This is a genomic window from Halodesulfurarchaeum formicicum (genome assembly GCF_001886955.1).
In the GTDB taxonomy this organism is placed as follows: Archaea; Halobacteriota; Halobacteria; order Halobacteriales; family Halobacteriaceae; genus Halodesulfurarchaeum; species Halodesulfurarchaeum formicicum.
This window is the reverse complement of the sequence record NZ_CP016804.1, coordinates 223,656-278,609: the sequence shown is the minus strand read 5'-3', so window position 1 is coordinate 278,609 and position 54,954 is coordinate 223,656. Positions and strand designations below refer to the sequence as shown.

56 protein-coding genes and 1 tRNA gene (2 of these 57 running past the window's edge) are annotated in these 54,954 nt (G+C 63.8%); 29 read left to right on the top strand and 28 right to left on the bottom strand.

What is annotated here, in order from left to right:
- The 3 genes in view from HSR6_RS01370 to HSR6_RS01360 are tightly spaced (at most 41 nt apart) and all read left to right on the top strand, a layout consistent with a single transcriptional unit that may run on beyond the window.
- A protein-coding gene (locus HSR6_RS01370; RefSeq protein WP_070364260.1) for an Lrp/AsnC family transcriptional regulator crosses the window boundary here: on the top strand, window positions 1-144 show its final stretch. 270 nt of this gene lie to the left of the window's left edge; only the last 144 of its 414 coding nucleotides appear in the window; its start codon lies off the left edge, out of view; the stop codon is at window positions 142-144.
- Window positions 145-185: 41 nt separating this feature from the next.
- On the top strand, window positions 186-755 hold the full coding sequence (gene idi / locus HSR6_RS01365; protein WP_070364259.1) for an isopentenyl-diphosphate Delta-isomerase: 570 nt from the start codon (window positions 186-188) through the stop codon (window positions 753-755).
- 23 nt (window positions 756-778) lie between these two features.
- Entirely contained in the window at window positions 779-1,363 is a 585-nt protein-coding gene (locus HSR6_RS01360; RefSeq protein ID WP_070364258.1) for a MogA/MoaB family molybdenum cofactor biosynthesis protein, read from the top strand.
- Here the strand turns inward: HSR6_RS01360 and HSR6_RS01355 are convergent.
- From HSR6_RS01355 to HSR6_RS01335, 5 genes are all read right to left on the bottom strand, one after another.
- On the bottom strand, window positions 1,357-2,199 hold the full coding sequence (locus HSR6_RS01355; protein WP_071932596.1) for a VOC family protein: 843 nt from the start codon (window positions 2,197-2,199) through the stop codon (window positions 1,357-1,359). The genes HSR6_RS01360 and HSR6_RS01355 overlap by 7 nt on opposite strands.
- 22 nt (window positions 2,200-2,221) lie before the next feature.
- On the bottom strand, window positions 2,222-3,154 hold the full coding sequence (cas6, locus tag HSR6_RS01350) for a CRISPR system precrRNA processing endoribonuclease RAMP protein Cas6 (RefSeq protein ID WP_071932595.1): 933 nt from the start codon (window positions 3,152-3,154) through the stop codon (window positions 2,222-2,224).
- 116 nt (window positions 3,155-3,270) lie between these two features.
- The gene (locus tag HSR6_RS01345; protein WP_071932594.1) at window positions 3,271-3,603 is read right to left on the bottom strand and encodes a DUF7126 family protein; all 333 of its coding nucleotides are present in this window, start codon (window positions 3,601-3,603) and stop codon (window positions 3,271-3,273) included.
- Window positions 3,600-4,517, bottom strand: a complete 918-nt coding sequence (gene guaA / locus HSR6_RS01340) for a glutamine-hydrolyzing GMP synthase (protein WP_071932593.1) — start codon at window positions 4,515-4,517, stop codon at window positions 3,600-3,602. The genes HSR6_RS01345 and guaA overlap by 4 nt, the downstream gene beginning before the upstream one ends.
- Window position 4,518: 1 nt before the next feature.
- A complete protein-coding gene (locus HSR6_RS01335; RefSeq protein ID WP_070364253.1) occupies window positions 4,519-6,156 on the bottom strand; it encodes a CTP synthase in 1,638 nt (545 codons plus the stop codon).
- A gap of 86 nt (window positions 6,157-6,242) precedes the next feature.
- Between HSR6_RS01335 and HSR6_RS01330 the strand changes: the two genes are divergently transcribed.
- The gene (locus tag HSR6_RS01330) at window positions 6,243-7,070 is read left to right on the top strand and encodes a PspA/IM30 family protein (RefSeq protein WP_070364252.1); all 828 of its coding nucleotides are present in this window, start codon (window positions 6,243-6,245) and stop codon (window positions 7,068-7,070) included.
- 23 nt (window positions 7,071-7,093) lie between these two features.
- Here HSR6_RS01330 and thrS read toward each other — a convergent pair whose 3' ends face one another.
- From thrS to HSR6_RS01300, 6 genes are all read right to left on the bottom strand, one after another.
- Complete coding sequence (thrS, locus tag HSR6_RS01325; RefSeq protein ID WP_070364251.1) at window positions 7,094-9,025, bottom strand: threonine--tRNA ligase; 1,932 nt, start codon at window positions 9,023-9,025, stop codon at window positions 7,094-7,096.
- Window positions 9,026-9,072: 47 nt separating this feature from the next.
- A complete protein-coding gene (locus HSR6_RS01320; RefSeq protein WP_070364250.1) occupies window positions 9,073-9,957 on the bottom strand; it encodes a Vms1/Ankzf1 family peptidyl-tRNA hydrolase in 885 nt (294 codons plus the stop codon).
- Window positions 9,958-9,997: 40 nt separating this feature from the next.
- Window positions 9,998-11,434 (bottom strand): NCS2 family permease, encoded by a 1,437-nt coding sequence (locus HSR6_RS01315; RefSeq protein ID WP_071932592.1) that lies wholly within the window; start codon window positions 11,432-11,434, stop codon window positions 9,998-10,000.
- A 78-nt stretch (window positions 11,435-11,512) separates the two neighbouring features.
- Window positions 11,513-12,226, bottom strand: a complete 714-nt coding sequence (locus HSR6_RS01310) for a phosphoribosyltransferase family protein (RefSeq protein ID WP_070364248.1) — start codon at window positions 12,224-12,226, stop codon at window positions 11,513-11,515.
- Between the two features lie 47 nt (window positions 12,227-12,273).
- A complete protein-coding gene (pyrE, locus tag HSR6_RS01305) occupies window positions 12,274-12,795 on the bottom strand; it encodes an orotate phosphoribosyltransferase (protein WP_070364247.1) in 522 nt (173 codons plus the stop codon).
- 45 nt (window positions 12,796-12,840) lie between these two features.
- Window positions 12,841-13,386, bottom strand: a complete 546-nt coding sequence (locus HSR6_RS01300; RefSeq protein WP_070364246.1) for a CDP-2,3-bis-(O-geranylgeranyl)-sn-glycerol synthase — start codon at window positions 13,384-13,386, stop codon at window positions 12,841-12,843.
- Window positions 13,387-13,474: 88 nt separating this feature from the next.
- Between HSR6_RS01300 and HSR6_RS01295 the strand changes: the two genes are divergently transcribed.
- A complete protein-coding gene (locus tag HSR6_RS01295; RefSeq protein ID WP_070364245.1) occupies window positions 13,475-14,086 on the top strand; it encodes a DUF502 domain-containing protein in 612 nt (203 codons plus the stop codon).
- Here the strand turns inward: HSR6_RS01295 and HSR6_RS01290 are convergent.
- Together HSR6_RS01290 and HSR6_RS01285 are read right to left on the bottom strand one after the other, a co-directional pair.
- Window positions 14,083-15,015 carry a branched-chain amino acid transaminase gene (locus HSR6_RS01290; protein ID WP_070364244.1) on the bottom strand — a complete coding sequence of 311 codons (933 nt, stop codon included), beginning with the start codon at window positions 15,013-15,015 and terminating at the stop codon, window positions 14,083-14,085. The genes HSR6_RS01295 and HSR6_RS01290 overlap by 4 nt on opposite strands.
- A 53-nt stretch (window positions 15,016-15,068) precedes the next feature.
- Entirely contained in the window at window positions 15,069-15,269 is a 201-nt protein-coding gene (locus tag HSR6_RS01285; RefSeq protein WP_071932591.1) for a hypothetical protein, read from the bottom strand.
- 100 nt (window positions 15,270-15,369) lie between these two features.
- Between HSR6_RS01285 and HSR6_RS01280 the strand changes: the two genes are divergently transcribed.
- The 4 genes from HSR6_RS01280 to HSR6_RS01265 all read left to right on the top strand — a co-directional run bounded on the left by HSR6_RS01280 (window position 15,370) and on the right by HSR6_RS01265 (window position 20,028).
- On the top strand, window positions 15,370-15,792 hold the full coding sequence (locus tag HSR6_RS01280) for a CopG family ribbon-helix-helix protein (protein ID WP_070364242.1): 423 nt from the start codon (window positions 15,370-15,372) through the stop codon (window positions 15,790-15,792).
- Between the two features lie 39 nt (window positions 15,793-15,831).
- The gene (locus HSR6_RS01275) at window positions 15,832-18,825 is read left to right on the top strand and encodes an FAD-binding and (Fe-S)-binding domain-containing protein (protein WP_071932590.1); all 2,994 of its coding nucleotides are present in this window, start codon (window positions 15,832-15,834) and stop codon (window positions 18,823-18,825) included.
- Window positions 18,826-18,898: 73 nt separating this feature from the next.
- Complete coding sequence (locus HSR6_RS01270; protein ID WP_070364240.1) at window positions 18,899-19,093, top strand: cold-shock protein; 195 nt, start codon at window positions 18,899-18,901, stop codon at window positions 19,091-19,093.
- A 119-nt stretch (window positions 19,094-19,212) separates the two neighbouring features.
- On the top strand, window positions 19,213-20,028 hold the full coding sequence (locus HSR6_RS01265) for a HesA/MoeB/ThiF family protein (RefSeq protein WP_071932589.1): 816 nt from the start codon (window positions 19,213-19,215) through the stop codon (window positions 20,026-20,028).
- Window position 20,029: 1 nt separating this feature from the next.
- Here the strand turns inward: HSR6_RS01265 and HSR6_RS01260 are convergent, their stop codons facing one another.
- From HSR6_RS01260 to HSR6_RS01245, 4 genes are all read right to left on the bottom strand, one after another.
- Entirely contained in the window at window positions 20,030-21,157 is a 1,128-nt protein-coding gene (locus tag HSR6_RS01260; protein ID WP_070364238.1) for a pyridoxamine 5'-phosphate oxidase family protein, read from the bottom strand.
- A gap of 83 nt (window positions 21,158-21,240) precedes the next feature.
- On the bottom strand, window positions 21,241-23,265 hold the full coding sequence (mutL, locus tag HSR6_RS01255) for a DNA mismatch repair endonuclease MutL (RefSeq protein WP_071932588.1): 2,025 nt from the start codon (window positions 23,263-23,265) through the stop codon (window positions 21,241-21,243).
- The gene (gene mutS, locus HSR6_RS01250; RefSeq protein WP_071932587.1) at window positions 23,262-25,865 is read right to left on the bottom strand and encodes a DNA mismatch repair protein MutS; all 2,604 of its coding nucleotides are present in this window, start codon (window positions 25,863-25,865) and stop codon (window positions 23,262-23,264) included. The genes mutL and mutS overlap by 4 nt, the downstream gene beginning before the upstream one ends.
- A gap of 60 nt (window positions 25,866-25,925) precedes the next feature.
- Window positions 25,926-26,954 carry an AIR synthase family protein gene (locus HSR6_RS01245; protein ID WP_070364235.1) on the bottom strand — a complete coding sequence of 343 codons (1,029 nt, stop codon included), beginning with the start codon at window positions 26,952-26,954 and terminating at the stop codon, window positions 25,926-25,928.
- Between the two features lie 87 nt (window positions 26,955-27,041).
- Between HSR6_RS01245 and HSR6_RS01240 the strand changes: the two genes are divergently transcribed.
- Together HSR6_RS01240 and HSR6_RS11365 are read left to right on the top strand one after the other, a co-directional pair.
- Window positions 27,042-27,115, top strand: a tRNA-Phe gene (locus HSR6_RS01240).
- A 489-nt stretch (window positions 27,116-27,604) separates the two neighbouring features.
- Window positions 27,605-27,838 carry a hypothetical protein gene (locus HSR6_RS11365; protein WP_070364234.1) on the top strand — a complete coding sequence of 78 codons (234 nt, stop codon included), beginning with the start codon at window positions 27,605-27,607 and terminating at the stop codon, window positions 27,836-27,838.
- Between the two features lie 247 nt (window positions 27,839-28,085).
- Here the strand turns inward: HSR6_RS11365 and HSR6_RS01230 are convergent, their stop codons facing one another.
- Window positions 28,086-28,742: an AIM24 family protein gene (locus HSR6_RS01230; protein ID WP_071933606.1), complete on the bottom strand. Its 657-nt coding sequence runs from the start codon at window positions 28,740-28,742 to the stop codon at window positions 28,086-28,088.
- A gap of 174 nt (window positions 28,743-28,916) precedes the next feature.
- Between HSR6_RS01230 and HSR6_RS01225 the strand changes: the two genes are divergently transcribed.
- The 5 genes from HSR6_RS01225 to HSR6_RS01205 all read left to right on the top strand — a co-directional run bounded on the left by HSR6_RS01225 (window position 28,917) and on the right by HSR6_RS01205 (window position 31,796).
- Window positions 28,917-29,828, top strand: a complete 912-nt coding sequence (locus tag HSR6_RS01225; RefSeq protein ID WP_070364233.1) for a S49 family peptidase — start codon at window positions 28,917-28,919, stop codon at window positions 29,826-29,828.
- Window positions 29,818-30,780, top strand: a complete 963-nt coding sequence (locus tag HSR6_RS01220; RefSeq protein ID WP_070364232.1) for a DUF4350 domain-containing protein — start codon at window positions 29,818-29,820, stop codon at window positions 30,778-30,780. The genes HSR6_RS01225 and HSR6_RS01220 overlap by 11 nt, the downstream gene beginning before the upstream one ends.
- A 67-nt stretch (window positions 30,781-30,847) precedes the next feature.
- Complete coding sequence (locus HSR6_RS01215; RefSeq protein ID WP_158514127.1) at window positions 30,848-31,189, top strand: ArsR/SmtB family transcription factor; 342 nt, start codon at window positions 30,848-30,850, stop codon at window positions 31,187-31,189.
- On the top strand, window positions 31,186-31,512 hold the full coding sequence (locus HSR6_RS01210) for a hypothetical protein (RefSeq protein ID WP_071932585.1): 327 nt from the start codon (window positions 31,186-31,188) through the stop codon (window positions 31,510-31,512). Before HSR6_RS01215 ends, HSR6_RS01210 begins: the two co-directional genes overlap by 4 nt.
- Window positions 31,509-31,796, top strand: coding sequence for a DUF7521 family protein (locus tag HSR6_RS01205; protein ID WP_083426072.1), 288 nt, complete (start codon window positions 31,509-31,511; stop codon window positions 31,794-31,796). The genes HSR6_RS01210 and HSR6_RS01205 overlap by 4 nt, the downstream gene beginning before the upstream one ends.
- Window positions 31,797-31,812: 16 nt before the next feature.
- On the opposite strand, the gene HSR6_RS01200 is transcribed toward HSR6_RS01205, so the two are convergent.
- Both HSR6_RS01200 and HSR6_RS01195 read right to left on the bottom strand, forming a co-directional pair.
- Window positions 31,813-32,454 carry a YIP1 family protein gene (locus HSR6_RS01200; protein ID WP_257786077.1) on the bottom strand — a complete coding sequence of 214 codons (642 nt, stop codon included), beginning with the start codon at window positions 32,452-32,454 and terminating at the stop codon, window positions 31,813-31,815.
- Window positions 32,455-32,611: 157 nt separating this feature from the next.
- The gene (locus HSR6_RS01195) at window positions 32,612-33,193 is read right to left on the bottom strand and encodes a hypothetical protein (RefSeq protein ID WP_070364227.1); all 582 of its coding nucleotides are present in this window, start codon (window positions 33,191-33,193) and stop codon (window positions 32,612-32,614) included.
- Window positions 33,194-33,303: 110 nt separating this feature from the next.
- On the opposite strand from HSR6_RS01195, the gene HSR6_RS01190 reads away from it, so the two are divergent.
- Window positions 33,304-33,990 (top strand): carbonic anhydrase, encoded by a 687-nt coding sequence (locus HSR6_RS01190; protein WP_071932583.1) that lies wholly within the window; start codon window positions 33,304-33,306, stop codon window positions 33,988-33,990.
- Here HSR6_RS01190 and HSR6_RS01185 read toward each other — a convergent pair whose 3' ends face one another.
- Window positions 33,991-34,443 (bottom strand): YbhB/YbcL family Raf kinase inhibitor-like protein, encoded by a 453-nt coding sequence (locus tag HSR6_RS01185; RefSeq protein ID WP_071932582.1) that lies wholly within the window; start codon window positions 34,441-34,443, stop codon window positions 33,991-33,993.
- A gap of 170 nt (window positions 34,444-34,613) precedes the next feature.
- On the opposite strand from HSR6_RS01185, the gene HSR6_RS01180 reads away from it, so the two are divergent.
- The 3 genes from HSR6_RS01180 to HSR6_RS01170 all read left to right on the top strand — a co-directional run bounded on the left by HSR6_RS01180 (window position 34,614) and on the right by HSR6_RS01170 (window position 39,047).
- The gene (locus tag HSR6_RS01180; protein WP_071932581.1) at window positions 34,614-36,497 is read left to right on the top strand and encodes a cation:proton antiporter domain-containing protein; all 1,884 of its coding nucleotides are present in this window, start codon (window positions 34,614-34,616) and stop codon (window positions 36,495-36,497) included.
- Window positions 36,498-36,547: 50 nt separating this feature from the next.
- On the top strand, window positions 36,548-37,612 hold the full coding sequence (locus HSR6_RS01175; RefSeq protein ID WP_071932580.1) for a DNA-methyltransferase: 1,065 nt from the start codon (window positions 36,548-36,550) through the stop codon (window positions 37,610-37,612).
- Between the two features lie 85 nt (window positions 37,613-37,697).
- Window positions 37,698-39,047, top strand: a complete 1,350-nt coding sequence (locus HSR6_RS01170; protein ID WP_071932579.1) for a sodium-dependent transporter — start codon at window positions 37,698-37,700, stop codon at window positions 39,045-39,047.
- A gap of 30 nt (window positions 39,048-39,077) precedes the next feature.
- Here HSR6_RS01170 and HSR6_RS01165 read toward each other — a convergent pair whose 3' ends face one another.
- Genes HSR6_RS01165 through HSR6_RS01155 form a run of 3 tightly spaced genes read right to left on the bottom strand, consistent with a single transcriptional unit; the run spans window position 39,078 to window position 41,474 of the window.
- Entirely contained in the window at window positions 39,078-39,509 is a 432-nt protein-coding gene (locus tag HSR6_RS01165; protein ID WP_070364221.1) for a hypothetical protein, read from the bottom strand.
- Window positions 39,510-40,220, bottom strand: a complete 711-nt coding sequence (locus HSR6_RS01160; RefSeq protein ID WP_070364220.1) for an RAD55 family ATPase — start codon at window positions 40,218-40,220, stop codon at window positions 39,510-39,512.
- Window positions 40,221-40,259: 39 nt separating this feature from the next.
- Window positions 40,260-41,474 carry a carboxypeptidase-like regulatory domain-containing protein gene (locus tag HSR6_RS01155; protein WP_071932578.1) on the bottom strand — a complete coding sequence of 405 codons (1,215 nt, stop codon included), beginning with the start codon at window positions 41,472-41,474 and terminating at the stop codon, window positions 40,260-40,262.
- 132 nt (window positions 41,475-41,606) lie between these two features.
- Here HSR6_RS01155 and HSR6_RS01150 point away from each other — a divergent pair, with 132 nt between their 5' ends.
- Both HSR6_RS01150 and HSR6_RS01145 read left to right on the top strand, forming a co-directional pair.
- Window positions 41,607-42,137 (top strand): 50S ribosomal protein L16, encoded by a 531-nt coding sequence (locus HSR6_RS01150; RefSeq protein ID WP_071932577.1) that lies wholly within the window; start codon window positions 41,607-41,609, stop codon window positions 42,135-42,137.
- A 66-nt stretch (window positions 42,138-42,203) separates the two neighbouring features.
- Complete coding sequence (locus HSR6_RS01145) at window positions 42,204-43,064, top strand: ATP-grasp domain-containing protein (RefSeq protein WP_071932576.1); 861 nt, start codon at window positions 42,204-42,206, stop codon at window positions 43,062-43,064.
- Here the strand turns inward: HSR6_RS01145 and HSR6_RS01140 are convergent, their stop codons facing one another.
- A complete protein-coding gene (locus HSR6_RS01140) occupies window positions 43,065-43,457 on the bottom strand; it encodes an Hsp20/alpha crystallin family protein (protein WP_070364216.1) in 393 nt (130 codons plus the stop codon).
- A 13-nt stretch (window positions 43,458-43,470) separates the two neighbouring features.
- Window positions 43,471-44,508 (bottom strand): type II glyceraldehyde-3-phosphate dehydrogenase, encoded by a 1,038-nt coding sequence (locus tag HSR6_RS01135; protein WP_070364215.1) that lies wholly within the window; start codon window positions 44,506-44,508, stop codon window positions 43,471-43,473.
- A 102-nt stretch (window positions 44,509-44,610) separates the two neighbouring features.
- Here HSR6_RS01135 and HSR6_RS11275 point away from each other — a divergent pair, with 102 nt between their 5' ends.
- The 4 genes from HSR6_RS11275 to HSR6_RS01120 are packed head-to-tail and all read left to right on the top strand — an operon-like array spanning window position 44,611 to window position 47,240.
- The gene (locus tag HSR6_RS11275; protein WP_257786076.1) at window positions 44,611-44,742 is read left to right on the top strand and encodes a hypothetical protein; all 132 of its coding nucleotides are present in this window, start codon (window positions 44,611-44,613) and stop codon (window positions 44,740-44,742) included.
- Window positions 44,743-44,773: 31 nt separating this feature from the next.
- A complete protein-coding gene (locus HSR6_RS01130) occupies window positions 44,774-45,733 on the top strand; it encodes an aminopeptidase (RefSeq protein WP_071932575.1) in 960 nt (319 codons plus the stop codon).
- A gap of 54 nt (window positions 45,734-45,787) precedes the next feature.
- The gene (locus HSR6_RS01125; protein WP_070364213.1) at window positions 45,788-46,447 is read left to right on the top strand and encodes an HVO_0476 family zinc finger protein; all 660 of its coding nucleotides are present in this window, start codon (window positions 45,788-45,790) and stop codon (window positions 46,445-46,447) included.
- Window positions 46,448-46,487: 40 nt separating this feature from the next.
- Entirely contained in the window at window positions 46,488-47,240 is a 753-nt protein-coding gene (locus HSR6_RS01120) for a protein-L-isoaspartate O-methyltransferase family protein (RefSeq protein ID WP_070364212.1), read from the top strand.
- Here the strand turns inward: HSR6_RS01120 and HSR6_RS01115 are convergent.
- On the bottom strand, window positions 47,212-47,670 hold the full coding sequence (locus HSR6_RS01115) for a DUF7382 domain-containing protein (RefSeq protein ID WP_070364211.1): 459 nt from the start codon (window positions 47,668-47,670) through the stop codon (window positions 47,212-47,214). The two genes, HSR6_RS01120 and HSR6_RS01115, sit on opposite strands and share 29 nt — an antisense overlap.
- A 75-nt stretch (window positions 47,671-47,745) precedes the next feature.
- Between HSR6_RS01115 and HSR6_RS01110 the strand changes: the two genes are divergently transcribed.
- From HSR6_RS01110 to artA, 3 genes are all read left to right on the top strand, one after another.
- Window positions 47,746-48,777, top strand: a complete 1,032-nt coding sequence (locus HSR6_RS01110; RefSeq protein ID WP_071932574.1) for an ATP-binding protein — start codon at window positions 47,746-47,748, stop codon at window positions 48,775-48,777.
- A gap of 2,156 nt (window positions 48,778-50,933) precedes the next feature.
- Window positions 50,934-53,288 carry a BGTF surface domain-containing protein gene (locus tag HSR6_RS01105; RefSeq protein WP_071932573.1) on the top strand — a complete coding sequence of 785 codons (2,355 nt, stop codon included), beginning with the start codon at window positions 50,934-50,936 and terminating at the stop codon, window positions 53,286-53,288.
- Window positions 53,289-53,337: 49 nt separating this feature from the next.
- Window positions 53,338-54,228 carry an archaeosortase A gene (artA, locus tag HSR6_RS01100; protein WP_070364207.1) on the top strand — a complete coding sequence of 297 codons (891 nt, stop codon included), beginning with the start codon at window positions 53,338-53,340 and terminating at the stop codon, window positions 54,226-54,228.
- Here artA and epsC read toward each other — a convergent pair.
- Window positions 54,225-54,954: the 3' portion of a serine O-acetyltransferase EpsC gene (epsC, locus tag HSR6_RS01095; RefSeq protein ID WP_071932572.1), read on the bottom strand. The gene runs 134 nt beyond the window's last position; 730 of the gene's 864 nt are visible here — the last part of the coding sequence; its start codon lies off the right edge, out of view; the stop codon is at window positions 54,225-54,227. The genes artA and epsC overlap by 4 nt on opposite strands.

Sequence of the window (54,954 nt, the reverse complement as noted above, 5' to 3'; positions counted from 1 at the left end):
CAGGTCTCCGGCGAGGAGGACATGGTGTTGATCGTCGACGCGATGGACACCGAGCGGGTGAACGAACTCATCACTCGCACGCGGGAGCAAGCGGAGGTCCGCTCGACCAAGACCCGACTGATCCTCGAAGAGACCCGCGGGTGAGGACCGGTGACTACAAATCCGGGGTGGTCGTTGGCCAATCCATGACCGATCAGAGCGCCCCGAAAGAGCGGTCGGGCGGCGAGGAAGTGATCGCAGTCGACGCGGACGACGAGCCACAGGGCCTCGTCGACCGCCTGGAGGCCCACACCGGTGACGGCATCCGCCATCGCGCCTTTACCTGTATGCTCTTCGACGAGCAGGGACGGGTCCTGCTGGCCCAGCGCGCCCGGAACAAACGGCTCTGGGACACCCACTGGGACGGCACCGTCGCCTCCCATCCCACCGAGGGACAGACCCAGATCGAAGCCACCGAAGAGCGCCTGGAGGAGGAACTCGGGGTGACTCCCGACCAGTACGGCGACCTGGAAATCACCGACCGGTTCGAATACAAACGCTACTACCTCGATGAGGGGCTGGAGTGGGAGGTCTGTGCGGTGCTCACCGCAACCGTAACTGATCCCACCCTCGACCCGGACCCCGAGGAGGTCGGAGGCACCCTCTGGGTCGACTACGAGGACCTCTGGGAGAACCCCCGGAACTACCGCCAGCTTCGAACCTGCCCCTGGTTCGACATCGCGATGCGCCGGGACTTCCGCGGCGATAGCACTTAGGGCGGGGCAACCAAAGACGCGTTATGGTCGACTTTCAAAAGCGGGACACCCAACGCGGTGACACCGAGTCGACGAGCGACTCGGCGACACACGACCACGATCACCACGCCCACGACCGGGAAACCGTGGGCGCGGCAATTCTCACTGTCTCGTCCTCGCGAACCCTCGATGACGATCCCAGTGGCGAAGCGATCCGGGACGAACTCGAATCGGCGGGCCACGAAGTCGTCACTCGCGAACTGGTCCGGGACGACGGCGATCGCATCCAGACGGTCGCGAATCACCTCATCGACCGCGGCGACGTCGACGTGCTGATCACCACGGGTGGCACCGGAGTCACACCGGACGACGTGACCGTCGAGGCCGTCGGGCCGCTCTTCGACAAGCACCTGCCGGGATTCGGGGAACTCTTCCGCCAGGAATCGAAAGCGGAGATCGGTTCACGGGTCGTCGCCACCCGGGCCACCGCCGGCGTCGCCGACGGCGTCCCCGTCTTCGTGCTCCCCGGGAGCGTCGACGCCGTCGAACTCGGGCTCGAAGCGATTATTCTCCCAGAAATCGGGCACCTCGTGGGCCTGGCCCAGCGAGCGGGCCACGCCGATCACTGATCAGCCAGGGACAGTCGAACCCCGATCCCGTCGGGGTCGGTCACCGCGAAACCGTTTTCCCGGCTTTCGACAGCGACCCCGATCGCCTCGAATCGCTCGCGGGCCGCCTCGAGGGCGGCCTCGGTCGGTGTGAGAAACTCGATCCAGTCCAGCCCCCGGCCAGTCGCGGGCTCGGTCCGCTCCTGATAGGTCGTGAGCCCGAGGTGATGGTGGGCGTCCCCGACGGCGAGAAACCGGGCCATGTCGCCGATCTCACGGGAGATATCGAGCCCCAACCCGTCACGATAGAATTCGGTCGCCCCAGCCAGATCGGTGACCTCCAGATGGAAGTGCCCGATCGTCGTCCCCGCCGGGGCGTCGGTCTCGGGTTCGCCAGCCCCACGCAGGGCATCCAGATCGAGCGGCTGGGTCTGCATCGTCACCTCGCCGGCTTCGTTTTCGGGCCAGTCAGCACGGGGCTGGTCGACGAAGAGTTCCACGCCATTGCCCGCGGGATCCGTGAGATACAGCGAGTGGGTCACACCGTGGTCGGTCGCGCCGTCGAGCCGATAGAGGCTCTCGACGCGGTGGAGAGCGGCACCGAGCGCCTCCTGAGACGGGTAGCGGAAGGCCACGTGATAGAGGCCCGCCTGGGCGTCGGTTCGGGGCTCCCGATCGCTCCCGTCCGTGAGTTCCACGAGCGGCGTCTCGCCGGCCCCGAGGGTAGCCGAGGACTCCGTGTACCCGAACTGGTCCAGCCCGACGACGTCCTGGTAGAAGGAACTGACGGCGTAGGGATCCGCGACGGCAAGAGAGAGACGTCCCGGTCGGGTCTGTGCTGGCAGGAACTGGGTCATACGCGAGGATTGGGTCCCGGGGCTAATGGCTCTCCTGATCCCGGAACGGCGATGGGCGAATCGAAAGCGGGGACGGACCGAGCCAGGGGATCGGCGAGAGGCCAGTCGTATCGTCGCCGGCGACCCTGACCGAGAGGTCCCCACAGCCACGATCACGGTAGTACCCCACGCCGGCGATCTCGCCCAAAAGCGCCGCTGCGACGAGTGCATTCTGGAGGGCCCCGTTCGCCTCGGCGAACTCGTAGGTCACGCCACCGGAGAACCCCTCCCGGGTCTGCACCGCATCGGTTTCATCGTCACGGGCCACTGCCACGCCGTGGCTCTCGAACGTGCGGAAGTGGGGGCGCCCGCGAACCGCCTCCTCGATCCGGTCACGGTCGATATCGAAGACGAGTTCGTCCGGCGCCCATCGATTCCAGTTTTCGAGCAGCGAACTAAACACCGGCCCACGGCTGGGACACATCGTGCGGGTCTCTGTCTCCTCGAGGCAGGTCGGTGTTCGAAACCAGACGTTCATAGCCTGGGTATCGACCGCTGCCGCCCGTTCGAGCAGGGCCTGGCGGTCGGTGTACTCCTGGGTCGCGGAGACGACCTCCAGGGTGCCACCGGAGTATGGCAGCTGGGCCCCCTCGGGGATGACCTGATCGAAGACCTGCCTGAAAACGGGGATCATCTCCGGGTCGATTACTCCTAGCTGGAATCGATAGGTCTCCGTCGGCGAGAGGGCTCGCTCCTGTGGCCGGCCACCCGCCCCGTATCGTCCCCAGAACCCGCCGACGTGAACCCCGGGAATCCGCGGCGTGATCGCGTCCTGATCCACGCCGGCCTCATCCAGAAGCACCCGCAGGGTGTCATAAACCGGATGGCCGATGATGTCAGTCAGCAATACCCGTTCGGTCGGCCGCAACTCGACGTCGATCCGGCAGACTGAGTCCCCCCCTGGCTGGGATGTCATCGTCTCACATAGTGTTTAGCGGGAACTGCATTAAGCGTGGTGGAAAGTACACATGTGCCCATTAATGGGCAATAAAGAAGTCGTTAGCTGAGCCCGGTCGTGGATACTCCCGTCGATCAGGATTCGAGTGCCTGGAGTTGCTCCTCGACGAGGACGGCGGCGTCCGCGAGTCGGGGGTCGACCCCCAGGTCCAGCTGGCGGGTCACGAACTCCGGGACAGCCTGGGTTGCGTACCAGACGATGCGCAGATCCGGGTGCTGCTCCCGGGCAACCGGGATCAACGTCGCCTCGGCCCCGTCGGTGATGAAGAACAGCGAGGCGTCGTCGATTTCGGCCGCGTCCAGGTCAGCGGCGGACGCGGGCGTCTCGATTCGGGTCGTCGTCACGTCGTGGGCCGCGAGCGCGGCTTCGAGCCCCCGATCGGGGCCCACAATGATCGCGTGTGTCATTCGTATTCGATCGTGGCCGGTGGTTTGTGGGTCACGTCGTAGACGACACGGGAGACCGAATCGAGCTGGCCGGTGATGCGGCTCTGGATGCGCTGGAGGGTCTCCCAGTCCAGGGCCTGTGCGCGGGCGGTCATCCCGTCCCGGCTCTCGACCGACCGGACGGCGACGATCCAGCCGTGGACGCGGTTGTCGCCCTTGACGCCGGTCGCCTTGCCCAGCACGGCCGCGAAGGCCTGCCAGGGGTCCGCTTCCTCGAGTTCGTCCTCGACGACCGCGGTGGCCTCGCGGGCGACTCGCAGTTTCTCCTCGGTGACCTCACCCAGCACCCGAACGGCCAGACCAGGACCGGGGAACGGCATTCGTTCGGAGACGACCGAATCCAGCCCCAGTTCCCGGGCGACCTCGCGAACCTCGTCCTTGTAGAGATCCCGCATGGGCTCGACGATCCCGTCGAAGTCCACGACCTCTGGGAGGCCGCCGACGTTGTGGTGGGACTTGATCGTCCCCTCGCTCTCGATCCGATCCGGATAGATCGTCCCCTGGACCAGCATCGAGGCGTCGACTTCCTTTGCAACCGTCTCGAACTCCCTGATGAACTGCTCGCCGATCGCGTGGCGTTTCTCCTCGGGGTCGGTGACCCCCGCCAGGGCATCCAGGAACCGATCCTGGGCCTCGACGATCCGGAGGGAGTCCATGTGCGAGAAGGTCTCTCGAATGCCCTCGGTCTCGCCCTTCCGCATCAGGCCGGTGTCGACATAGACCGGGACGAGCTGATCGCCGACAGCCTCGTAGGCCAGTGCGGCGGCCGTCGAAGAGTCTACACCGCCCGAGAGGGCGATGATCGCAGTCTCGTCACCGAGTGCCGCCTCGATCTCCGCTTTCGCTTCGGGGATGAAGGTCTCGACGTCGACCATCTCAGGCCACCTCCTGAGCGGTCTCCAGTTCCGCAAGGATCGCTCCGAGGAACCCGACGAAGGGTGGGCTCGCCCGGGTCGGCCGGGAACGGAACTCGGGGTGGAACTGCGTTCCCAGGAAGAAGGGATGGTCGGCCAGTTCCAGGATCTCCATCCGATTGCCCGCCTCGCCGGAGAACACCAGGTTGCCATCCGAGAGGTCCTCGATGTACTCGGGATTGACCTCGTAGCGGTGCCGATGGCGCTCGGTGCAGGAGTCGGCCCCGTAGATCTCGTGGGCCAGCGTGCCGGGCTCGATCTGGGTCTCGTGGGCCCCCAGGCGCATCGTGCCGCCGAGGTCCTCCAGGTCGTACTGGTCCGGCAGGAGGTCGATCACCGGGTCCGGGGTCGTCTCGTCGATCTCGGTGGAGTGGGCGTTTGCCAGGCCCAGCACGTTCCGGGCGTACTCGATGACTGCCAGCTGGAAGCCAAAGCAGAGCCCGAGGTAGGGCACGTCGTTCTCGCGAGCGTAGGTGATCGCCCGCATCTTGCCCTCGACGCCGCGACTCCCGAAGCCGCCCGGGACGACGATGCCGTCGGCCTCGTCGAGGCGTTTTTCGTCGCCGTCGTCCATCCGGTCGGCCTCGACCCACTCGACGTTCACGTCGACGCCGTGATCGAGGCCGGCGTGTTTCAACGCCTCACGCACCGACATGTAGGCGTCCCGCAGGTCGTACTTCCCGACCAGCGCGATGTCCAGTTCCGCGGTGGTCTCCTGGGTGACGAGTTCGCGCCACTCCGTGCTGCGGTGGGCCCGGGGGATCGCCCGGTCGGCCAGATCGAGCCGGTCCATGACGTACTCGTCCATGCCCTCTTCTTCCAGCAGGAGCGGGACCTTGTACACGTCATCGACATCGTAGTTCGAGAACACGGCCCGGGTCGGGACGTCACCGAACAGGGCGATCTTCTCCCGGACGGATTCCTCGAGCGGATCATCCGAGCGACCGACGATGATGTCGGGCCGAAGCCCGATCGAGCGCAGTTCCTTCACGCTGTGCTGGGTCGGCTTGGTCTTCTGCTCGCCGTTTGGCGCGTAGGGAACCAGCGTGACGTGAGTCAGGAGGACGTCCTCGTCGGGTTCCTCGTCGACGAACTGCCGGAGCGCTTCCAGGAAGGGCATGCCCTCGATGTCACCCACCGTCCCGCCGACCTCCACGAGACAGATGTCGTGGCCCTCGGCAGCCTCGCGGATGCGACGCTTGATGTCATCAGTGATGTGCGGGATGATCTGGACGGTCTTCCCGAGGTAGTCACCCGAGCGCTCCCGACTGATGACATGCTGGTAGACCTTCCCCGTCGTGACGTTGTGGTCGAAGGTCATGTCGATGTCCAGGAATCGCTCGTAGTTCCCCAGGTCCAGATCGACCTCGCCGCCGTCCTTGAGGACGTAGACTTCCCCGTGCTGGTAGGGATTCATCGTCCCCGCGTCGACGTTGAGATAGGGGTCGATCTTGACTGCGGTCACGTCGAAGCCGGCGTTCTCCAGGAGGCGGCCCAGACTTGCCGCCGTGATCCCCTTGCCGAGCCCCGACATCACCCCGCCAGTGACGAAAATGAACTTGTCCCCCAGTGAGGGGTCGTATCCGGTCTCTGTCGGCATACCGACCGTCCGGTGCCGGCGGGCAAGAACATTTCGGGACGCATGGGGCGTGAGGGGTTTTAACGGTGGGAGCATAAACAGCCCCCATGGGACTGCTCTCACGCCTGTCCTTCCTGGTTCGATCGAAGCTCAACGCGCTCATCGGCCGGGCCGAAGACCCCGCGGAGACCCTGGATTACTCCTACCAGCAGATGCGGGACGAACTCACCGACGTCGAGAAGGGCATCGCGGACATCACCGCCCAGAAAAAACGCCTGGAGGTCCAGCGGGATCGGCTCGAGGAGAACATCGAGAAGCACAACGAACAGGCCCGGGAGGCCATGGCCCAGGACCGCGAGGACCTGGCCAAACGCGCGTTAGAGAAAAAACAGGCCAAGCGCTCACAGGCCGAGGACCTGGCCGGCCAGATCCAGAACCTGGAGTCCACCCAGCGGAACCTCGAGGAGAAGAAGGCCGATCTCAAGCGCCAGATCGAGGAGTTCAAGACCAAAAAGGAGACCGTGAAAGCTCGTTACGAGGCCGCCGAGGCACAGACCAGGGTCTCGGAGGCAGTCACCGGCGTGGGAGACGAAATGGAGGACGTCGGCCGGGCCATCGACCAGGCCACGGAGAAAACCGAAGAGATGGAAGCCCGGGCCGCGGCACTCGACGAACTGGAGGACCGTGGCGTCCTGGACAACGCGATGTCCGACCAGGACCAGATCGACCGGGAACTCGAAGCCGGCCGGGAGGACCGGAATATCGAGGCCGAGCTAGAGACCTTACGTGAGTCGGAAGGCACGGCCGAAGCCGAGCCGGAAACCGAAAAAGAAGCCGAAGCCGAGGAAGTCAAGGCCGAACTCGAAGCCCAGGTCGACGAATCCGAAGTCGAGGCCGAACTCGAGGAGCTGCGGGAAGAAGAAAAGCCGGAGTAAGCACAGCAGCCGTCGTTTTTCGGCTACGTTGCGAGGAAGTCCGGCTCGATCCGTCGTTCGTCCCGCTCCTCGAGCAGGTGCTCACGGAAGGCCTCGAACGAGACGTCCTTTCGCTCCCGTTCCTCGCGGTCCCGGACCGAGATGGTCCCGGCCTCCGCCTCGTTGTCCCCGAGGACGAGCATGTAGGGCACCCGATCCTCGTGGGTCTGCTGGATCTTCTTGCCGACTGTCCAATCCCGGTCCTCGACTTCGACCCGGAAGCCCTCGGCCTCGAGGTCCGCGGCCACCGACCGGGCGTACTCCAGATTGGTGTCCGAAACTGGGAGGACCCGGACCTGCTCGGGGGCGAGCCAGAGCGGGAACTTCCCGTTGAAGTGCTCGATGAGCACCATGAAGAAACGCTCGTAGCTGCCGTAAAGCGCCCGGTGGATCATGACCGGCCGGTGGTCCTCGTTGTCCGCCCCGGTGTAGGTCAGATCGAAGCGCTCGGGCATGTTGAAGTCGAGTTGGACCGTCGGGCCGTCCCAGGTCCGACCGAGGGCGTCCTCGAAGGCGAAGTCGATCTTCGGGCCGTAGAAGGCCCCGTCGCCTTCCTCCAGATCGTACTCGAGGCCAAGATCCTCGAGGACCTCCCGGAGCTGGCTCTCGGCGGTCTCCCAGATCTCGTCGCTGCCAACCGACTTCTCCGGGCGGGTCGCCAGGGCGACTTCGGCCTCCAGGTCGAAGGTCGAAAGGACATCGAAGATCATGTCCACGATGGTCGAGACCTCGGCCTCGATCTGATCGGGGCGGACAAAGAGGTGGCCGTCGTCGATGGTAAACGCCCAGACCCGGGAGAGCCCCGACAGCTCGCCACGCTGTTCTTTCCTGTAGACTTTCCCGTCCTCGGCGTAGCGCTCCGGCAGGTCGCGATAGCTCCAGGTCGTCTGATCGAAGATCATCGCATGCCCCGGACAGTTCATGGGCTTGAGCCCGTACTCCTCGTCGTTCACGTCGAGGAGGAACATGTCATCGACGTAGTTGTCGTAGTGTCCGGACTGCTTCCAGAGTTCGGTCCGGAAGAGATGGGGGGTCTCGACGTAGTCATAATCCTCCGCCAGGTTCATCTCCGTGACGTAGGACTCCAGTTCCCGCAGCACCGTCTTGCCGTTCGGGTGATAGAGCGGGAGTCCGGGCCCGGTCACGTCGGGGATGGAGAACAGTTCGAGTTCGGTCCCCAGACGGCGGTGATCACGCTCTTTGGCCTGTTCGCGTTTCTCCAGGTAGTCCGCCAGTTCGTCCTGGTCCGGGAAGGCGGTGCCGTAGACCCGCGTGAGGGTCGCCCGGTCCTCGTCCCCGCGCCAGTAGGCCGCCGAGACGTTCAGGAGTTCGACCGCCCCGACCTCACCCGTCGAGGAGACGTGCGGGCCCTTGCACAGGTCCTGCCAGTCGTCCTGTCGGTAGAAGCTGATGGGGCCCTCGCCGGCGGCCTCGTCCTCGAGGATCTCCTGTTTGTAGGGATTGTCCTCGTAGAACTCCAGGGCCTCCTCCCGGGAGAGCTCGACCCGCTCGACGTCGTAATCGGCCTCGATGATGGCCTCCATCTCGGCCTGGATCGCCCGGAGGTCGTCCTGGTCCAGTTCGACGCCGTCCACGTCATAGTAAAAGCCCTCGTCGGTGGCCGGCCCGATGGCGAGTTTCGCCTCGGGGTGGATCCGCTGGAGGGCCTGGGCGAAGACGTGAGAGGCGGTGTGGCGGAGGACTTCCAGGTAGTCTTCACTACCCTCGGTCACGATCTGTAGTTCGGCATCTGCCTCGATCGGTTCCTCCTTTGCGACCAACTCCCCGTCGACCCGCCCGGCGACTGTGTCGCGCCCGAGACCGGGACCGATCTCGTATGCGACGTCCTCGACCGTGGCCCCCGACTCGACCTCGAGTTCGGAGCCGTCGGGCAGGGTAATCGTGACCGTGCTCATGGGGCGTGGTAGGACGTGTGGCCCCCATAAGTGTATTGAGACCCTGCTTACAGCAGATACAATTTCGTCCGCCAGAACCGATCGACGGCGTCCGCGAGGGCCTCGCGGGGGGCACCCGTGGCGTCGACGGGCCGCGTCACCGTCGCTTCGGACTCGAACTCGGACAGCAGGGTGGACTCCCCGACGACGTAAAGCGGTTCTGTGGCCGCGGAGAGTGCCTCGTGGGCTTTCTCGAGGTGGGATTCGATCTGCTGGTCGCGCCGGCGCTCGAAACGCGCCTGGGAGAACCCGCCCTTCGAGTGGTCGCCCTTGACGTCGCTTCGAAAGCCCTCGTACGCGACCTGCTCGCGGTCCTCGTAGGTGCCCATCGCGAAGAGGTCCGCGCGCACGAGGGCGAGGGTGTACCGGCCACGGGGCTGGAACCAGTCCCGATCGACGTGGAAGGAGGTGTCGAACTCGACGAAGTGGGCCGGCGGAACGGGTGGCCGAAGCGCGACGCTCAGCAGGGTTTCGTCGTCGGCGAACACGAGAGCGGGCGCGGCCCGACCCACGAGCGGGGTTCGATCCCCGAGCACGTCCCGAACGGGTTCCGGTGGGGACCCCTCGACCATCGCGGTCATGGCCCCGTCCGGGCCGGCACGGAACGATTCGAGCCGGGACAGGACTGTCTCCAGCCGGTCGCCACGGAGAGCCAACTCGCCCCGGAACTGGACGGTTCGCTCCCCACCCTCCGCCCGTTTGACGCGGTCTTCGAGTTCGGTGATGCGGTCTTCCAGGCGGTTTACCCGCGCTTCGGCCTCCTGACGGGCCCGTTCGGCCGCTCGCCGGTTCTCGTCGGCGGATTCGAGTTGCGCTTCGAGCGAGGACCGCTCTTCCGCCAGGGTCTCGATGCGCTCTTTGAGCGCCGCACGTCCCAGTAGCCGGTCGAGCATGGCAAAAGGACGGCCCTGCGGCGATGTAAAACCCCCGAGGTTAGACCAGGGCGTTCGTGCGCACGAAGTAGTAAAGGAGCACCAGCGCGGCCAGCGCCCACTGGCCCAGTCGCACGTCACTCACTTCGCCCTGTGCGCCCTTGACGATCGGGTAGGACACGAGTCCGGCAGCGATACCCGTCGCGATCGAACTCGTCAGGGGCATCAGCGCGATGGTGAGCGTGGCAGGAATAGCGTGGGCCGGATCCTCCCACTTGATTTCGGTGACGTTCCGGACCATGAAGACCGCGACGATGACCAGCGCGACGTAGGGCGCAAAGGAAGGGATCGCACCCACGAGGGGCACGAAGACGAGAGCGAGGAGGAAGAGTGCCGCGATCACCAGCGCGGTGAGCCCGGTTCGACCACCCTCCTCGATCCCGGTCGAGGACTCGACGAAGGTCGTGACCGTCGAGGTCCCCAGAATCGAACCGATAGTCGTCCCGACGGCGTCGGCCATCAGCGGCTTGTTCATCTCGGGGAAGTCACCGTCCTCGTCGAGGTAGCCGGCCTCCTGACCGAGTCCGGTCAGCGTCCCCGCGGTGTCGAAGAAGTCCACGAAGAAGAACGTGAACACGACGAACGCGAAGGTCACGGCCTCAACGCCCTGGATCCCGTCGATGAACGCGCCCACGAGCGGCGTGATGTCGTAGGCCGACGCGCCGTAGGTGATCTGGTCGATTCCGGGGGCGAGTGTCACGTTCGGGGCCAGGATCTGGCCTTCCTTCGGCAACGTGCCAGAGAAGGGTTCGAACCCGAGCGCGCCGGCGACATAGCCCATGACCGCCGTCGACAGGATGCCCAGAACGATCGCGCCCCGAATGCCCTTGACATAGAGGAAGAAAGTAAGCAGGATACCGATGACGGCGATGATCGCGACCGGGTCCTGTGCCAGCACGGGGCTCAGGGTCATCATGTCATCGGGGTCGACCGCGGTGATCCGCATGAACTGGAGTCCGATCGACGCCAGGAACAGCCCGATCCCGGCCCCGACCCCCAGCTTGACCGGTTCCGGGAAGAGGTTGATCACGTACTCGCGAGCGCCCACGAGCGTGAGCGCCACGAAGACGATCCCCTCCACGAACACCGCCGCGAGGGCGGTCTGCCAGGTGATATTCAGCGTCGGGGAGAGGACCACCGTGACGAAGAAGGCGTTCAATCCCATGCCCGGGGCCAGACCGAACGGGAGGTCAGCGTAGAAGGCCATCACGAGCATCCCGGCCACCGAAGCCAGGATGGTGACGACCGCCAGCATCTGGAACACCCGTACGTCCGAGACACCCTCGGGGGAGATGACGATGCTCAGAAGCGCCGGGTTGACGACGATGATGTAACTCATCGTCAGGAACGTGGTCAGCCCGGCGATCGACTCGGTACGGAGGTCCGACCCCCGCCCGTCGAGATCGAAGTATCGGGACACGGTATCTGTGAGGCCCATATCCACGTTCGAGCATGAATTTTGGCCTCACTTAACGATTGTTATGCACGAACGTCGAACTCGCCGGGAGCCCGAAACTCAGGAGAGTTCGACGAGGGTCCCGACCGGCGCGTCCGTATGCCCACGAGCGCGGTCGATGCCGTCCTCGCCGACCGCGATGAGCGTGAAGACCCCCGCGACGTGGGCCCCGGCAGTTTCGACGACTTCGAGCAATAGCTCCTGGGTCTCGCCCGACCGGATGAGGTCGTCGACGACCAGCACCGCATCACCCGGTGAGATGGCCGATGCTGGCAGATAGTAGGCGATCTCGATCCCCGACTCCAGGCGTTTGCGGGCCTCGATGAACTCCTCGACGGCGGTCTCCTTGGATTTCTTGGCGTACGCACAGCGGGCCCCGTAGTGGCTCGCCAGCGAGGCCGCGAGGGTGATCCCGTCGGTGGCCGCGGTAAGGGCCACATCGGGGGTCTCGAAGTCGAAGGCTTCGGCGGCCACCGGGCCCACGAGATCCAGGAGTGGCTGGTCGAAGACGATCCCGGAATTGTCGACATAGCCGTCGGCGTCGCGTTCGACCCGGTCGGCGATCTCGGCCTCGATCGCGTCCCGACCGAACTCGGCGACGATCTGCCGGGCCCGCGAGGCCCCCGGGAGGACGTGCCCGTTGACATAGCGATTGAGATCACCCGCCGGGAGCCCGGTCTCCGCGGCGAGTTCGTCGTAGGTCCGGGTCTCCTTGAGCGAGCGCAGCACGTCCAGGGCCCGGAGCTGGAGTGTGGCCTTCTCGGCTCGGTTCATGCTCAGTTATTCACGGTTCCACAAGTATGAACATCTCGGGTCCGTGGTCAGTCCCGATCGGCCAGGAGGTCACTCGCCGTGACGAGCGATTCGAGGGTCACGTCGTGCTCGGCGAGCAGTTCGGCCGCACCCTCCTCGCGGTCGACGACCACGAGCACACGATCGACCGTCGCCCCGGCCTCGCGAAGGGCCTCGACGGCGGACAGGGCGCTCTTGCCGGTGGTCGCGACGTCCTCCAGAACCACGACGGGTTCGCCCTCGGGCAGCGTGCCCTCGATCCGGTTGCCGGTGCCATACTCCTTTGTCTGTTTGCGCACGATCACGTATGGATTGCCGGTCTCGATGCCGGTCGCAGTCACCAGCGGGACTGCACCCAGGGCCACGCCGGCCAGCGTGAAATCGCCAACGCGCTCGGCGAAGGCCGCCGCGACGGTCTCCAGGGCCTGTGGGTCGGTCTCGAAGCGATACTTGTCGACGTAGTACTCGCTCGTCCCGCCGTGTGAGAGCTCGAATTCGCCGTATCGAACCGCCTCGGCCGCCTTCAGTGCCGCTACGATCTCCGCTTTCATACCCGGGACTGGGTGGGGGGTGGAAAAAAGGGTCCCTATCCTGGGTTACCAGGGTTCGTCTTTGAGCCCGAGCCAGTAGGCGATCGCGTTCGTCGAGACGTGCAGGGCCGGCGTGAGCACGAGCACGGTGACCAGCACCGGGAGCGTGAAGACGGCCCCGAACCAGGCCGGGTCGGCAAGCCCAGCCAGGAGGAGTGCGCCGAGCACGAAGTCTAGCTGATCCAGGCCCGGAAACGGTCGCCCTCGTTTGCGCCCGGTCCGTCGTTTCAGAAACGAGGCGGCGATGTCACCCAGCATCGCTCCGGTCGGCAGCGCGAACAGCGCGCCCACCGAAAACGCCGGGAGCGAGATTCCAAGCAGGGCACTTGCCGGAGCCCGGAGCAGTCCCAGGATGAGGCCAACGGCGACCCCGGCCCCGATCCCGACGACCGTCCCGCGCCAGGTCTTGCCGTCACCGAGCAATCGATCCCCGCGCCACAGACGGCCGCCGTCGATCGGCGGGCCCCCACCGCCCAGGACCGCTGCGTTGTTCGGCACGTAGGCGGGCAACATCGCCCAGACCGCCGTCGCGACGACCGCGACCAGATCCATGGGAGAGCCTGGGCGCGGCGTGAATAAAAACCCGCCCGATAGGCAGCAAACCCCAGTCCTGATAGGGTCGCCGCCCCTCCAGGGAGGTATGGCGACCTGGAAACGGGACTTTGCGAGCGGCCTCGTGGTCCTCTTGCCGATTCTCGTCACGCTGTACGTGGTTTACTGGGTGCTCTCCCAGCTGGGGCGGGTGGCCGTGCTCTCCGACGTCCTGGGCAATCCCTTCGCGAGCGCGCTGCTTACCCTCGTGGTCTTCGTCCTTTTTGTCTTCGCGGTCGGCTATCTGATGCGCACCGCGCTGGGCTCGATCCTCGAACAGTACATCGACCAGGTGTTCAACCGGCTCCCGGGCCTGCGGGTGGTCTACAACGCCTCGAAGATGGCCGTCGAGACGGCGCTTACGGGGACCGAGGACCTCCAGGCCCCAGTCCGACTCGAAGTCTGGGAGGGCATGCGGATGACCGCGTTCAAGACGGGCAAACACACCCAGGACGGCCGTGACATCCTCTTTCTCCCGACCGCTCCGAACATCACCACCGGCTACGTGATCGAAGTCGAGCCCGAGCGCTACGAGGCGGTCGACGAGAGCGTCGAAGAAGCGTTGACCCGCGTGCTCTCTGCTGGTTTCGGTGAGAACGAGTCGGGCGATCTCGCGGCGTCACTGTTGGACGCCGGGGACGACAAAGACGAAGAAGCCTAGTCGACGAACGTGAACCACTCTTCGTGGTCGGCCGCCTGCTCGGTCAGATCGAAGTAGGCCTGCTGAAGTTCCTCGGTGATCGGTCCCCGCGAACCCGAACCGATCTCGACGTTGTCCACCTTGCGGATGGGGGTGACCTCAGCCGCCGAGCCGGTGAAGAACAGTTCGTCGGCCGTATACAGTTCGCCACGGCTGATCGAGGCCTCGTCGTGGACCGTATAGCCACGCTCCTCGGCCAGCGTGATGACCGTATCCCGGGTGATCCCTTCGAGGATGCTCTCGGCGAGCCCAGGGGTAAAGATCTCGCCGTCCCGGACGAGGAAGATGTTCTCGCCCGGTCCCTCGGCCACGTCACCCTCCTTGTTCAGGAGGATGGCCTCGGTCGCGCCCTGCTTGCGGGCCTCCTCGCCGGCGAGCATGCTGTTGACGTAGAGCCCGGTGGTCTTGACGTTGGTCGGGACCTGACTGGAGGCGTGCTTGCGCCAGGAGGAGACGGTGACTTCGACGCCCTCCTGGAGGGCCTCCTCGCCCAGGTAGGTCCCCCAGGGCCAGGTGGCGATCATCGTCTCGGTGGGACACTCGGCGGGGCTCACGCCCAGGCTGTGATAGCCGTAGTAGACAAGCGGCCGGATGTACGCGGAGTCCAGCTCGTTCCGCCGGAGGAGTTCCAGCGTGGCCTCGGTGAGTTCCGCCCGGGAGAACGGGATGTCCAGTTCGTAGGGTTTGGCCGAATCGTAGAGCCGATCGAGGTGGGCATCCCAGCGGAAGATCGCGGTGCCCTGTTCGGTGTCGTAGGCTCGTGCGCCCTCGAAGATCCCGGTCCCGTAGTGCAGGGCGTGAGTGAGCACGTGGACGGTGGCGTCCTCCCAGTCGACGTACTCCCCGTCCATCCAGATCGTCTCGACGTCCATCTCGTCGAATCCAGGCATACCAACCGGTATCGGGGCAACCACCTTAAAACCGTCACCAAGCGCGGGACTCTTTACACTCGATCGCCCTTCCGACCGATCATCACGAGCAGGCCGGCCACGGGCAAGTACAGCGTGAGGGCGATACCAGCGACCCAGTCCCCGCTCAGAAAGGCCCAGGCGGAGATGGCGAGTGTGAGCACGAGGAGGAGCCCGCCGATCGTCAGTAGACTGGACCCCGAAATCGTCGGGTTCTCGGTGACGGAGGCTGTCATTACGCGATAGATCGCAGGCCATCCAATTAAACCATCGGGCCCCGGCGACGATCGGGGGCAGATGTGCAAGGTTATTAAGATTCCGCCCCAGAGTTATTATATGGCCGTCGTCAGCATCTCCATGCCCGACTCACTCCTCGAACGCCTCGACGCGTTCGCCGAGGAGCACGGGTTCACGGGCCGCAGCGAGGTCCTCCGGGAGGCGGGTCGCACGTTGATGGAGGAGTTCGACGAGAAGCGTCTGGAGGACCGGGACCTCATGGCGATCGTCACGGTTCTTTTCGACTACCAGACGACGGACGTCGAGGAGGCCCTGATCGACCTGCGACACGAGTACGAGGACCTGGTCGCCTCGAACCTCCACAGTCACGTCGGGGAGAACAACTGCATGGAACTGTTCGTTCTGGAGGGGGACCTGGACGAAATCTCCGAGTTCGTGGGTCGGCTCCGGGCCACCAAGGACACCCTGCTCCTCGATCACTCCGTCGTGCCGGTGGATGACCTGGGCGACAAACCGCTCTAGACTGCGGGTTTTACGGCCGCGGGCGTGAAACCGCCAGTCATGACTTCACGGTCCGGGGCCCCCGACCCCGCACTGGACCCACGAGCGGATTTTGACTACCAGGGCGGGCCACGATCCCACCCAGACCTGGCCGAGACCCTCGACACACGGGTCGACGGCGAGGTTCGGTTCGACCAGTACACCAGACAGGCCTACGCGACCGACGCGAGTCTCTACCAGATCGAGCCGGTCGGCGTCGTCAGGCCGAAACACACCGAAGACGTGGCGACCGTCGTCTCGGTCTGCCGCGATCGTGGAATTGCGGTCCTCCCCCGTGGGGCCGGCACCAGCCTCGCCGGCCAGACGACGAACGAGGCCGTCGTGCTCGATTTCAAGGCCCACATGGATGGCATCCAGTCGGTCGATCCCGAGTCGAGCACCGTCAGGGCCCAGCCTGGAATTACGCTCGCGGCACTCGACGACGCTGTCGCTTCACACGACCTGCAGTACGCCCCCGACCCGGCCTGGGGCGACAAGAGCGTCCTGGGCGGTGCCATCGGGAACAACTCGACCGGCGCCCACTCCCTGCGATACGAGAAGGCCGACGCGTACCTCGAATCCGCCGAGGTCGTCCTGGCCTCCGGGGCAGTCGTCGACGTTGGCTGGATGGATCTCACCGACCTTCGGGCTGCGGCAGACCCCGAGGGAGACCTCGAAGCCCGGCTCTACGCCGAACTCGTCCGCATTATCGACGAGCACGGCGACACGATCACGGAGGTGTACCCGGACCTCCACCGGAACGTCTCGGGGTACAACCTCGACCTCCTGATCGAAGAAGCCGAAACGTATAATCGGGTCAACGTCGCCCGGATCTTCGCCGGGAGCGAGGGGACCCTAGGCATCATCACCGAGGCGACAGTCGCCCTCGAACCGGTTCCCGAGGCGACGGCCGTCGCACTCCTGACCTACGACGATCTCGGGGCTGCACTGGGCGATCTGGAAGCCGTCCTCGCCCACGACCCGGCGGCCCTGGAAGTGATGGACGAGCAGTTTCTCGATCTGGCAGGGACTGTCGATCGCTTCGAGGACCTGATCGCGGAGTTTCCGGATGGGACTGGTGCGACCCTGCTCGTGGAGTTCGACGCGGATTCGGAGGCTGGGGTCAGCGAGTCCGTCGAAGAGTTGATCGCGGATCGGGTCGCGGTGGACACGACGGGACGAGCCAACGGCGCGCTCGAAGCGCATACTTCGGAACGACAGGCGGCCTTCTGGGACCTCCGGAAAGCCGGGCTGCCGATCTTGCTCTCCGAGACCGGAACGGTCAGGCCCTGGCCGTTCATCGAGGACACGGCGATTCCGGTCTCCAATCTGGGGGCCTTCGTCGCGGACGTGCAGGTGATCCTCGACAGCCACGACACGTCGGCGACCTTCTATGCCCATGCCGGCCCGGGTGTGCTCCACATCCGGCCGTTCCTCGATCTGCAAACCCAGTCGGGGGTCGATGCGATGGCCGACATCGCCGACGCGATCACCGACCTGGTCGTGACCTATGATGGAGCCGTCTCCGGTGAACACGGCGACGGGCGGGCCCGCACCCAGTGGAATCGCAAGCGGTACGGCGAGGACGTGTGGGAACTGTTCCGCTCGCTCAAGCGGCGGGTCGATCCCGACTGGATCCTGAACCCAGGGCCCGTGGGCGGAGCCGAAGACGGCCCGCCGGACATGACCGAGTCGCTACGCTTCGGGCCCGGGTACGAACTCGACCTCCCCGTCGACCCCGAACTGAACTGGGACAACGAGAACGGCATGCGCGGGATGGTCGAGTTGTGTCACGGCTGTGGCGGCTGTACCGGGTTCACGGAGACGACCGGCGGGGTGATGTGTCCGACCTTCAGGGCGACCGGCGAGGAGATTCAGAGCACGCGCGCACGGGCGAACCTGCTCCGGACCGCGATGGACGGCACGCTCCCGGCCGACCCGCTCGACGAGGAATTCATCGAGGAGGTCCTCTCACTCTGTGTCTCCTGTCAGGGCTGTCGTCGGGACTGCCCCTCCGGCGTGGACATGGCCAAACTCAAGGCCGAACTGACCCACGCCTACCACCAGCGCGAGGGCGCAAGCCTGCGCTCGAAGCTCTTTGCCAACGTGGACCGGCTAGCGGGCCTGGCCTCGACAGTGTCACCGATTTCGAAGACACTCGCGAGCCTGCCCGGCGCTGACTGGCTGCTCGAACGCACCCTCGGCATCGCGAGCGAGCGAACCCTCCCGACGTTCGAGGGGCCGCCGCTCCAGGACTGGTTCGCGGCCCGCGGCGGCTGTCGAGTTCCAGCATCCGAGGCCGAGCATCGAGTGATCCTCTTCCCGGACACGTACACCAACTACAGCCGCCAGCACGTGGGCAAGGCCGCTGTGAGGGTGCTGGAGGCCGCGGGCGTCCACGTCAGGATGGCCGAGCGCTCCGACAGCGGACGGCCGGCCTACTCGAAATCCTTCATCGATCTGGCCCGGCAGGCGGCCGAACAAAACGTCGCAGCCCTGGAGCCACGAGTGCGAGAGGGCTGGACCGTCCTCACCACCGAACCCTCGGATGCGGTCATGTTCCAGCACGATTACCTGGACCTCCTCGATGGTCCGGCGGTCTCCCGGCTCGCCGAGCACACCTACGGCGTCATGGAATTCCTCGATCGCTTCGACCTGGTCGAGTCACTTTCCGTGCGAGCGGACGGCGAGACCGTGACCTACCACGGCCACTGCCACCAGAAGGCGGAAGGAACAGCCCACCACGCCGCGCGGGCGCTCGACCGGGCCGGCTTCGACGTCGAGGAACTCGACTCGGGATGCTGTGGCATGGCCGGGACCTTCGGCTACGAGGCCGAGCACTACTCGATGAGCAGGGCCATCGGGCAGGACGTCTTCGAACTGATCCAGGAGCGTGACGGCGACGTGCTCGTGGCGCCCGGTGGCTCCTGCCGGACACAGTTCGAGGATAGCCCCGTCGCCGAGGGACAGCCACCCCACCCCATCGAGTTGCTGGCCGATTCACTCGTAGAGTGACGTGTGCCCTCGACCCGTGGGAGGCGCTATCGGGGAAGCCTTATCCCTGTCCCTCCATTGTACCTTAATTGCAATGGCAACAGGTACGGTCGACTTCTTCCATACGCGGAAGGGTTACGGTTTCATCGAGAGCGACGACGCGGACGAAGACGTTTTCTTCCACATGGAAGATGTCGGCGGTGAGGACCTCGAAGAGGGCCAGGATGTCGAGTTCGACATCGATCAGGCCCCCAAGGGTCCGCGTGCGGTCAACCTCGAGCGAGTCTAATCGATCGAGTTTCACCACGTTCTCAGGTATCGGTTCGGGACTACCCGATTTTTCGGGCATTCGTCAGCCAGCAGCGGCTGGGCGAATTCGTTTTCAGGCAGGCACTCGAATGCAAGTCGATGAGTGACGACCCCGGCCCAGGCGCGGAGTATCGCTACGCTCGCCACCTCTCGATCGACGTCGTCGGCGGCGCCGGCCAGGAACGCATCCAGCAGGCAGACGTCCTGGTCGTCGGCGCGGGCGGACTGGGGTCACCCGTCATCGCCTATCTCGCGGCTGCAGGTGTCGGCACGCTGCACATCGTGGATCCGGATATCGTCGAGACCTCGAACCTCCAGCGCCAGGTCATCCACACCGAGGCAGACGTCGGCCGGCCGAAAGTGGACAGTGCAAAGGCGTTCGTGGAGTCGCTCAACAGCGAGGTCGAGGTCCACACCCACGAAACGGAGTTCGGGCCCGAGAACGCCGAATCGCTCGTCGCTGACCGCGACGTGGTCGTCGACTGCACGGACAACTTCCGGGCTCGCTATGTCATCAACGACGCCTGTACGCTCGCCGACGTCCCGTTCGTCCACGGGGCGGTCTACCGACTCGAAGGCCAGCTCGGCACCTTCGGAACCAGCGATGATGGGCCCTGTTATCGCTGCCTGTTCCCCGAGGCCCCACCCGAAGAGGCAACCCCTGACTGTGCGGTCGACGGCGTTTTGAGCCCGCTCCCGGGCACGATCGGCACCATGGAGGCAACGGAGGTGCTCAAGACCGTCGCCAACTTCGGCGAGCAACTCGACGGGCGACTACTGGTCTATGACGGCGAGGACATGACCACCGAGACACTCCCGATGCGACAAAACCCCGACTGCCCGGTCTGTGGCGAGCACGCCGAAATCGACTCGCTCACCGAGATCGAGTATTCCCACCCCTTCTCGATCGAGTGATTCAGAACGAGTCGTTGCTTTTCCGTCCGCTCATAGTCGATGGATCGAGTCGGTACCAGGCAAATTCGACGTCCGCAGGATCCATACTGAACACGTCGACGGACGCGAGCTTGGCGTTCGCAAAGACTGAAATGACATCCCGAGAGTCGACTTCAGCCGCCGAGAGTTTCGAGAGTTCGCCGGTGAGGATCACACTTCGCCAGCGATCCGGGCGCTCGTACTGCATGACGACGAGTGAAACTGTCGGGGATTCCTGGAGTCGTTCGAGCTTTTCACTTCCCTCGAACACTCCGAGTTGCAGGTAACAGTCCCGACGATCGGTATCGTAGCCGAACGACATCGGGATCGCGTACGGGGACTCACCGTCAAACGCCAGGATCCCCAGACTCGAATTGTCGAGTACCGCGTCGATCTCGGCGTCCGACATCGTCACCGGCTCCGCGGACAGATCCGCCGCCAGTGACGGATCCGCCGCTTTCGCGCCGGAATCGGGGTCTCGGTCCCCGGATTCTGCCGATTCGGCTGTCTCCCTCGCCTCGGTTGATGAGTCCACCCGTTCGACCCGGGTGAAAAGCGACTGGAACAGGTTCTGTGCACGGGCATCCGTCGCCGCCGGATTCAGATGCATATGAACGTCCGCATCCGCCCCCATGAGCGTGGCCAAAATCGTATTCAAAAACCGATAGAGGAGGTCGGTGTCGTGATAGGGAAACAGCGATTCGACCCCGCGGAGACAGACCTCCGTCGAGCCAGTCTGTTGCTCCCACCGGCGCAGGAGCTTGGAAAAGGCGATCGAAACACCCGTCAGATCCTCCGGATTGACCCGAAACCCGTGCAGGGTCGTTCCGTCACCGACTTCGGCGGTGAGGACCGCCGATTCGGTCGCCTGTGGACTCAACACGACAGCCGCCGCTTCCGTGGGGTCCTGCAGGTCGCGTAGTTGGGTGTCCAGCGCCTGCTGCAGCGTCGTGAACGACTGGCCGGCCGTCAGTTGGACGACGCGGTAGTCGGTCCCATCCGCCTCGTCGAAGACGAAGGGGCAGAAGTGACCGCTGGTGGCGTTCTGATCGAGGTACAACGTCGGACCAGCAGGAGTCGATTCATTCGCCGGCCCATCAGTACTCGCCATTGTGTCCCCAACGCCGGCCAGTCCAAAAGTTGTTGCTACAAGACACGCCACGACCTGGCGGAGCTAACTGCTCGGCCAGGGTGTCAGGATCGCCGCTGGTCGTGCCCGGGATAGTCCCGCTCGAACCGATCCTCGAGTTCGTCTGTCGAGAGTTCGATGATCGTGGGCCGACCGTGCGGACAGGCATAGGGGTTCTCACAGGCATCCAGCGCCCGGAGCAGTTCGAGCACGGCCCCGTCCCTGAGCGAGGTGTTCCCCGTGATCGAGGGATAGCAGGCCATGTCCGCGAGCAGTTCGTCGGCCGCGGCGGTGATCTGGCCCCCTGGTTCGCCGTCGAGGGCCGAAGAGAGAACATCTCGCAATAGTTCCGGGTTGAGGGTATCATCGAAGACCGATGGCACTCCCTCGACGACCAGGCGCTCCCCGTCGAGGCGGGCCAGGAATCCCCAGGTCGACAGCGTCTCGGCCATCGCCTCGAACTGGCTGGCTTCCTGTGGGGTGACGGACAGCTCGACCGGCTCGACGAGTCGCTGGGTCGTCGGCTGTGAGCCAAGGGCCGCCTGGAGCCGCTCGTAATTGACTCGCTCGTCGGCGGCGTGCTGATCGATTAGCACCAGGCCGTCCGGGGACTCGGCCACGACGTAGGTGTCCTGGATCTGGCCGAGAATCCGCAAGGGAGGCAACGTTTCCGGGTCGAATTCGGCCGTTTCGGACTGATCGACTTCGGGAACCAGCGCGGTCTGTAACGGGTCCACCTCGATGGACGAGTCAGTGTCACGCTCGCCGGTCGAATCGACCGGCCCGGAGTCGGATTCTCCGCTCTCGACGGCCTCCGAACCGCCAGCCGGTTCCGGAGCCTCCACAGTGGACGACTCCGGATCATCCAGTTCCGGCCCACCCGTCAGTGACTCGCCTGCCGGCTCCTCCCTGGATTCTCGGGATGGGGCCGCTGTGTCGGTCCTCGCGTGATCGGAACCAGAAGGAACCGACTCGCCACCCCCCTCGTCAGTCGATTCCGATCCGGGTGGCGTCGAATGGTCTGTCTGGGGCTGCACGGCCGTCTCGTCCGGGGCGGAGCGACCCCGCGGGGCACTCGACCTGAGCAACCCGTGATCGAGCAGTGCCTCACGGACCGCCGCCTCGACTGCGTCGGTGACCGCCGACTCCTCGTCGAAGCGAACGGCCATCTTTCGCGGGTGCACGTTCACGTCGACAGTATCCGGCGGCACCGAGAGGAAGAGCACCGCGAAGGGATAGCGGTCGGCCGCGAGCTGTTTGCCGTAGGCCGAGACGATCGCGTCCCGCAGTTCCCCGGCCCGCACGTATCGGCCGTTGACGTAGGTCGAGACGTACTCGGTCCCGCTCCGGGTCGTCTCCGGGTCGCTCACGAGCCCCCTGATCGCGGTGATCGGGCCATCCGGCTCGGCTTCGACGTCGATCATGCTCGTCGCCACGTCGCGACCGTAGACCGAGAGCACCGCGCCCTTGCGGTCGCCGGTACCGGCCGTGGCAAACACCTCGTTGTCGTCGTGGGTCAGGGAGATCGCCACGTCGGGGTTCGCCAGCGCGTACCGGGAGACGATCCGGTTGACGTGGGCGAACTCGGTCGCGTCGCGTTTGAGGTACTTGCGGCGGGCCGGCGTGTTGAAAAAGAGGTCGGTCACCGTGACTGTCGTCCCGGGCGCGCGACCGACCGGCGCGACATCTGTCACGTCCCCGCCTTCGACCCGCACCTCGGTCCCCACGTCGGCTCCCGACTGTGGGCGGGTTTCGATGGTCATTCGGGAGACAGCGCCGATGGTATGCAGGGCTTCCCCACGGAAGCCGAGCGTTCCGACCCCCGCTTCGAGGTCGTCGATCGAGGAGATCTTGCTGGTGGTGTGTTGCTCGACGGCCCGGACCGCGTTCGCCTCGTCCATCCCGACGCCGTCGTCGGCCACGCGAATCAGGTCGGTGCCACCGGCGCTGACGGTGACGTCGATCCGATTCGCGCCCGCATCGAGGCTGTTCTCGACGAGTTCTTTCACCACGGAGGCGGGTCGCTCGATGACCTCGCCGGCGGCGATCTTTGCGATCGTCGAGTCGTCCAGGCTGGTGATCTCCGTCATTCGTTCTCACCCAGGCGCTCCTGCCAGGATTCGACCCGTGAGAGCACCTCGACGGGCGTCATCTCGGCCAGCGAAAGGTCGGACACTTCCTCGATTACAGCCGCCGTCTCCGGGTCTGGGCCGCTGTCCGTCGAGTCAGTCTCCTCCTCGGCAACGAACTCCCCCTGCCCCACGTCGAAGACGGTCTGGACCGGTTCGCCCCCGCCACCTCGGGCCTCGATCGCCTTCTCGGCCCGGAGTTTCTCCAGGATCGTCTCGGCCCGACCCACCACTGGCTCCGGAACCCCCGCCAGGTCCGCGACGTGGATCCCGTAGCTTCGATCCGCCGCCCCCGAGCGGACGGTCCGGAGGAAGGTCACCGTGCCGTCCTGTTCCTCCGCCGCGACGTGGACGTTGATGACACTGTCGAGGTGATCCGCGAGCGCGGTCAGTTCGTGGTAGTGAGTCGCAAAGAGGGTCTTCGCTCGCACCTCGTTGTGGAGATACTCCGTCGCGGCCCAGGCGATCGAGATGCCGTCGTAGGTTGCCGTACCACGGCCCACTTCGTCGAGGATCACGAGTGAATCCGCCGTCGCCGAGTGCAGGATGTTCGAGAGTTCCTGCATCTCGACCATGAACGTCGAGCGCCCCTGGGCGAGTTCGTCCAGCGCGCCAACCCGGGTGTAGATGCCATCGACCAGCCCGATCCGAGCCTCCGTGGCCGGCACGAAGCTCCCGATCTGAGCGAGCAGGACGATCAGCGCCGTCTGGCGGAGATACGTCGACTTCCCGGACATGTTCGGGCCCGTCACGAGCTGAAGGCGGCGGTCGCCGTCGAGGGAAGCGTCGTTGGGGACGAACTCCGTCGTCTGCTCCACGACGGGATGGCGACCGGCCCGGATCTCGATCCCCGACTCGACGAGGTCGGGCCGGACCCAGTCGTTTCTGACTGCGTGGGTGGCCAGACTCGCGAACGCGTCGACCCTGGCCAGCGCCGTGCCGACCGACCGCAACAGGTCAGCCCGCTCGGCCACCTGCTCGCGGAGGTCCTGGAACAGCTCGTACTCCAGGTCCGCCCGGCGCTCTTCGAGTCGCAGGGCGGTCCGTTCGTGTTCCTCAAGGGCGTCGGTCGTGTATCGCTTCGAGTTTTTCAGGGCCTTGATCTCCCGGTACTCCTCGGGCACCGCATCCGTCTCCGAGCGCCCGACCTGAATGTAGTACCCGTCGGTCTGGTTCCGACCGGTCTGGAGGTGGGTGATCCCCAACCGGGACTTCTCCCGGTCGGCGAGCGAGTCGATCCACTCGACTGCCCGTTCGTACTCGGTCAAAATCTCGTCGAGCTCCGGGTCATACCCCCGTCTGAAGATGCCGCCCTCACGGACTGTCTTCGGCGGATCGTCGACGATGGCCTCCGCAAGTGTCTCGATGAGGTCCATTACTGCCTGCTCGTCCGGTTCGGCGAGTGCCGCCCTGACTGGCGACTCGGCGAGGACGGGATCGCCAGCCACCGTCTCGACGACGGCCGGGTGGACCGAGAGGGTCTCCCCGACAGCCCTGAGATCGCGTGCATCAGCCGTGCCGTGGGCGATCCGGCCCGCCAGTCGCTCCAGATCGAGGGCGCCATCGAGGGTCGCCTGGATCGAGTCGCGAGCGAGTGCCCGCTCGGTGAACGCCTCGACCGCTGCCTGGCGCCGGTCGAGTTCCGTCCGATCCTGGCGCGGTCGCTGGAGCCACTCCCGGAGCAGCCGACCGCCGCCGGCCGTCACCGTGTGATCGATCGTCTCGAAGAGCGAACCCGCCGTGTCCCCCTGCATCGTCTCGGTCAGTTCGAGGTTGCGCTGGGTCGTCGCGTCGAGTTCGACGTGATCGTCGGCCCGGTAGGGCTGGAGCCGCGTGAACGAGCGGGCCACACCCAGCCCGGTCGCGTCCACGTAATCCAGGGCCGCCCCCGCTGCCTGCACAGCCGGGCTCTCGGGTTCGATGCCCAGGCTCCGGAGCGCCCCTTCGCCGAACTGCTCTCGGAGCCGGTGGGTCGCCCGGCCTGGGGCAAAGGCGTCGGGGTCGTGCTCGGTCACGGTTGCGTCAGTCCGGTCGCGGAAGGGCTGAAACCGCTCCGCACGCAACTCCGGCCCCGGCAAGAGTTCCTCCGGGTCGAAGCGATAGACCTCCGTCAGGGCGTCTTCCAGGTCCTCGACCTGCGTGACGTGGAACCGGCCGGTCGTCACGTCCACGAAGGCCAGACCAAAGGCGTCCGCCCCCTCGACGACCGTCGCGAGGTACTGGGCCGCCGCGTCGACAGTGTCCAGAAGCGTTCCCGGCGTGACCACCCGGGTGATCGATCGCGCGTGCCCGGACTCGGTCTCGTGCTGGTCGGCCACGGCAACCCGGTAGCCCCGCTCGACGAGGGTCTTCACGTATGGCGTGAGCTCCGAGACTGGCACGCCGGCCATGGGGTAGTTCGAGCCGTGACTGGACTTCTGGGAGACGGTGAGGTCCAGTTCCTGGGCGACCGTTTCGGCGTTCTCGGCGAAGAACTCGTAGAAGTCCCCGACCTGCATCGCGACCAGGTCCGCGTCGGTCTCTGCGGCCAGTTCCAGGTACTCGTCGACGATCCCGCTCATGAGTCCATCCACCGTGTTCGGGATCGCAATCGCATATTCCAGGGCAGGGAACGGGCGTGTTTAATCCCTCTGCTCCGGCGGTCCGTACCGTTCCCGCGCCCGCTCGTAGGCCGGCCAGAAAGGGTCCGTTTCGGGCTCCGGAAGGGGGTCGCCGTCCACCCGAACCCCACCCCCGGATTCGACGGTGCCGATCACTCCCACCCGAATGCCCGCCGCATCGAGTGCCGAGCGGACCGACTCGACACTCCCTGGCTCGACCGTGAGCAGCACGGTCCCGGAACTGGAGGCCACCCACGGGTCGATGTCGAAGGTCGAGCACACTGTCGCGACCCCCGGCCCCATGGGGACTTGTCCGGACTCGACGCGCAGGCCGACGCCACTCGCGTGGGCCAGTTCGTGGAGGGCGTTCGCCAGCCCACCCTCGGTCGCGTCGTGCATCGCGGTCACGGAGCCTGCTCGGGCGGCGATGGCGGCATCCTCCACGGGACTCGCCTCGAAAAACCGGTCCCGGGCTGCCGCGACCGTCTCTCCATCGAGTCCCGCTGGTTCGCCGAAGACGGATCCCAGAATGCCGGTCGTCTCGATCGCCGGTCCCTTGGTGACCAGCAGGCGGTCACCCGGGGTTGCGCCCGTGGGCCGGACCACCGACTCGGGGTCGCCGACGGCCAGTGCAGTCCCGGCCCCGATGGTCGGGAAGGCAGCCCCCGCGTAGGCACCAGTGTGGCCCGTGACGATGCTCACACCCAGTTCGCGGGCCTCCGCGTCGAAGACCGTCCAGATGGTCTCGAAAGTCTCGGGGTCGGTCCCGGGCGGAAATGAGAGGTCGACGGCCAGGTGTGATGGTTCGAGCCCGGAGAGAGCGACGTCGCTCAGCAGGACGTGGACCGCGAACCAGGCGGCGCGTTCCAGGCCCAGATCCCGGAGGACGAAGACGGGGTCGGTCGCGAGTGCGAGCGCGCGGTCGCCGATCGAGAGGAGCCCGAAGTCCGCCCCGAAGGCCGGGCCGAGTTCGACGTCCGGGCGATCGGCCCCCAGACGGCCCGCGATGTACTCGCTGAAGAAGTCCCGGTCGACCTTCCCCGGTTGCATGCCCCGGGGTTTGACCCCGAGGGGCTTGAGTCGGCCGGTCCATCGATTCGAAATCCTTTTTGCGCTGGTCGGCCAGGTTCCAGTTGCGCCGCCTTAGCTCAGACTGGGAGAGCACTCGACTGAAGATCGAGCTGTCCCCGGTTCAAATCCGGGAGGCGGCACTTCTGTGATTCTGCCCGACGAGCGGAGCGAGTCGGCAGAATTCAGAATGCCAACGACCGCGATTTGAACCAGACCGAGGTTCTGCGAGCGAAGCGAGCAGGTTCTCGGGCGTGGTTCACAATCCGGGAGGCGGCATTCCACTTTTTACTTCGTCGGGTTCGCCGAACGCGAACCACTCCTCGCAAAAACTTGGGGAAAAACATTCCGAACGCTCCCTGCGTTCGCGTTCGGTGAAACCGCGACTCGCTTCGCTCGTCGCGGTATGCTGATACTTGACTGAAGATCGAACTGTCCCCGTTCCCGCGAGCGGAGCGAGCGGGAAGTCAAAGGGCGAGCGCAAGCCAATCTTTCGAGAGTTCAAATCCGGGAGGCGACATTTTCCTGCGAACAACGTGAGCAGTGAAAATGCTCCCGACCGCGATTTGAATCCTGGAAACCGAACGCAGTGAGGTTTCCAATGGTTCACAATCCGGGAGGCGGCATGCCTTCTGCAGTCGTTCTACATTCGAACGACGACACCGCCTTATCAGTTCGACAAAATCCGGACACCCGACTGGGCGGACCGCGCCTCCGATTCCGTTTCGGAAGGAAGTGAGGTTCGAATGGGCAAGCGTGAGGGTACTGATGATTGGGTGGTTCAGTCGGTCATGATTGAAAAGAACGTCGGCGAAGAGAAGGCCCGCGAGCAGGCTGACAAGATCATCAAGAAGATCGAATCGTGAACAAGTTCTTCGACGAGTGCGAAGAAATCAGGAGCGTTGCTTCACGTTGAGACGGTGATCGGAGGCCACTGCAAAAGTTCCCGATGTGAGTTTGGCAAGAAGAGAAGCGTCAGGGGGAGTGGGGGGTTGGCGGTGCAGGCGGGTGGGGGGATTCACGCCCCAGTTGAGAAATCGAGCGTGTTCGTAATCAACCCCGTTTCGCAGTTTCAGGACGTGAAACTCGTCCCACCAGGCAACCCGGAAGAATTCAGCCCAGTTCTTCGAACGGCTGGACGACGACAAACCCACTTTCGCCAGTGAATTGCATCTGAAATCGCTCGCCGGATTCCTGTCCGACCATGTCCGAGAGACTGGCGTTTACTTCGACGGTTGGGGAGACACCACTCCAGGCGACCGTCGCACTCGGATCCGTGGTCACCGGCGGTTGGAGAACGAGCGGGTCGCCGTGGGTTGTGAGCGCCACGTACCCCGGTCCCGAGAGGTGAACGTTCGTGAATCCGCCGGCGAAGGAACCGGCCAGACTGTCGATCGAGCCGATTTCGTAGGAAATCTCCGGTGCAAAAGCGAGAATGTCCTCCCCATTGACGGTGACCGACTCGCCAGCGTCGAGTTTGAGAATCTGAACTTTCTTCTCTCGATCCGCGAGATACACGTGTCCTTGTCCCTCGACATCCATGATCGGGGTTCCCTCATCCGTCGCAGCCTCTTTGAGAAACCCCGTGATCCCACCTTCCGCCGAAGCTTTCCCAGTGAACGAAAGGTCACCGGTGTGAGCGATCATCGAGCCGGCTTTGGCTTTGACCGATCCGTTGACGGTCACATCGAGCGTGTAGTCGTTTTCGAGTTTGAACTGTTCGCCACCTGGGTCGGGCGCGTTTCGCGCGGTGAATTCCTCGAGATCCATCGTGTTCACGGCCAGAGACGCTAGCCAGACGGGAAATGGCCAGGGACCCCCCTAAAGCCAGGCGCGCTGTTTCACTCCCCGAAACTCGGGACAGTCCGGAAATCGCCAGCGGAGTTTCTGGCTGTGAAACTGCGCTTGCCATCTTACCTGTGGGGCCCACGAGGAGCAGACTGGATGAGCAATCGAATTGATGACTTCGTACGGGAGCTCCTCTCCTCGTATGCAGTCCTCGCAATAATCGGCATCCTCGTCGGTGCGATACTCATCCCTCCGGGGCTCGGAGCCGTCGCCGGAGCGGATGGGACCGTCGCCGTCGTTACGATAGACGAATCGATCACTGGCGCAACCGCCGACACGACCGCCCAGGAACTTCGTGACGTCCGAGAGGACGATTCCATCGACGCCGTTGTCCTCCGTGTGGACAGCGGTGGCGGTGCAGTTACGGGCAGTGAAACCCAGTACAGGGCCGTCAAACGCCTTGCCCAAGAGAAGCCCGTCGTGACGAGCGTCCGCTCAATGGCCGCGTCGGGAGCCTACTACACAATACTCCCGAGTGACACGATTTACGCCCAGCCGAGTTCGATGGTCGGCCACGTCGGCGTCATCGCCTCGTATGCGGATAGCGAGGGCGTGCCGGCCTCCATGACCTCCGGGCCCGACAAAGCGTCCGGGGCCACGATCGACGAGTACCAGGCGCAACTTGAGACGCTCAAACGGTCCTTCGTGAGCACGGTCATGAACGAACGGGGTGAAGAGATTACACTCTCCCGAACCGAAGTCGCACAGGCGAAGATATACACCGGGGCCGAGGCGGTCGAAAACGGCTATGCCGACAGAATCGGTGGCCTCGAGACTGCGATTCAGGCGGCTGCTGAGAAAGCCGATCTCGGCTCGTACGAGACCGAACACCGAGATCCAGTTTCGATCACCGACTTGCTCTCGTTGATCGGACTCGAGAGTGGAAGTACGACGCCTGAAACGCTCTTCCACTCGCCTGGTGTCGACCGCGTTCGGTATCTCGCACTCTGGGGAACGCCTGCCGAAATCGGCACCAACTCCACGGAGGTGACCACCTATGCAGGGTGATGAGTTGCTGAGTCGGATTGGATTGTTCGTACTGGTAAGCCTGGCTGTCGGGGCGCTGTTCACGATACCGGCGATGAGCGGCCAGCCGGTATCCGACGAGGCAGATCTGGACGTTAGCTCACACAACTCGGCCAATATCCTGGCCGAGGCCCCAGCAGAGACCGGCACGGTTTCAATCGAAGCCGCGGCAGAGCCAAAGCACGTGGTAATCGACGCAGCCCACAGTAACGGCATCGACAGGGCCTCACTCGATCCGATCGTCTCCGCCCTTACGGAAGCCGGCCACGAGGTAAGCTTCTACCGTGGAAGTGCCCTGGGCTCGGTCAACGCGACACTTCGCCAGGCTGACGCGTTCGTCGTTATCTCGCCGGGCACGGCCTATTCGGCTGAAGACCGAGCAGGGTTGAACGCGTTCGTCGACGCCGGTGGTCGAGTTCTCCTCGCCGGCGAGCCCACAACCCAGACAGGCGGTACCTTGACGTCCCTGTTGCTGGGTTCGACCCAGGTCACCTCCTCAACACCGCTGACCGGGCTTGCAGCCTCCTTCGGGGTTGCGTATGGTGACGGATACGTGTACGACCTGGAACGGTACGATCTCAACTACCGCAACGTCTACGCCACGCCGTCGGGATCAGAATTCCCGAGCGAGACGAACGTAACCGTTCACGAGGCCGTGCCGGTTCGGGGCGGGACGCCCGTCCTTGAAACGGTAGACACGGCAAAGGTATCTAGCGACCGAGAAGCCGCATCCTATCCCGTCGCCACCCGGAACGGTGACGTACTCGCGGTCGGGGACGCGTCGCTTTTCGACACGGAGTGGGCACACCGAAACGACAACGAAGAATTCGTCGGCGCGGCGATCGAGTTCCTCGTGAGCGGGGAGAAGACCCCCGGGGCACCCACACAGCCACAGTCGAGTCAGGGACCTGGGACACCCACTGCGATGCCCTGATCGAAACGCAGGCATCGGAGCTCTCTGACCACCCATATTTAAACGGAATCACACTGAAATGCGGTCCATGGACGGCGAAGAAGTCGAGGTGCTCGAAGCCGTCCACGACGATTTTTCCCGGGAAATTCTGGAACGAGTCGCCCAGGAACCACTCTCCGCCCCTGAATTAGTGAAGCAGGTGGACGCCTCGAAGCCGACGGTGTACCGCCGGCTGTCCGATCTGGAGGAGATGGATCTCGTCGCGGCACGGGTACAGCCAGACGACGCCGGTCACCATCGAAAGCAGTATGTTGCGGCGGTCGACGCAGTTCATATCTGTGTCGAGTCGGACGGACTGTCGGTTCAGGTCGACCGCTCGGCCGAGGACGCCGTCGATCGCTTCCGAAAGCTCGTAGGTGATATCACATGATTGAGACACTGTTCGCTGCCGTGGGCGGGTCGATTCCGGTCGCCGTGCTCGCCGTCTTCGCGCTCGGAGCCGCGTTCCTGTACGCGCTCTGGATCGCGTTTACCTTCCTTCGAGGATACCGGGAGGCAAGTTCGCTCCGGAGCGAGGGGCTCGCGGTGGGGCTGGTTCTGGTCACCAGTATTCCAATTGGTCTCCGGTTCCTCGCGGCGACGATGCTCCCGATCGGCGGAGACATAATCGCCCTCTTCACGACGGCGATCGAGCTGCTCGGTCTGCTCGTCGTCTTGGCCACGCTGTATTTCCCCGGAGGTGAGCAATCGTGAATCCATCCCTGGTAAGTAACGTAACGACAGTACTGCTGGCGCTGGTCGGGATCATTGGCTTTTTCGTCTCGCTTCAGAGCTACCGAGCGTACCAGCGATACGGGTCAAAACAGATGGGGTTACTCGCCCTTGGCATCGCCATGCTGACGGTCGTCCCGGTCGGGCTGACTGTTGGGCTTCCCGTAGTCCCTGGAGTGACGGATGCGGCGTCGCTGCTCGTGGTCTCCATTAGCTACCTCGTGGGGCTCGCTGCGATCGATGTCGCGTTCAATCACGTCGAGTGAGAACGAGGAACTATGTTTAGAGCACGAACACTTTCGCAATCTCGAATGCAGCGACGGGCGCTACAGCGAACGCTGCCTGCCACCACCGTACGTCACGGACCGTCCGGACCAGAACGGCCCAGAGTCCAAGTGACCAGGCCGTGGCCAGGTGGTCCACCAAGAGACTGGTCTCGACGATCTGTGTCGCCTGGACTTGCGCAACGAAGGCCGAATTTCCCGCTGCTGTCGCAGGGGGCGGGACCGAAGCGGCACTGACGACCATCGCTCCGAGCCAGAGCACCCCAGCGAGCGCCCAGGGCACGAACCCCCAGGCAGACAGCCAAAAGACCGAGGAAAAGGTCCCGGTAGAGGCAAATGGAAGCGATAGCAGATAGAAACTCGCGGCGAAAACCAACCAGTAGAGGAAGACGTGACCGAAGCTGACGAGTGCCCCGGCGACGGTGATTGCCGGAATCTCGATCTGAAACGCCGTACTCACGTAGGAGAGTGTCAATCGCTCACCGATCACGGACATCGATGCGAGGAGCAACTGCGCACCGAGTGTACTGGCACCAGTGAGCGAGAGGATCAACACCGGGAGAATGTGACCCGGTCGCTCCATGCGTGAAGAAAAGAAGGCGGCAGGAGAGCGAACCAGCGCTGAGACGGGAGCGGCCATCTGGTTCACGTACCAAAGCATCGCCCTTAGTAGTTTCTCGACAGTCTCGGCGTCCAACACACAGGTTCGAACAGAACGATCGAGTCCGATGAAGGTCCCCCACAGCCACGAAAATCGAGTCGCTGTTCGACGACCGTGATCGGGTGTGACTCGAACCCTACCGGACGACCGCTACCAGGACCGCCCCCACCGTCGCGAACACGAGGGGGTAGACGATGCCACCGAGCAGGATTGCGGGGAGCAATTGCGGGCCGATCGAACTGGACACATCGACACCGATCATGGACGCCTCCATGGTCGCGCGGCTGACGAATGCGCCGATTCCAAGGACCAGGGCGTACCCGAGTGCGACCGGCGCGCCAGCGACCACGGCTTCGCCCACGTCTCGGGCATCGAGTCGATGGGCGAGCAGCGCACCGACACCCACGAGGACCAGCGGCGGAACCAGATACAGGAGACCGGCCCCGGCCGCGTTCGACTGCGCCAGGAAGTTGACGCTATCGACGCCGCCGAATCCACCGATCGAACCGCTGACTTCGGTGTCGACCATGTGGGCGTTGGCGAAGTACCAGAACAGGACCTTCCACTCGGAGACCTCGGCCATGACGGCGTCTCGGGCCTCACCACTCAGCAACAGGGCAGTCAAGAGATAGCCGAGAGCTGCAGCGATGACCCCCAGACCGGCACTCGCCGCGAGTTCGGTACGGCTCGACTGATCCGTCGGTACAGAAGTTGCCATACGCCATGTACGGCGGGCAGACCCAAGGGGGTTGTGACCGTCCAAGGCGGACCTGGGCCACACCTGCCCGGACCCGGAGATAGAAACCGACGGAAACCGGAGACGAGGACATGCCCGAAACGAACCTGCAGGAGCTTCTCGAACGGAACGCACGGCACACCGAGTCCCTGGAATCGGATCACTTCGACGCGGTCCAGGACGGACAGGAACCGGCCGCCGTCGCCATGACTTGCGCGGACTCGCGAGTCAGCCAGGAGGGGATGTGGGCCGTCGAGGACCTCGGCTGGCTGTTCACGCCGAGCACGATCGGCAACCAGGTCTGGGATCGGCACGAAGGCGATCGCGTCGTGGACGGCAGCATGCTCTACCCACTCGTCCAGACCGGAACCGACGTGGCCGTCGTAGTTGGTCACACCGGCTGTGGAGCGGTGACGGCGGCGCTCGAAGCTGTCAAGGGCGAGGGCGAGGAGTTGCCCACCGGCGTAACGAAGTGGGTTCAGGAGCTTTTCCCCGTAATCGAGGCCGGCCTGGCCGACGATCGGGTAGATCCGGATCGGGCAGATCTAGTCGATCAACTCGTCGAGTACAACGTCGACCGGCAGGTCGAGTTCCTCCAGGAGAGCGAGGACGTGCCCGCTGACGTCTCCATCTACGGCTTCGTCTACGACTTCCAGCAGGTCTACGGATCGGTTCCGGGCCGGGCCTACCTCGTCAATGCTGACGGCGAGACCGACCTCGACGCGTTACGGGCCCTGGCCGGGGACGGACACGCCGAGCAGGTCAAACGCCTGCTGTAGTCACGGCGCATACGTCCCGGTGAGTGTGGCCTGATCGAGGACGTGCCCCTCGATTTCGGCTTCGAGTGTCTCTTTCTCCGCCCCCGGATCGAGGGCCAGGTCGCTGTCGAGCGCGAACAGCCGGAACCGGTAGGTGTGCTCCCGGTTCGGCGGATTCGGTCCCCCGTATCCACGTTCCCCGTAATCGGAGGTTCCCTCGTGTGCGCCCGCAGCATCCCAGTCCTCGGGAATCAGTTCGATTCCGGGGTCGATGTTCCAGACGAGCCAGTGGCCCCAGACTTTGCCCGCGGGTTCCACGGCGTCCGGATCGTCCATCACGAGTGCCAGTGACACTGTCCCGGCGGGCACGCCCTCGATTGCAAGCGGCGGATTCACGTTCGCGGCCGTGTACCCGTACTGGTCGGGAATGGGGTCGCCGTCGGCAAACGCCGGACTGCTGAGTTGGAGTACCATGTAGTGCGCACCCAATAGCCACTATGCGGACCGGCGCCTAAAATTTAGCCCCACTGACACGTACGGACCGATCTGTCGGCAAGCGGATGAGAGCAATTTAGTGTCCGACCGCGTCAAAAGGAAACTATGGGATCGAGCGAGCCGATCGCAGTCGGTGATCGAGGACGACGATGAGCGCCAGTACGGTCGGCGAGCCGAGCGTGTTGATGGTCGTCGCGGTGATCATCACACTCGGAGTGGCCGGACAGGTGCTGGCCGACCGGTACCGGGTGCCCAGTGTGCTCTTCTTGATCCTCACCGGCGTCGCCGTGGGTCCGGAGGGGCTCGGGCTGGTCACCCAAGGGACCTTCGGCGGATCGCTCTCGACCATCGTCGGGCTCAGTGTCGCGATTATCGTCTTCGAGGGAGCCTTCCACCTCGACCACGAGAAGATCCACGAGGCGCGGTCGGCGGCCCTCCATCTGGTGACTGTCGGGGCGGCGCTCTCGTTTGCCGGGACGACGGTCGCCGCACACTACCTCCTGGGCATCGAGTGGGGAATCGCGGGACTCATCGGCGCGCTCCTGATCGCGACCGGGCCGACCGTCGTCACGCCGATTCTCGAGGTCGTCCCGGTTCGAGACCACGTGGCCGCGGCCCTGGAGACGGAGGGCATCGTCAACGACGTCACGGCGGCCATCCTCGCCGTCGTGGTGTTCAAGCTACTGGCCGCCACCGAGGCGGCCCCCAGCGCGTACCTGGTCGAGTTCGTCGAACGTCTGAGCATCGGGGTGTTCGTCGGGCTGGCAGTGGCGGCCGTACTCTGGTTTCTCCTCACGCAGGTCGAATTGCCCGCGGGATGGAGCCCCCAGAACGCCCGCCTCATGACCCTGGCCGGGGCGATCCTGGCCTTTAGCCTCGCCGATACCATCGCCACGGAATCGGGGGTGGCCGCAGTCGCCGTGGCCGGGGTGGTCCTCGGAAACGCCGATCTCCCCTTCGAGGAGACCATCGCGGAGTTCAAAGGGGACATTACCCTGGTGGTGCTCTCCTTTGTCTTCATCGCCCTGGCGACGCTGATCGAGTTCGACGCGCTGTTCGCACTGGGGCTGTCTGGACTGTTACTCGTGTTCGTCATCGCGGTCATCCTCCGACCAGCGCTGGTCTTTATCTCGACGTTCGCCGACCAGTTCTCGATGCGGGAGCGGCTGTTCATGGGTTTCGTGGGCCCGCGGGGGATCATCCCCGCGAGTGTCGCGACGCTGTTCTCGATCCAGTTACAGAACCCGGCCCCGCCGTCGAACCCGGCGGGCGCGGAGATTCTCGCGGGGACGGTCTTTTTGGTCATCTTTCTCACCGTAATTTTCGAGGGCGGATTCGCCAGAAAGATCGCCGAAACACTCGACGTGATACCAATGCGCGTACTCATAATCGGTGGCGGCCGAGTGGGAAAGGAACTCGCCGAACGGCTCTCGGAGCGGGGCGAAAACGTCGTCATCATCGAGCGTGACGACGTGGTCGCCAAACAACGACGAGCCGAAGGATTCACCGTCCGAACTGAAAACGGCACCGACGTGGAAGTGCTCAGAGCGGCCGGTGCCGAACAGGCAAAGACCGTGATCGCGGCGACCGGCGACGACGACACGAACCTGCTGGTCGCCCAGCTGGTCCGGGCGAAGTTCCAGACCGAGGACGTGATCGCCCGCGTGAACCGGCCGGACAACAAGGACGCCTTCGAAGAACTGGGTGTGGAGGCCGTTTCGGCCTCCACCGCGACCGCCTGGGCGATCGACAACCTCGTCGAGCGGCCGGCCCTCTCGGAGTGGATGAGCGAACTCGGCCGGAGCGGGGACGTCCAGGAGGTCGAGATCACGGATGAGGAGCTGGTTGGCCGGTCCGTCGCGGATATCAATCCGGACCTGCCGGAGGGCTGTATCATCGCGCTGTTGACTCGTGAGGGAACGAACAATGTCCCGAAGGGCGATACGGAGCTTTCGATGGGCGATCGTCTCACCATCATCGGCCCGCGGGAGGGAGTCAAGGAGGCCGTCTCTTGGTTCCACCCGCACGACTAGCGCCCGAGGACGCCAACGCACATTACCCGGGCCCGCCAAGCACTGCCAGCATGGAGACCCGCCACCGCGTCGAGGTCGCCGACGCCCGCGACATGGGGGCTGTCGAGACCGATGCCGTCGAACTCGTCGTCACGTCCCCACCCTACCCGATGATCGAGATGTGGGACGACCTCTTTGCCGACCTCGATCCGACGATCGGCGATCACCTCGACGCGGGCAACGGCCAGGCGGCCTTCGAGTCGATGCACGAGGCTCTGGAACCCGTCTGGGCGGAACTCAAGCGAGTGCTCGTAGACGGCGGGATCGCTTGCATCAACGTCGGCGACGCGACCCGAACCCTGGGAGATAGTTTCCGGGTCTACCAGAACCACGCGCACATTCTGTCCGCCTTCGAGAAGCTGGGGTTCGAGCCCCTACCCGAGATCCTGTGGCGCAAGCCCAGCAACTCCGGGACGAAGTTCATGGGTTCGGGAACGCTGCCGCCAAACGCGTATGTCACGCTCGAACACGAGTACGTGCTGGTCTTCCGAAACGGGCCCACGCGTCGGGACTTCGAGCCCGGTTCGCCGCGTCGCTACGAGTCGGCGTATTTCTGGGAAGAGCGAAATAAGTGGTTCTCGGACGTGTGGACTGGTCTAACCGGCGAACTCCAGGCACTGAACCACGACGCGCTCCGGGACCGGTCAGCGGCCTACCCAGTCACCGTTCCCTACCGGCTCATCAACATGTACAGCGTCTATGGTGATACCGTTCTGGACCCGTTCTGGGGCACCGGGACGACCAGCCTCGCGGCCATGGCCGCCGGCCGGAACTCGATCGGCTACGAACTCGAACCCGAGTTCGCGACGGTCTTCGACAAGCGAGTGGCAAACGTACCGACACTCTCCGAGCAGATCATCGAGAAGCGACTCGAGGCCCACCGCGAGTTCGTCGCGAACGCCCGCGAGGACGGCCGGGACTTCGGCTACCAGGCCAAACACTACGAGTTTCCCGTGACGACCAAGCGCGAGCGCGGGCTCCGCTTCTACCCGGTCGACCATGTCGAGGAGACGAAGTCGGGCTATCGGGCCGTTCACGAGGCACACGACGACGGCCACACACCGGAGTGGACCTGAAATTCCGGGCCATGTGTCAGTCCACCGTGCAAAATACTGCCAGGATCAATTCTTTTAAGGCCCCTTCCTCGTGAACCCCTGTTACATGGCACGAGAAACCTGGGGCACGCGAATCGGCTTCATCCTCGCCGCGGTGGGGAGTGCAATCGGACTGGGCAACATCTGGCGATTCCCCTTCCAGGTCAGTCAGGAAGGGGGCGCGGCGTTCATGGTGATGTATCTGGCCTTCATCATCCTCATCGGGTTCCCGGCGATGCTGGCGGAGTTCGTCGTGGGCCGGAAGACGGAGTTGAACACAGTGGGGGCGATACGTGACTTCGCCGGGGGCTACTGGCAGTATCTCGGCGGCCTGTTCGTTTTCATCGGCTTCGTCATCCTGTCCTACTACAGCGTCATCGGTGGCTGGGTGCTGCGATACATCCTCGGCAGCGTCACCGGCGGCTATGCGGCCACCGAGAGTGCGGCCGCGTACTTCGGCATGGTGGCAACTGGCACGGACACGCTGATCGCCCACGCGGTCTTCATGCTGCTGGTCATCGGGATCGTCGCACTGGGCATCCAGCAGGGGATCGAACTCGGTGTGAAGGTCATGGTGCCCGCGATCCTCGCGATCTTCGGGATCCTCGCTGTGTACGCGTTCACCCTCCCGGGTGCCGGCGAAGCGTATGCGTACTACCTCTCGCCGGACATCGGCTACATCATGCAGAACTGGCAGAGCCTGGTGCCGGCCGCGGCCGGGCAGGGCTTTTTCACCCTCTCGCTGGGGATGGGCGTGATGATCACTTACGCCTCATACCTCGGTGACGACAAGAACCTCGGCATCGACGGGATCAGCATCGTCGTCCTCAACACCTCCGTGTCGATCCTGACCGGGCTGGTGGTCTTCCCGATCCTCTTCTCGGCCGGCGTGGATCCGGCGACCTCCGGGCCCGGCGCGATCTTCGTCAGCATCGCCGAGGCGGTCCTCGACCTGCCCTTCGGACGGGTCGTCGGCCTCCTGTTCTTCCTGACGGTGGCCATCGCTGCACTGTCCTCGGCGATCAGCCTGATCGAGGTCGTCGTCTCCTACGCCATCGACGAGTTCGGCATGGACCGAGTCAAAGCGACGGTCATCGCTGGCGTCGCCATTTTCATCCTGGGTGTGCCAGTCACGATGAACACGGTCTTCATCAACCTCTATGACATCCTCGCCGCTCAGATCCTGTTGGTGCTTGGCGGCGTCCTTCTGATGGTCCTTGTCTCCTGGCTGCACGCGGGCGAGGCCATCGAAGAACTGGAGCAGGGCATCGGCGATCTCGGAAGCATCGGATCGCTCTGGATCTGGATGGTCCGGGTCCCGGTCATCCTCGTCCTGCTCGTCTCCCTGTACCTCGGAGTTACGGGCTACATCGACTTCCTGACCGGCGCGTTCGCCGAATACCTGGGCACGCTATAGGACGACTCACGTTTTCGTTTTTTCCGCCGATCAGCGACGCAGAAACCTGGGCAGCGTGATGGCGTCAGTGCGTTGAGACGGCCGGTCCAAAAACGAGGGACGATCGAGTGCGTCCGGGAGATCGAGTTGGGACCGGGGCACCTGGACGGCCTCGAAGGCGCCCGGATCCGTCTCTCGGTCGGCGACCAGTTCCTCCCAGACCGCCCACTCGGGATCGCCGGGCTCGAAATCCGCCCGGTCGCTGGGGGAGAGTCCCCGCTCGGCGATGGCTTCTTTCGCGCGGGACTCGCCCTCCTCGAAGGCGATCTGGATGAGAGCGCGGTGATGGGCTCGCTGGAGGCGTTCGTACTCGGTCGGGTGGTCGGTGCCGAAGGCCGCGTCCACGCCCAGCGCGAAGGCCCGGAACATGGCCCGCTCCTGGTTCAAGGATTCCCAGTCGGTCTCGAAGTGACGGTCGTACATCTATCCGTAGGTCTCCTCCAGGGTGCGATCGGGGTACACCTGGATGCCACCGTCGGTGAACTCGATCGAGCGCATGTCACAGTCGATGGCCGTCCCGCGCATCTTGATGAGCTGGACGGCCCGGGTCATCCCCCCACCCTCCAGGAAGTTGTGGAAGAAGAGCACGCCATGAGCGAGGTAGTGCTCGTTCGAGTAGGCCGTGGGATCGGTCATCTCCGAGATCAGGATGATGGTCGTGTCCGTGTCCTTGAGCCGGGTGATGAACTCGGTTAGCTCCGCGTCTGGATCATCGACGAAGTGTTCGAGGAGCATCGTCGAGTCGATGACCGCCCGGTCGGCGTCCAACCCCTCTAGCATGGCTGGCACCCGATTTCGCAGCCCGCCCGCCGAGCCGTACTGGGTGAGTGTCTGGCGGGCCGACTCGTCGGTCAGATCGAGGAAGTGCGTGTTCGAAGCGCGCATGGCCTTCTCGAAGCCGAAGTCGAAGGCGGCCATGTCCTGGGTGAGTTCGGTCCTGGTCTCGTGCATGGTCACGTAGACACACTCCTCGCCCCGGCGGGCCCCCGCCGTGATGAACTGCGCGGCGAAGGTGGTCTTGCCGCTCCCTGGCGGGCCGCTGACGACGTGGAGTCGGTCACGGGGGAGCCCGCCGGAGAGCAACTCGTCCATGCCCGGACTGCCGGTAGAAGCTCTGGAGAGACGTGAAGACATGCCCCCCGATTCACGCGGGGGCTATTTCAATCGTGAGGCTCAGTCCGACCGGCGAGCCAGGCCCACGGCCATCGCAAGGACCAGTCCCAGGAGCCCCAAGAGCGGGCCAAATCCGGGGGACGTGGCCGTCGTGGTGTCGGGGGTCGGTGTCTCGGTCGGCGTCACCGTTCCGGCGGTGGTCGTCGCCGGCGTGACCCCGATCACCGCTTTCGCCTCGGAGGTGACCTCCTCGTCCTCGACCACGATCGTGTGCTCACCGGTGTCCTCGATCAGGATCTGCGCGCGGCCATCGCTGTCAGTCTCGGTGACTTCCTCGCCGTCTAATCGAACCGTCGCGTTGGCGACCGGATCGTCGTACTCGTCGGTCACGGAGATGAAGGCCGGCTGTCCGATTACCACCTCAGTCGCGTGGACGGTTACCTGGAGTGTGTTCGCCCGGTTGAGTTCGCTGTCGAGGGTCAGATCTTCTTCACCGGTCGTGATCGAGCGCTCGACAGTCTCGTAGCCCTCACCTTCGAACCGAACCGTGAGCGGCGTGTTCACGGGCACGGAGAGTTGCTGGGTCCCGTCCGATTGGGTGTTGACCGAGCCCTCGTCCACGATGGTGACGGTGATGCCTTCGAGGGCTCGGGGCGGCTCGAAGTACGGGTCAGTCACGTTGACCCGGAGGGTCACCGACCCCGACTCCAGTCGAACCGATTCGGTCACCGGCTCGTCGGCCGTGACGTCGATCGTGGTCGATTCCTGGTAGTAGCCCGCCTTCCGGACGGTGAGGGTGTAGGTCCCCACCTCGACCGGGCCGTTGTCGAGCGTTCCGTCGACGGTTCGCTCGCTGTAGACGGTCGTTCCATCCTGTTTGAGTGTCACCAGCGCGTCCTCAACCGGCCCAGCGTCGTCAGCCACCTGGACGTCCACGTTGCCCTTGGGCCGGACCGTCATGTCGACGGTCTCCTCCCCCGGCTCCTCGATCACGAGGGGCGTGTTTTTCATGTACGTCTCGTGCTCGATGGTGAGTTCGACACTCGCATTCGTTGGCACGTCGAGCAGTACCTTGCCGTTCGAGGCAGTCGTTCCCGTGGCGGTTCCGTCGTCCCACTCGGCGGTGACGGTCGCGCCGCTAACCCGGTCGCCATCCGGTGTCTCTACGGCGACGGTGAGTGTTACGAGGTCTGCACCGGCCACACTCGCCGGGAGGAGGGCGACGAGGAGGACCAGGACGACTGCACCGACGAGCAGGGATCGATTTGTTACCATATCTACCATAATGGTTGCAAACCTTATCAATACCGGCCCCGAATCCTGGCTGGCTGGCCCCACCACCGCCCAGGGGTGCCGGGGCTTCGAAGGTCTTATACGCGTACTCTGTCTGATTCTCCAGTAGTACCTATGTCCGATAAGCCGGCCTCCATGTACCGGGACATCGACAAGCCGGCGTACACGCGCCGCGACTACGTCACCGGTATCCCGGGCTCGAAAATCGCACAGCACAACATGGGCGATCTGGATTCAGACCCCGACGAGTGGGCCGTCCAGATCTCCCTCGTTCCCGAAGAGACCTCCCAGATCCGCCACGGTTCCCTCGAGGCGGCCCGTCTCTCGGCGAATCGCCATCTCATCAAGGAATTCGGTGAGGGCAATTACAAGATGGTCCTCCGGAAGTTCCCCCACCAGATCCTGCGTGAGAACAAGCAGGCGACCGGCGCGGGCGCGGACCGTGTCTCTGACGGCATGCGCCAGTCCTTCGGCGTCCCGGTCGGGACTGCCGCACGCGTACACGCTGGCGAGCAACTCATGACCGCCTGGTGTACTGTCGAACAGGCACCGGCCGTCAAGGAAGCCTTCCGCCGCGCGTACAACAAGATCACGCCGCCCTGCAAGGTCAACGTCGAACGGGGCGCGGAACTGCTCGTCTCCTGATTCGGCCCTCGAGGCCGGCTCCTTCTCGACCGGAGCTGCTTTGTCGGTTCCGCCGCACCGACAGGTATGCTCACCCTCGGCATCGCCCACAAGGCCGAGACCGCTGCCCGGATACGCGAACCCCTCGCCGCCCGGGACATCGACGTCGAGCACGTCTCGCTGACTGGCGACACGACGGCCCTGTCGAGTGATGTTGCCCACGACCTCGACATCGGGCTGGTCTTCCCGAGCCGACTCATGGAAGGCGGCCTGCTCACGGCGCGACTGGACATTCCCTGGGTGAACGACCGAACTGCCGTGCTCCGGTCCCGGAACAAAGCCGAAACACTCGCCCGACTCGACGCGGCGGGTCTCCCCGTCCCGGAGACGGTCTTCGTCTCCGATCCCGTTTCTGACGCGGACCTCCGCTCGGCCGCCGACAAATTCGAGCCCCCGATCGTGATCAAGCCGAATTCGGCGACCCGTGGCGAGGGAATTTTGAAGGTCACGGAGTGGGATTCGCTTTTGGGCGTGACTGACTATCTGGACTTGCTCCACCAGTTCCCGGCGACGCGTGATCGGTCCTATCTCCTCCAGGAGTACCTGCCAGCGGCCCGGGACATCCGCGTGATGGTCATCGACGGACAGGTGGTCGGCGCGGTCGAGCGAACGCTTCCGGAATCGGCCCGTGAAGCGGGCCACTGGAAGCACAACGTGCATCGCGGCGCGGAAGCCACCGCGATCGAACCACGCGAATCGATTCGCGAACTGGCCGAGGCCGCTGCGGCCGCAATGGACATCTCGCTGCTCGGGGTCGATATCCTGGAGACCGATTCCCGAACGGTGATCTCGGAGACGAACGCGCGACCGACCATCGACGTGGCCGAGAAGTACGACGAACGGTTCTACGACGTGCTGGCGGCGACGATCCGTGCGACGGCTCGTTGACTACTCGATGTCGATGTCCGTGGTCTCCCGGGCCCGATCGAAGGTGACCTCGAGGACGCCGTTGTTGTACGTCCCGGAGCCGGATTCGGGATCGACCGGTGCGGGCAGGGCGATCCGCTCGTCGTACTGCCGGGTCTCGTTTTCAGCACGCACAGTCACGTACTCCCCGTCGCTCTGGACGCTGATGTCCTCGCGAGCCACACCCGGCAAGTCGGCCACGACTCGAATCGTATCATCGTCCTCGTAGGCGTCGATATGCGTCGGGCCCGCGGTGCCGACACCGCTCTGCTGGATGCCACCCTCCTGCGGGCCGGCAGTCCCGACCATGTCGTTCATCATGCGCTCGATCTCGCGGAAAATGTCGTCGAACGGGTCCTCACGGTCGTCTCTCATACCTGGCGGTTGGCTACGGCCGCGGATAAGGATTCGGGCTGTCCGAGAGGCCAAGCGCCTCGTTCGTGCGGGCCATGCTGGTGGCCTTGTCCTCGGCTTCGAGGACCGCCCGGATCGCATCAATGTTCTCGGGCACCACGTCGGACTCCTGGTGGATCGCCTGGAACAGGTATAGCTCCCGGCCCTTGACGGTGATCGACTCGTCCCAGATCGCGTTCTCCCAGAAGTCCCCGCGGGGCCGGCCCATGTCCATCGCGTACTCCTTGACGTCGGCGGTTCCGGTGATGTCGAGATCCTCGCCGAGCAGCGCGAGGCGGTCCTCGTCGGCCAGGGCGTCCCGAACCGTCTCGACGTCCGGCGCTGACTCCAGGGTCACGTTCAGCGAGTGCATGTGCATCAGCGTCGCCGGGACCTTGAGCCCCAGCGTGTCGATCGAGAGGTCAGGGAAGATCGTTTTCACGTCGGGGCCGTGATGGGAGGGCAACGTCTTTGGGTCGGGCAGGATGTCGTTGATCGGGCCGCGGTCGCTCTGGGCCGGATCGCCGCCCCGGCGGACCAGCGTGGCCCGAACCCGCTCGATGCCAAAGGCCTCGCGGAGCGGGGCGATCAGCCTGGAGAGCCCGGTCGTGTTACAGGAGACGACCCGGACGGAGTCCGCGTCGGCGGCCGCCTCGTAGTTCGAGCGGGCGTTGAAGCTCACGTCGACGAGGGCATCGTCCTCGCCGCCCTGGAACAGCGCCGGGGTGTCCGCAGCCTCGTAGAGTGACTTGTTGTCCGCGCCGACACCCGAGGGGGTCGCGTCGACGACGATGTCACTCGCCTCGATGAGTTCCTCGACGGTCCCGGCCGTCTCCAGACCCGCCTCGCCGAACTGGTCGGCGCGCTCGGGGATCGCCGCATAGAGGTCATAGCCCGACTCGACGGCCACCGTGGCCTCGTAGTTCGGTCGGGTCTTCGCCACGCCCACCACGGTCATGTCGGGCTGGGCGGCGACCGCGTCGGCCACCCGCTTTCCGATCGTCCCGTAGCCGTTGATTCCCACCTGGATCATGGCCGAGAGTCCCCCCGCGAGTGGGAAAACCGTTTCGAGTACAGTGGGGGAAAACCGGAGCATATTTTAAGTAGTGTGTGGGAGTACCTACCGTTAGTATCGATGCCAGAGAGCAGACAGGGGTCAGTCGAGACCCACCTCGAAGCGGCCCTCGGAGAGATCGAGAACACGGAAGTCGAGTATCACATCCGGGAGAGCCTGCAGTTGCTCGCTCACGACGGCCTCGAAGAGTAAGGGCTAACTCCCGCGTGGTCGACCGTCGAATATGGGACTTCGGCCTGGCGCTGAAACGGCGGTCCACCAGTGTCTCGACCTGCAACCCGAGGAAAGCTGTGTCGTCGTCACCGACGACGAGCGACGCCCGATCGGCGAAGCCCTCTACGAGGTCGCCGCCGCGGTGACAGATGACGCCGTCCTCCTGACCTACCCGCCCGGGGAGGAACACGGCCAAGAGCCGCCCGACCCAGTCGCCGGCGCGATCAAGGCGAGTGATACCTTCCTTGCACCCACGACGAAGAGCATCAGCCACACCCGGGCCAGAAGCGACGCCACCGACGCTGGTGTCCGGGGTGCGACGCTGCCCGGCATCACGGAAGCCGTCTTCGAGCAGGGCCTGGAGGCCGATTACGACCGGATCCGAGAGACCTGTGAACGGGTTCATCAGGCCGTGGCCGACGCGGACGAGATCAGGGTCACCGCCCCGGCGGGGACCGACATCGTCGTCGAGCCCGGGGACCGGGAGTGGCGGCTGGACACCGGAGACGTGACCGAGCCGGGATCGTTCTCGAATCTGCCCGCCGGCGAGGTGTTCATCAGCCCGCAGACGGCCACCGGTCGATACGTCGTCGACGGGACGATGCGGCCGTACGGTCGTCTGGAAGCGGGCCAGACACTTGCCTTCGAAGTCGAGGATGGCGTGGTTACCGACATCGAAGACGGTCAGATCCGCGAGACCGTCGAGGGCGCTGCTGAATCGGTCGGCGAGGCGGCCTACAACCTCGCGGAACTGGGTATCGGGACGAACGTCGCCGTCACCGAACTGGTCGGCTCGGTGCTGCTGGACGAGAAGGCCGCCGGGACGGTACACTTCGCGATCGGCGACGACGCCGGGATCGGCGGCGACACAGACGCCCCGATCCATCTGGATGGTGTGATCCGCGATCCAACAGTGTTCGTCGACGGCGAGGAGATCGAATTGCCCGCTCCCGACACGACCGAAGCCTGAGCCATCAACACTGTTCTCGGAGGTTGTTTAGGTCCCGGGCCGCTACGCCGGTGTATGAACGACACACCGGATCGGGTTGCAGTTCCCTGTCCATCCTGTTCGCCGGATCTAGAGACCGCCCACGAGGTACTTTCGGCGGGTGGCGGCCAGTTGACAGTGCGCTGTACCGAGTGCGATCACGTCCACAAAGTCCAACCCGAGACAGCGGAAACCGTCGAGCGACAGGTCGTCGTCTCCCAGGACGGCGACTCCTTTTCGACGACGGTTTCGGTCCCAGCCGAGGAGCGAGTTCGGGTCGGCGAGGAGTTCATCGTCGAGACCGAGGAGGCGATCATGCAGGTTCGGATCACGGACCTGGAGACCGGCGAGGAGACTCGCGCCTCGACCGCCGACGCCGGGGACGTCGAGACCTTCTGGACCCGAGCGGTCGACAACGTGAGCGTGAAAGTCACCCTCCATCCCCGCGAGGGCGACCCCGACGACACCCGGAGTTTGACGGCCTACGTGCCCGGCGACTTCGAGTTCACCATCGGGGAGCGGATGACACTTGGCGAAGACGAGTTCGAGGTGACCGACATCCACGTCCGGGAGACCGCGATCGATCGCTACCCCTTCCAGAAGCTTGGCGACGAGGGCGACACTGTCGAGGCCAAAGACATCAAGCGCGTGTACGGCTACGAGGAAGGGACGACCCGTGCCTGGTCGGCCTGGTGAGACCCGCTCAGCTTTTGCCCATCCAGCCGTAGGTGGGTGCATGGAGTTCGCGGCGGTCCGGGAATCGATGGTCGACAGCCTGGAACACGACACGAAAGCGGTCGTGGAGGCGACACCGGTCGGAGACGCGATGCGGACGGTGCCCCGCCACGAGTTCGTCGACGCCGAGCACCGGGCCTACATGGACCAATCGTTCACCCACCGGGATTCGACGGTCCTCGCCCCGAGCCTGGCCGGGCGGCTGGTCGAGGCCCTCGCCCCCGAGCCCGGGGATTCCGTGCTCGTTGTCGGAGCCGGAGTCGGATACACGGTCGCCGTCCTCGCCGAAATCGTCGGTGCCAGGCGCGTTCACGCCGTGGACATCAGCCGCCAGTTGGTCCACGACGCCCGGCGCAACCTCCGGACGACCGGCTATCGGGACGTGCTGGTCGATTGTCGCGACGGTGCCCAGGGGCTCCCGGAGTACGCCCCCTTCGATCGGATTCTCCTCGAAGCCGGGGTCGCCGAGGTGCCACGAGCGCTCACGGATCAGCTGGCCCCAGGCGGTCGGCTCGTCGCGCCAGTCGGTCGTGGTGAGCAACGGCTGCTCGCCATCGAGGGGGGAGAGGAGGTCGCCGACTTCGGCCAGGTCGGATTCAAACCCCTCTTGATCGACGGCGAGCAGGGCGGCGCCATCACGCGAAATCGGACCGAACGGGAGGATCGCGAGCACGCCGCACGGGCACGGCAGCGCCGGCAGGGCTGGGAGATCGAGTGGGACGTGTCTAATCAACCCCCGAGGCCAGGACGGTGATCTCGCTGTTCTCTCGACGATCCATATAGTTCGAGCCGGCCGGGGGCTCGACGTCGATCTTGAGTGTGCCTTTCGCCTGATTCGGCCCGAGTGAAGGATCGATCTCTACGGTCGCCGTGCCGTCCTCGTCGGTCGTCGCCACGGCCATGCTATCCAGCGAGGCGGTGCCACTCTCGACGATGATGGTCGCGTCGGCGACGGGCGAGTCGTCGCTGCCGATCGCCGTGAGTTCGATCTGGTGCTGTTCGGGCCCGACGACCTGCGGTTCCGGTTTCACATCGAGTTCGGCCACTGCAAAGGATTCCACCCCGGAGATCATGTTGAGCATCACCGAGAGGGCCGCGACCCCGACCACGAAGGCGATGATGAGCCGCACCGGCAGTCCTTCGATACCCCGTTCGTCTACCGCCAGTCGTTCGTACCACGACATGGGCCTGGGTGGCCCGGTGTTCCGTGATAAACCCTCGGCCGAGCCTTTAGGAACCATCGCCGGTGACTCCGGCCCATGTCTCACGTACTCGGTCGAACGGCCCAATCCGGACCCACCGTCGAACTGGGTTCGTTTCTCGCCCGTGACGGGAGCGAGGGTGCGTCGGTCGCGCTCGACCTCGACCGGCCCCACGTCTCGCTGTTCGCTGGCAAGCGCGGGTCGGGCAAATCCTACACACTCGGCGTGCTCGCGGAGGGGCTCGCGGCCGCACGGGGCGTCACCGGCGTCGTGATCGATCCGATGGGCGTCTTCGCGGGATTGAAGGCAGGTGGCGAGGCCACGGTCGTCTCCGCCCCGACCGTTGCTGCGGACGCCCTCGAACCCCGGGACTGGTGTGAGCTTCTGGATCTCGATCCCGCCAGTCAAGCGGGGGCGCTCCTCTGGCAGGTCGCCGAATCGGCCCGGACCCTCGAGGGAATGCAACGGGCCGCCACAGAGGCCGACGCCCCGCGCGCGGCCATCCGTGCGGTGGCAAACCATCTGACTCTCGCCGATGGGTGGGGGGTTTTCAACCCCGAGGGCCTCGACGCCGAGCGGTTGCTGGAGCCGTCGGTGACGGTCCTCGACACATCGAAACTCACCGACCAGGCGCTGTCGGTCGTGACCGCAGCGGTAGCGCGGACCCTCTACGAGACGGCCGTCGCGGAGTCGATCCCCCGCCTTCCCTGGTTGGTGATCGACGAGGCTCAATCGGTCCTCGACGGCATCGCCGAAGGACCGCTCCGGACGATTCTGACTCGGGGCCGGCATCCGGGTGTGAGCCTCGCGTTGGCGACACAGCGGCCGGCGGCCCTCCCGCCGGTCGCCATCTCCCAGGCCGATCTGATCTGCTCCCACCGGTTGACCGCGACCGCGGATATCGACGCGCTCGCGACGGCACGGCCGACCTATCTTGGGGCGTCGATTCAGGATCGACTGCCAGACGGCGTGGGCGAGGCCATGGTAATCGACGACACGACCGAGTCGGCAGTGACGGTACAGATCCGAGAGCGATACACGCCACATGGCGGGGATTCGCCGCGGGCTACTGGAAGAGCAAAATTATGAGTTCGCTCAATATCCCTTTGGACATATTCTAAACATCAGCCAAACAACTCGATGATTGTAAATTTGATAGCTAAGATATTGTCATAGTATTATAAACTGTTACTTCAAATATTGTCTCAAAGCCTTCGTAGACTTTTTATAGCCTCAATTAATTATGAATTCCTCTGAATTTAATTATCAATTTAATTCAAAGGTTATTTGGAAAAGAGACTAATTCTACTACCAGAAACAGAGGAAATGAAGATAAAAACCAGAGACAACAACGGCACTTACTTAGTTAGATAATTGGTATGCCGTCGAAAATCACTTCGCGAAAGGTACTCGTCATAATACTGTTAATTGTGATCACCTCAGGGGGACTGCCTGGAGCGACAGCAATGAAATTAGATGGAAGCTCCACACAGACCATATCGGAAAATGGCTCAGCAAACGAAGGAGGCGGGTTATATATTGAGATCGCAAGCGAAGACGAGTTGCTTAGACCACCAGATGAAAGTGTAAAAAGAGTTCAACCATTGAATGGAACAACACAATATCGATATTTGAATGATGGAATAAATGATGGGAATGATTCAACAGGGTACCAAGTAGGAGACGATATTGTCAAACTAGAATATATTTCAGAGCCAACAGACCCAATTAGGAATGACGATGTTTTCACATTCCCAAAAGATCTCCTTTATATAAAAAATGCGTCAACAAACGGAGATAGTGCAAGGTTTGAAAGCGGAGATGATATCTATACATATTCCACTTTGAAGGGCGAACCTGCCTTGGCGAATGAATCGATCAATTATAAGACTCCGAGAAAAAATATAAGATTTCTAAATAATAGCACCACAGAAAAATTCTCTGGAGACTGTGCAATAATTGAAAGTTCTAACCCGGAGTTAGATGTAGGGGACGAAGCAAAATCCGAAGGGAGCTGTTTTGAGGCCATAGCATTGAATGAATCTGACTTGCGATATTGGGAAGACGACGACTTTTCACCCGGTTACACAGCTAGTTCAAATGGAGAATATGGAGAACCCATTTATCGGAGTAGTGATAATACAGTCGACCCAGATGCTGATGAGCGATTTACTAAAGCAACTGTCTACACAGGAACCGATAGCAACGTATCCACATTAGATCTCGGGCTTGGAACAAAAACGCTTGTAGAAAGTACAGATGAAGATACCGGCGCGGAATTGGAAAACCCATCATTCACACCTACTGTTAATGAGGTTGACCCAGACGGCTCAAATATCGGCAGTTTTGACAAAGAGGACATTTTCATTATTGATCTATCTAATGATAGCTATTATGATTCTAATCGAGATATTTTGATAAATGGAGAGATCCCTAATGGAACAAAGTACGATCAAGCAGATGTCGAGGGCACATGGAAGGCTGGAAGAACGTATACCAGCAAGAATCTGGTCATTTTCGATACAAATAATGACGGAGATAGAAGTAATAATCTGCTCTTCAGTGCTGACGGCCTAAAAGTTGGTAGTCAGGCGAGATACTTAGAGACAGAGGGATCTATACGGTATTTTGATACGACTCCTGAAAATTCTAGGTTCGAAAAAGGCAGAGATGGCTTGTATGTAGATATCGGAAATGACGGAGTGAGTGTCGATCAAAATGTAGACCTTAGATTAGCTCACCTCAAAACCACCTATAGCAGAAATTCAACTGTTAAAGGTCATGACCTTGACTCAAACTTAACAATTTCTAATTTTGGGAGAGAACATCGAGTTCTGGACGAAAGCGGAGATGGGAAGCCAACCCCAGGAGAACCGATTATAAGCTCAAACGATGAAAATTTAGGACCTAATGATGAAATAATTGTCAATGGAACAAACGACGTATTATCACCGATGGGAATGTCAAATTCCAACATTGTCCTCATACAAGGAGAGGATAATTACCAGGCAGGCACCCCAGTAATAAGATTGGAATCGGGATACAGCGAACTTAGCAAAGGCTACACTACAAACAATATCAGCTACGACGAGATTATCACCTTGAATTCGTTTACTAGTGGCACCGGAAGTTTAGTAGTCCACCAGTCACCGGAGGGGGACCTTTCAGATAGATCACAAATACTATGGCTGAATCGGACTCAACTTTCAGTTCAGAAATCGCTTTCCCCAGGGCAAAAGTTAGAGTTGCGGAACTTCTCAAAATCCGTTGGTGCCCTTATTAAAGAAGACAGAATTCGACCCTCATCCGGGATCTACCGCGAACACGACCAAGACGTCGCGGGCACCACCACCTACGGCGACCAGCTCCAGACAATTACCGTCGAAAACACAGGCTCACTCGACCCAACCTACATCGATCAAATCACACTCCAAACCGACGGCACGGAAGTCGCCGCTGCGAGCAGCCCAACCACGAACGGCACCTGGGTGCTCCAGCCGGCAGAAGCTGACGCCACAATCGACCCGAGCGGGACCGCTTTCACCCTCCAGACCACCCTCAGCGAGGACGCACCGGGTGGCGAAACCGTCTCGTTGCGGGTTCCCGAGCCCGTGGATGCCGATGACGACGGTGCTTACGACCCGGGTGACGCCGGGTTGTTCTTCGAGCAAGACGTGCCGACGGGTGGGTTCGGCCCCGGGCCAACCCTGACTGTCGAATCCGAATCGGACTCGAGTAGCGAACCGACGACCTCCGGCCCCTCACCGATCGACCTTTCGGTCACCCCGCCAGCGTCGAATCTCTCGGCGAACGCCACGACACTCCCAGTCGAAGTGAGCGGGAACGCCACCGACCGATCAGTGCAGGCGACCCTCCAGTACGCCGCGAACAACTCCACGGTAGCGAGCCAGACCGGCTCGCTGGACAGGAACGGCGAGACCGAGTTCGACTTCGAGCCCATACCGGGCCGTTACCGGGTCCGGGTCGAGGCCCTGGAATCCGACGGTGTAGCTCACTCCGCGGTACTCGTCGTCGAGGAGCCACCCGGCGCAACGCTCGAAGCGCTCGACCACGCCATCACACGAGATGAGAGAGTCCGGGTCAATCTGACCCTGGAGCGCACGGACACGGCCACGGTCAGTCTTCGGGGCCCGGACGGCGATCGGCTGGAACGGGCCAGCGTCACGACGAGGAATACGACGGTCCAGTTCGCACTCTCCGCGGATGGCACGGGAACCGAAAACCGATCAGCTACCGTCGCACTCGAATCAACTGATGCGAGTCAGGCGGGACTGGCCTGGCTGACGACGGTGGCGGACAACGAGACGGAACCCGATCGATCGACGACCGACAAATCAGTGCCCGGCAACGCAAGTACCAATCCACCGGCCCACGCACGGTCGGGAGCCGGGAATGGCACCCACCGAAAACCGCTCGAAGCCGGGAACTACACGATTTCGGTGGCTATTGGGGATACCGTCCGGGACAGCGACACCGTCCAGATCGGTGCGAACTGGACGGCGGCCATCGAGCCCATGGTCGCGCCACGTGGAGCCACGATCGCATCCGCCGAGGACGTCGCGAAAAACGCGAGCCGACGGGAGAAAATCGCCACCGGGGACCGACTCGTGATCGCCGTCGACACCGCCGGACTCGGTTCATACGCCCGGAACATTACCCCCGGTCGCGCAGTCGGCCACGCGAACGCGAATGGACCGCCGGGCCGTGGCGGCGGCCCGATCGGTCGGAACAAAACGTCCAAATCGAGTGCGAACGGAACACCACCAGCCTTCGTCTCAGTGGGCCCAAAGTCGGGGGAGACACAGAGTGATGATCCAGTGGCTGGTCTTCGACGAGTCGAGGCCCCGAATTCGGATCGGTTCTTCGTGGTTGCAGACCCAAACGCCAGTGACAGGGTGACCCCAGGGACTGCCCTCGAGACAGCCGTCGTCCTCACCGAGAACACACCGTTCGTCCCCAATCGAACAAACGAGACGGAACAGGAGCGACGACGGGCCGCAGTCGAGGTGGTCGAGGCCCGGGCCGAGCTCGGGCGGGCCACCGAAAACGAGACGCTTGATTTACCGACGAACGCAACCGTCCCGATCAACGGCTCGACGACAGTGGCGCCGGGCACGACCGCAACGGTGCACATCGAAGGTACCGAGCGTAACTTCTCGGTCGAGAGGGAGACGACCGTTCAAGAGAACGGCACCTACGAGACAACCGCGAACCTCAGCGAGTACGATTCGGGCACCAACTACACCGTAACCGTCACGGCAAACGACGAGCAAATCAGCGAGGTTTACACTGGGCAGTTCACCGGGACCGAGTCGACAACCTTCGCGGCCGCTGGTGGGGGTGGTGGGGGAAGCGCCGCGGAGCCTCGACACCGCTCGACCCCGGCAGAGACGACCACCCCACCCACGGACTCGGTCACCAGCCCGCTTTCGGACCTGCCCGGTGAACCCGTCGACCGGGTCGTCGAGGCGGTCCCTGAGCCGTTGCAGATCGGACAGTCGGCGTTGTTGATCCTCGCGTTCGGTACCCTCGCGCTGCTCATGATCGGGGTCGGCCTCAAGCGGCTGATCCGGCCCTAGATACGGGGACCGACACACACTTGCCGGAACCGATCTTCACCACGAGTAGATGCTCGGGGCCACGGATCTTGCGACAATCACGGACCCACTCGCGTGGATCGTGGTCCTCACCTTCGCCACGAGCGCGATCCTGTCCATGCGGGAGTCGCCCGTCGCCCGCTACGGGGCGACCGGGGCCTGGGCGCTCTTTGCGGTGTTCTGGGCGCTGATGGTCCCACACTACGCAATCGAGATGCGAAGTATCGTCGAAGGCGTGCTGAGTGCCGCCGCCGTCCCTGGCTCGCTGTACGTCGCCTCCCTGATCTATACCGAGCGCCGGTCCTTCGAAGTGCTGACCCGGGCCGTCGCGATCATGGGGTTCATCTACCTACCCTTCGAGGCGATCACGGTCATCAGAAGTGGGTCGATCGAGATGGTCGTGGCCCACGTGGAGTTCATCCTGCGTGCCGTGGGCGTCGAACCGACGGTCATCACCGGTCCCGACGGACTGCAAAGTACCTTCCTCTTCCTGGCCGAGAACGGTCATCGACTGACGACCCGGGTCATTCTGGCCTGTACCGGCATCGGGAGCATCTCGATCGTGGCCGGCCTGGCCCTTTCCGTGGACGCCACACCGCGGCGCAAACTGCTCGGGATCGCGATTGCCGTGCCGATCATCTACGGACTCAACGTCCTGCGGGTGGCCTTTATCGCCCTGGCCCACGGCTTCCAGTGGTTCGCCGGTTTCCGGGACCCGATCTTCCTGATCTTCGGCATCGAGGACCCCTATCTGGTCTCGTACATCGTGGCCGACAGGGTCATCTCCCAGTCGGCTTCGGTCCTCGTGCTGGTGGCCATCACGCTTGGGCTCCTACGGCTCATCCCCGAACTCGCCACGATCGTCGAGGACGTCCTGTTCCTGCTCACGGGCCGGGAGTACGACCTCGACCTGGCGAACTAGTCGGTGGGTTTCTGCTCCAGATCGGGGTGATCCGCGATGAAGACGACAGTGTGATCGGGCACGTCCTCGCTGATCCAGGAGTTCGCGCCGATCGAGACGTGATCGCCGACCTCGACGGGACCCATGATGTTCGACCCGGCCCCGATGACGACGTGATCGCCGATGTCCGGGTGGCGCTTGTAGCCCTTGCGGAGCATGTGCTCCTCGTTTTCGGCCTCCTCGAAGTGTAGTGCCCCCAGCGTGACGTTCTGATAGATCCGGGCCCAGTCCCCGACCGTCGCAGTCTCGCCGATGACGACACCAGTTCCGTGATCGATGAGACAGTACTCGCCGATCTCGGCCCCCGGATGGATGTCGATCCCGGTCTCGGTCTTGGCACACTCAGAGAGCTCCCGGGCGTACTCCTCCGCACCCGCTTCGTAGAGGACATGCGCAACACGGTGGACCAAAAGCGCCTGGAAACCCGGGTACGAGCGGATGACCTCCCGGTAACTCTTGGCCGCCGGATCGCCCTTGTAGGCGGCGACCACGTCCCGCTTCAGCGTATCCCTGATTTCGGGCATCTGATCGAGGACCGTCGTCACCAGCGGCGCCGGATCGGATTCGCCATAGAGTCGGAACCCGGTTGCGAAGAGTTCCCCGAGTTCGGAGAGACACTTCTGGACTGCGTCCGGGTCGCCCACGTTGTCCCCGGAGTTCCACAGCCGCGGAAAGAGCAGACACTTC

What these genes read in the sequence shown, in the direction of transcription:
- mutS (WP_071932587.1), bottom strand. Translation starts at nt 25,865, where the DNA reads ATGAGCGGGATCGTCGACGAGTACCTGGAACTGGCCGCAGAGACCGAC.
- HSR6_RS01175 (WP_071932580.1), top strand. Translation starts at nt 36,548, where the DNA reads ATGGAGACCCGCCACCGCGTCGAGGTCGCCGACGCCCGCGACATGGGG.
- HSR6_RS01335 (WP_070364253.1), bottom strand. Translation starts at nt 6,156, where the DNA reads ATGCCGACAGAGACCGGATACGACCCCTCACTGGGGGACAAGTTCATT.
- HSR6_RS01300 (WP_070364246.1), bottom strand. Translation starts at nt 13,386, where the DNA reads ATGGATCTGGTCGCGGTCGTCGCGACGGCGGTCTGGGCGATGTTGCCC.
- HSR6_RS01330 (WP_070364252.1), top strand. Translation starts at nt 6,243, where the DNA reads ATGGGACTGCTCTCACGCCTGTCCTTCCTGGTTCGATCGAAGCTCAAC.
- HSR6_RS01290 (WP_070364244.1), bottom strand. Translation starts at nt 15,015, where the DNA reads ATGCCTGGATTCGACGAGATGGACGTCGAGACGATCTGGATGGACGGG.
- HSR6_RS01120 (WP_070364212.1), top strand. Translation starts at nt 46,488, where the DNA reads ATGGAGTTCGCGGCGGTCCGGGAATCGATGGTCGACAGCCTGGAACAC.
- HSR6_RS01215 (WP_158514127.1), top strand. Translation starts at nt 30,848, where the DNA reads ATGGACGGCGAAGAAGTCGAGGTGCTCGAAGCCGTCCACGACGATTTT.
- HSR6_RS01360 (WP_070364258.1), top strand. Translation starts at nt 779, where the DNA reads ATGGTCGACTTTCAAAAGCGGGACACCCAACGCGGTGACACCGAGTCG.
- thrS (WP_070364251.1), bottom strand. Translation starts at nt 9,025, where the DNA reads ATGAGCACGGTCACGATTACCCTGCCCGACGGCTCCGAACTCGAGGTC.
- HSR6_RS01210 (WP_071932585.1), top strand. Translation starts at nt 31,186, where the DNA reads ATGATTGAGACACTGTTCGCTGCCGTGGGCGGGTCGATTCCGGTCGCC.
- HSR6_RS01165 (WP_070364221.1), bottom strand. Translation starts at nt 39,509, where the DNA reads ATGTACGACCGTCACTTCGAGACCGACTGGGAATCCTTGAACCAGGAG.
- HSR6_RS01230 (WP_071933606.1), bottom strand. Translation starts at nt 28,742, where the DNA reads ATGGATCTCGAGGAATTCACCGCGCGAAACGCGCCCGACCCAGGTGGC.
- HSR6_RS01130 (WP_071932575.1), top strand. Translation starts at nt 44,774, where the DNA reads ATGGGACTTCGGCCTGGCGCTGAAACGGCGGTCCACCAGTGTCTCGAC.
- HSR6_RS01135 (WP_070364215.1), bottom strand. Translation starts at nt 44,508, where the DNA reads ATGATCCAGGTGGGAATCAACGGCTACGGGACGATCGGAAAGCGGGTG.
- HSR6_RS01285 (WP_071932591.1), bottom strand. Translation starts at nt 15,269, where the DNA reads ATGACAGCCTCCGTCACCGAGAACCCGACGATTTCGGGGTCCAGTCTA.
- HSR6_RS01275 (WP_071932590.1), top strand. Translation starts at nt 15,832, where the DNA reads ATGACTTCACGGTCCGGGGCCCCCGACCCCGCACTGGACCCACGAGCG.
- guaA (WP_071932593.1), bottom strand. Translation starts at nt 4,517, where the DNA reads ATGGTCGACGTCGAGACCTTCATCCCCGAAGCGAAAGCGGAGATCGAG.
- HSR6_RS01150 (WP_071932577.1), top strand. Translation starts at nt 41,607, where the DNA reads ATGTCCGATAAGCCGGCCTCCATGTACCGGGACATCGACAAGCCGGCG.
- HSR6_RS01320 (WP_070364250.1), bottom strand. Translation starts at nt 9,957, where the DNA reads ATGCTCGACCGGCTACTGGGACGTGCGGCGCTCAAAGAGCGCATCGAG.
- HSR6_RS01345 (WP_071932594.1), bottom strand. Translation starts at nt 3,603, where the DNA reads ATGACACACGCGATCATTGTGGGCCCCGATCGGGGGCTCGAAGCCGCG.
- HSR6_RS01355 (WP_071932596.1), bottom strand. Translation starts at nt 2,199, where the DNA reads ATGACCCAGTTCCTGCCAGCACAGACCCGACCGGGACGTCTCTCTCTT.
- cas6 (WP_071932595.1), bottom strand. Translation starts at nt 3,154, where the DNA reads ATGACATCCCAGCCAGGGGGGGACTCAGTCTGCCGGATCGACGTCGAG.
- HSR6_RS01310 (WP_070364248.1), bottom strand. Translation starts at nt 12,226, where the DNA reads ATGAACCGAGCCGAGAAGGCCACACTCCAGCTCCGGGCCCTGGACGTG.
- HSR6_RS01260 (WP_070364238.1), bottom strand. Translation starts at nt 21,157, where the DNA reads ATGGCGAGTACTGATGGGCCGGCGAATGAATCGACTCCTGCTGGTCCG.
- HSR6_RS01220 (WP_070364232.1), top strand. Translation starts at nt 29,818, where the DNA reads ATGCAGGGTGATGAGTTGCTGAGTCGGATTGGATTGTTCGTACTGGTA.
- HSR6_RS01190 (WP_071932583.1), top strand. Translation starts at nt 33,304, where the DNA reads ATGCCCGAAACGAACCTGCAGGAGCTTCTCGAACGGAACGCACGGCAC.
- HSR6_RS01155 (WP_071932578.1), bottom strand. Translation starts at nt 41,474, where the DNA reads ATGGTAACAAATCGATCCCTGCTCGTCGGTGCAGTCGTCCTGGTCCTC.
- HSR6_RS01195 (WP_070364227.1), bottom strand. Translation starts at nt 33,193, where the DNA reads ATGGCAACTTCTGTACCGACGGATCAGTCGAGCCGTACCGAACTCGCG.
- HSR6_RS01270 (WP_070364240.1), top strand. Translation starts at nt 18,899, where the DNA reads ATGGCAACAGGTACGGTCGACTTCTTCCATACGCGGAAGGGTTACGGT.
- HSR6_RS01245 (WP_070364235.1), bottom strand. Translation starts at nt 26,954, where the DNA reads ATGCAACCGGGGAAGGTCGACCGGGACTTCTTCAGCGAGTACATCGCG.
- HSR6_RS01200 (WP_257786077.1), bottom strand. Translation starts at nt 32,454, where the DNA reads ATGGCCGCTCCCGTCTCAGCGCTGGTTCGCTCTCCTGCCGCCTTCTTT.
- pyrE (WP_070364247.1), bottom strand. Translation starts at nt 12,795, where the DNA reads ATGAAAGCGGAGATCGTAGCGGCACTGAAGGCGGCCGAGGCGGTTCGA.
- HSR6_RS01295 (WP_070364245.1), top strand. Translation starts at nt 13,475, where the DNA reads ATGGCGACCTGGAAACGGGACTTTGCGAGCGGCCTCGTGGTCCTCTTG.
- artA (WP_070364207.1), top strand. Translation starts at nt 53,338, where the DNA reads ATGCTCGGGGCCACGGATCTTGCGACAATCACGGACCCACTCGCGTGG.
- HSR6_RS01185 (WP_071932582.1), bottom strand. Translation starts at nt 34,443, where the DNA reads ATGGTACTCCAACTCAGCAGTCCGGCGTTTGCCGACGGCGACCCCATT.
- HSR6_RS01265 (WP_071932589.1), top strand. Translation starts at nt 19,213, where the DNA reads ATGAGTGACGACCCCGGCCCAGGCGCGGAGTATCGCTACGCTCGCCAC.
- HSR6_RS01125 (WP_070364213.1), top strand. Translation starts at nt 45,788, where the DNA reads ATGAACGACACACCGGATCGGGTTGCAGTTCCCTGTCCATCCTGTTCG.
- HSR6_RS01280 (WP_070364242.1), top strand. Translation starts at nt 15,370, where the DNA reads ATGGCCGTCGTCAGCATCTCCATGCCCGACTCACTCCTCGAACGCCTC.
- HSR6_RS01145 (WP_071932576.1), top strand. Translation starts at nt 42,204, where the DNA reads ATGCTCACCCTCGGCATCGCCCACAAGGCCGAGACCGCTGCCCGGATA.
- mutL (WP_071932588.1), bottom strand. Translation starts at nt 23,265, where the DNA reads ATGACGGAGATCACCAGCCTGGACGACTCGACGATCGCAAAGATCGCC.
- HSR6_RS01110 (WP_071932574.1), top strand. Translation starts at nt 47,746, where the DNA reads ATGTCTCACGTACTCGGTCGAACGGCCCAATCCGGACCCACCGTCGAA.
- HSR6_RS01160 (WP_070364220.1), bottom strand. Translation starts at nt 40,220, where the DNA reads ATGTCTTCACGTCTCTCCAGAGCTTCTACCGGCAGTCCGGGCATGGAC.
- HSR6_RS11275 (WP_257786076.1), top strand. Translation starts at nt 44,611, where the DNA reads ATGCCAGAGAGCAGACAGGGGTCAGTCGAGACCCACCTCGAAGCGGCC.
- idi (WP_070364259.1), top strand. Translation starts at nt 186, where the DNA reads ATGACCGATCAGAGCGCCCCGAAAGAGCGGTCGGGCGGCGAGGAAGTG.
- HSR6_RS01140 (WP_070364216.1), bottom strand. Translation starts at nt 43,457, where the DNA reads ATGAGAGACGACCGTGAGGACCCGTTCGACGACATTTTCCGCGAGATC.
- HSR6_RS01180 (WP_071932581.1), top strand. Translation starts at nt 34,614, where the DNA reads ATGAGCGCCAGTACGGTCGGCGAGCCGAGCGTGTTGATGGTCGTCGCG.
- HSR6_RS01225 (WP_070364233.1), top strand. Translation starts at nt 28,917, where the DNA reads ATGAGCAATCGAATTGATGACTTCGTACGGGAGCTCCTCTCCTCGTAT.
- HSR6_RS01115 (WP_070364211.1), bottom strand. Translation starts at nt 47,670, where the DNA reads ATGTCGTGGTACGAACGACTGGCGGTAGACGAACGGGGTATCGAAGGA.
- HSR6_RS01170 (WP_071932579.1), top strand. Translation starts at nt 37,698, where the DNA reads ATGGCACGAGAAACCTGGGGCACGCGAATCGGCTTCATCCTCGCCGCG.
- HSR6_RS01315 (WP_071932592.1), bottom strand. Translation starts at nt 11,434, where the DNA reads ATGGGCCTCACAGATACCGTGTCCCGATACTTCGATCTCGACGGGCGG.